We start from the raw sequence: 56,445 nt of genomic DNA on the forward strand, positions 1-56,445 counted from the left end.
CTGGCTCTAACCGATGCGTGCGAACAAGCTCTTGAACAAATTCCGGGGTTTAAGTGGCTGACTCATTACGTCGATTACCAACGCTTCCCGCAGTCACTAAAGGTCGTCTGCATATTCGAGTCACAAAGCGCCCTGCTGGCCGCCAACACCGCAGCACACGATGTGCTTATGCGCAAACTGGTAACTGAAGCATTGGCCGATATCGGTATAGCTATGCCCAATCCCGGAACAAACATAAGCCTGCAAGCGGAATAAAAATCCAGACAATAGAGCGAACAACCATAATAAGGCGGTGCAAAAATGAAAATCTGGGTTACCAGTGTATTTGTCGAGGACCAGGAAAAAGCGCTTGAGTTCTACACCCAAAAACTAGGCTTCATAAAAAAAAGTGATGTGCCTGTCGGCGAGCATCGGTGGCTGACCGTCGTGTCACCACAGGCGCCCGATGGCGTCGAACTGGTGCTTGAACCAAACGATCACTCAGCCGCCCCGGTGCTCCAGCATGCGCTAAAACAAGATGGCTACCCATTCACCTCATTTGAGGTTGACGACGTGGAAGGAGAATATCAGCGTCTTCAGAAACTCGGCGTTGAATTCACCCAAGCGCCAATTGCCTCGGGCAATGTGAAGTTTGCCGTTCTGGATGATACCTGCGGCAATCTGATACAGATAATGCAGCGAATAGACTGACGGGGAACACGGCGCATGCTGTTTAAAAAATACCCGATACGACCCCGATTTTCAGGTGCGTTTTTGCTGACCGATAAATTCGCCCAGCAGTAAAAATTCGTCCCTGCGCGGGCTGTGCTTTCGCCACGCCAAACCGATAGAACGCTGTACGGTTTCTTTATCAAACCCGCGGGTTTTCACTTGTGTGCCGGCCAGAATTTTTCCGTCCAATGCCATCTTCGGCAATAGTGTTACACCGATCTGGTTAGCCACCATTTGCACAATGGTATTCAGACTGGTGGCTTGATAAGGCGCGGTTACGTCGCGCTCACTGAGACGACAGGCTTCCAGCGCATGATCGCGCAGACAGTGACCGTCTTCCAACAACAGCACATCACGGCCTTGCAAATCGCGACTTAGCAAAGGTGTTTTCTCTGCCAGCGGGTGTTGCTCATAGTAGGCAAGTAGGAATTCGTCGTAAAACAGGTGTTCCACATCAAGCCCTTCGGTAGGGTATGGCAAGGCCAGCAAGACCACATCCAGCTCACCGGCTCGCAGGCGCTCGAGGAGATTGGCGGAAAGATCTTCGCGAATAAACAGCTGGCAATCCGGATACTTTTTTCGAAACCGAGGTAAAAATTGAGGTAACAGAAAGGGCGCAATGGTAGGTATCACACCAAGATGCAAACTCCCGGTAAAGGGTTTCCCCGCCGATTCCGCAAGCGATACAAGATCGTCCACATGCGTGAGGATGCGCTGCGCACGGGCCACAACAGAGTGACCAATGTCGGTAAGCAGCACATTTTTGTTGTCGCGCTCTACCAGCGTTACGCCGAGATTATCTTCCAACTCGGCAATGCCTGCACTCAGGGTGGGTTGGGATACGTGACAGGATTTAGCCGCCTGCCCGAAGTGGCGGAACTTCGCCACAGCGCACAGGTAATTAAGTTGCTTCAGGGTGGGCCGATGAGCCATATCCGCGTCCGTTTAATGCAAAGCCTAGTACTCTAGCCCCATTGCTGCGTTGCCGGCAACACCGCGTCCTGCTCAGGCCCTGTGCAGCGTTTTATGTAGCAGCATACCCACGAGCATGGCAGCAACAAACGCCAGCACATCAACAAAGCCCGTCGTAATATTTACCAGCGCCGGCGCCGGGCAGAGTCCGCTCAAGCCCCAGCCCAAACCAAACAGACTTGCACCCGCCAACAACTTGCCGTCAATAGCGGTACTGGTAGGTAGGCTGAAACTGGATACCAACAATGGACGAGGCCGCTGGGTAACAAGGTAGTAGCCGGGCACGGTTACGGCCAGCGCGCCCCCCATCACCAATGCCAGGCTTGGATCCCAGTGCCCGGCGATATCCAGAAAATTGAGCACCTTGTCCGGAATCAACATGCCGGATACTGCCAGTCCAACACCAAACAATAGCCCTGCGACCAGAGCCGCCAACAATTCTTTCATACTCAGCCTCCCAGCAGATGACGTTGTACAAACACGGTCGCAAAGGCCACACCCATAAAGACGCAGGTGGCGACGATGGATCTCGGCGACAGTCGGCCAATACCGCACACTCCATGACCAGAGGTGCAACCGGAGCCCAGCCGAGTGCCATAGCCAACAAGCAGACCAGCTACGATCAACACCGGTATGGAGGCGCGCAGGGCAATTTCACTCACGCCGACCCATTGGTACAGCGCAATACCGCCGCCAGCGAGGAGCCCGACAATAAAGCTCCAGCGCCAGCGCGATGCCGCACCGAAGTCGGTAAGCGCTGTACCAACAATCCCTGAAATGCCGGCGACCTTGCCGTTCAGCCAAAGCAGCAGCAACGCCGCCAAGCCTATCATCACACCGCCGAGCAGCGATGCTATTGGAGTAAAACTGGTTTCCATGGTTACCTCCTGAAGTCGGTTTTACCGCAAGCCAGGTTGGCAGGCACGGCAATGTCCATCATCTTTGGGTCTGGTAGGTTGAGATTGTTCATTATTTCAATGTATTCGTCGCGACTCTTACCGGCGAGCCGAGGATTATTGGCTTTTTCTTCGGCAATGGTGGTACGCGTCCAGCCTTTGTAATCATGACCAGGGTAAACAAAAGTCTCGTCCGGAAGTGAAAACAGTCGCTGGGTAATAGAGTCATAACTTCGTCCGGCGTCTCCACCCTGAAAATCAGTGCGCCCGCTGCCTCGAATCAACAGGCAATCGCCTGTAAACACGCAGCGCTCTCCCCCGGCCTCCAGATAAAAACTGAACGACTCATTGGTATGCCCGGGGGTAAACAGTGCACGTAATCGAAGGTCGCCAAATTGTAGCAATTCGTTGTCGGCAATCGTCTGGGACACACAATCGGCCTGAGTGTACTCACCCATCACCGTGATACAGCCCGTTTTATCACGCAAGGCTCCCAGTGCCGTAATATGATCCGCGTGAGTATGTGTATCTACTGCATATTTTAAGGTGAGATCCAGCTCTCGCAGTAATTGCAGATACTGATCCACCTTATCCACCACCGGATCAATCAGTAATGCCTCACCGATATTCTCGGCTGCTAACAAATAGGTATAGGTGCCAGACTCTGCGTCAAACAACTGTCGAAAAATCACAGCATACCTCCTTCATGCATTGTGCGCAGAATAATAAAAACTGCCGTAACCATAATGAGCCCCGCGAAGACCCGCTGCAAAACGGCGCCTGACAGGTGTTTCGCCACTGCAAAGCCAAGACTCAAGCCGCCGATGCCACCGGCAATGAAAGGCGTCGCGGTGGCCCAATCAAAATGAACACCCTGCACGAGTGAAGACACCACACCACCGGAGCTGATCGCACTGATGGTTAACAAAGACGTAGCTACCGCCGATTGAATACTGAGCTGGGTAATCATCATCAGCGCCGGCACAATCAGAAAACCGCCACCGACACCAAACAAACCCGACAAAAATCCTGTCGCCGCACCAGCGACCGCCAATCCAGCAGCACAGGGGCCATTAATGCGAAAGCAGCCATCCGCACTGAATCGGCAGAGGGCCGTCGCGTTCTCACGCATAAACGATGCGCGCACCACACTCGCCTCTTCAGGCGCTCGCAGCGAACGACGCCACATATAGCTCGCAATTAACAAGGCCAGCACCGCAAACAGCATCAACACCAGCGCCTGAGGCAACCGCATAGCCTGCTGTATTCCAAACGGCGTGATCAACATGCCCGATACGGCAAAAACCAACGCCGGTTTAAAAGAAATTCGCTTGGATGGCAGCGCAGCGAGCACTCCAACCGCAGAGGTAATGCCTACAATCAGCAAACTCATGGGCACAGCCTGCTGCATGGAATAGCCCAAGCCATATACCAGCAGAGGGATGGCGAACAATGATCCGCCTCCGCCTGTAAGCCCTAGGGCCAACCCAACAATGACACCAAATAGCAGCGCCAGCATAACTAAGCGTATTTCGCCAATAACTGTGTGTATTTTTCGATACGACTGATATCAACCAGCTGCCCATCGAGTTCGCGCTCAAGCGCACAGGTCACCGCTTTGTAAAACACTTTGTCCAAGGCTTTGCGCACCGCCGCGAGCTGCTGAACCACTTTTTCGCACTCTTCTTCCTCTTCAATCAGACGCTGCACGCCGCGCAACTGGCCTTCGGCCCGCTTTAGCCGGTTCTGCATTTCCTGTTTTTTCTCAAACCAGTCAGTCATAGCATTTACTCTGTTCGGTCACCCCACCAATATACCCCCAGGGGTATATCGACTCAAGCCCTGAAACCGTGTTACAAAAGGCAAAAATACACAGACTGAGAAGGCACAATGAAAAACCCATTTGGCGAACTGATAGGCCTCAACATTGCCCGCCAGGATGCCGGCTTTAGCGAGCTTAACCTCACTATCACCCCGGATCTGCTCAACCCCCATCAGGTCGCCCACGGCGCCGTGCTATATGCGCTGGCAGACACCGGCATGGGTGCCGCCCTCTACCCCTCCCTCGCCGAAGGCGAGCTGTGCGCCACCATTGAAATCAAGATGAATTACTTTGCTCCGGTCTTCAGCGGTGATGTCGTCTGCCAGACCCGGCTGGTGCATCGCGGCAAAAAGATCGCCCACCTAGAATCCGAATTGACGTTGGACGGCAAACTGGTGGCAAAGGCCAGCGGCAACTACGCCATTTTCAAACCCTCGGGCAATCGCTCGTGAAGCCGTTTATAGCGACGGCTTTATCCCCACCGATTGTCGCAACGGCCACAAAAGTGGCTCTGCTGGTCGGCACCCTACTCATTGCGATAAACCACCTGCCCGCCCTGCTGGACGGCAGCGCCACAGCGCGCAATTACCTGCAAATGGGGCTGACCTACTTGGTCCCCTATTGCGTTTCCACGTATTCCGCAACGGTGGCCATCCTGCGCCGCGCTGATTAAACTGCAGCGCTCACAGGAGAACCCCAATGACTGAACAGAGCAACCCGGGCCCGTTGGCGGGCATTCGTGTTTTGGAGCTGGGCCAATTGCTGGCCGGGCCCTTTACCGCATCCATCCTTGGCTACTTTGGGGCCGAGATCATCAAGGTAGAGCCACCGGAAGGCGATCAGATACGCCGCTGGCGCATCGTCAAAGACGACACCGCCCTGTGGTGGTACAGCCTCGGGCGCAATAAAAAATCCATTGTGATTGACCTGAAAAGCGAAGACGGCAGGGCGCTGGTAAAAGAGCTCGCAAATGAATGCGATGTACTGATAGAAAACTTCCGCCCAGGCGTTATGGAAGATTGGGGGCTGGGTCCCGATGACCTGAAAACCACCAATCCAGACCTGATCTACACCCGCATTTCCGGCTACGGCCAAACCGGCCCCTACGCGAAAAAGCCCGGTTTTGCTTCGGTGTGCGAGGGCATCAGCGGCTTTCGTTTTCTCAACGGCTTTCCTGACGAAGCCCCGGTGCGCCCCAATCTGAGCATTGGCGACAGCATTGCCTCGCTACACGCGGTTATTGGAATTCTGATGTCACTCACCGCCAAACTGCGTAACAGGGCTAGCGGTCAGGTAGTCGATGTGGCCCTCTACGAATCCATGTTTAACCTGCTAGAAGGCGTGATCCCCGAGTACAGTGGCGCCGGCGTCATTCGCCAGCCGTCGGGCACCACAGTCACCGGCATTGTGCCGACCAATACCTACCGCTGCGAAGACGGCAAGTTTGTGGTGATTGGCGGCAACGGCGACTCCATCTTCAAACGCCTGATGACCGCCATTGGGCGCCAGGATATGGCTGACGACCCCGCCATGGCCGACAACGCAGGTCGGGTAATCCACGAACGCACCATCGACAAGGCGCTGGCAGATTGGTGCTCCCGTCACGAATCAAAAATGGTGATAGCTACCCTGGAAGGCGCGCGCGTGCCCGTCGGCCCCATCTACAATGTAGAGGATATGTTCAACGACCCGCACTTTCAGGCCCGCGGCCTGTTTGAGGAAGTACCCATGGGCGATGACACTGTTCATATTCCAGCCATCACTCCGCGTCTCTCGGAAACCCCCGGCAGCACCCGCTGGCCCGGCCCCAAACTGGGTGAGCACAGCAATACCATCCTGAAAGACGTTCTGGGAAAAGACGAAAAAGACATAGCTGATTTGCGCCAGCGCGGCGCTGTCAGATAGGGGTAAAACTCCCTCACCCATTCGCATGATGCATAGAGCCTGCCTGCGCGGCAGGCTATTCCCTCGCCCGCCGCTGATCACAAATCAACCAAAACAGTTGCACCGGGCGCGCTGAACAGCCATAGTTTTAGCCTAATAACTAATAACAAACAAAAGAGGGCAGTATGAAGAATCCAGTAGCTTTACTGGCTGGTGTGCTGTGCGCCGGCATGATCGCCCCACTGACCAGCTTCGCTCAAAGTGGCCCCCCACCTGCCACCAACGAACAGACCAAAAAAGTCAGCAACAGCCTCGAAGAAGTATTGGTTACCGCCCGACGCAGACGCGAATCACTGCAGGAAACCCCCATCGCCGTCACCGCCTTGAGCGGCGCGGAACTGAAAGAGCGCGGCATCGTCAACATCGGGGAACTGACCAAAAGCGTGCCCAGCGTTGAGATTACCGAGAGCGTATCCAACTTGATCTACATTCGCGGCATTGGCCAACGTGCCGCCTTTGCCCGGGTTGACCCCACCGTAGGAGTCTATCTAGACAATATCTTTCTACCTCGCGCCGACGGCCACCTGATGGACACCGTCGATGTGGAGAACATTCAGGTGCTACGTGGCCCTCAGGGCACCCTGTTCGGCAAGAACACCACTGGCGGCGCCATGGTACTCACTTTGGAAAAGCCCAAGGCAGAAACCGAAGGCTACTTGTTTGGCTCGCTCGGCAACTATGGCCGACATCAGTTTCGCGGCGCCTACAATACACCCTTCACCGACAACGTGTTCGGCCGCGTTGCTTTCAACTATTTGAAAGACGACGGTTTTTTTGAAGACGACTCCCAAGATGAAACCAACACATCCAAAGGGCGCCTCTCTTTAATGGGGCAACTGCGCTGGGAGATCAGCGCCAGCGCCTTGCTGGACACCCTGCTCTATGTGGGCAAAATCGACGAACGTCTGCCGGGCTCATACTGCACCTCGATCAATGGTGACGATGCCGTTTTGGTACGCGGCCTCTACCTGGCTTGGCCCGGCGATACCGACCCCAGCAACCCCACGGCCTACGAAGAGAATTGCCGCAGCAACTCCCGCGAGCGATTGGGCGATCTGAAGAGCAATATGGGCCCCAACAACATGATGGACCGTAAGCTCGATACCTACCTGGCGGCGGCCACGCTGGACTGGGAATTGCGCGACGACCTGTCGATGAAAATTGTCGTCGGTGCACGCAATGAAACCAAAGGGCCATTGATCAGTTCGGATCAGGACGGCGGCCCCCAGAATTTCAATGAATCCTTCACCACCGATGATGGCGAGCGCGAGTCCTACAGTTTTGAGCTGCAGCTGAACGGCACCCTGTTTGACGGCGCGGTCACCTACACCGGTGGCGCCTTCGTGATGGAAGAAACCAACACCGAAATTTTTACCCTGATCAACTCGCTCAACGGCCTCGACGCCCAAACCGTACCCTTTGTTCTGGGCGGCGCTCGCCCGCCGCAGCCTTCACCCGGTGGCACAGTTCCACTGGTGGGCATTCTGGTTGACCCTCGCTTGGACTCGGATTTCGGTCTGCGCAATTTCACCCAGGCTTACTTTTTCCAGGGCTCTTGGGACATGACCGAGCAACTGGAATTGACGCTGGGTATTCGCTATACCGCCGAGCGCCGTCAATCCGACCTGGAAGTGCGCGGCACCGACCGCAATGCCGTAGGTCAGCGCCTGCTGCAGACCGGCCGCTTTACCCCGGACTTCGCCGGCGGTAGCGGTTTCTACGTGTTTAATGGTGTCTGGGCACAAGATCCGGTTGGCATCGCCATGAGCTATTTCCCAGACGTAGACGGCGACGGCATTCACGATTTTCCCTATGCCGCCGAGCCCTTCCGTACAGATGAGAAGGACAATACCTTTAAAAAGACCACGCCGATGGCCTCGCTCTCTTACCAGTTCCCGGAAGAATCTCTGCCTGAGCACTGGCACAGTTTCATGGTCTATGGCACCTGGAGCAGCGGCTTCAAATCCGGTTTTTTTGAACCCAAAGGCGTGGATGGTCTGCAACAGGTAGAACCGGAAGAAGTAGAGAACCGGGAAATCGGCTTCAAACTGGAAGCTTTCAACCGCTCGCTGCGTTTTAACATGGCGGCCTACGATATGGATTTCGACAACCAGCAGCTGATTCAAGTAGACGCCGACTCCAACAATAACCTGGTGGTGATATACCAAAATGCGGGGCAATCCGCGATCCGCGGGATTGAAATGGAAACCCAGTGGATGCCCAGCCCCGGTCTGATGATCAATTTTTCTGCCAGCCACAACGATTACGAATTTACCGAATTCAACGACAACGACCTGCTGCAAGCGGCGCTGGGGCAACAGGTTACCGTAGATCGAAGCGACGAGACTTTCCCTGTATCGCCAGAAACCACGGCATCGTTTGGCATTCAATACTCACTCGACACCGACGTGGGCATTTTTACGCCACGCCTGGATTACAGCTACAAAAGCGACGTGTACTACGGGCTGGATGACGGCGCCCACACTGTCTACAAAGAAAACAAAGACAACGCCGGCCAATCAGCCTACAGCGTGGTTGATCTGCGGCTGAGCTGGCAGAACCGTGAAGGCGACCTAACTGCGGCCGCCTTTGTTAAGAACGCACTTGATGAGCGCTACGATATTGGCATCGCGGCCGTTGCCGACTCCGTTGCCACCTTCTTCCAGACTTACGGCGATCCGCGTCGGTTTGGCGTTGAGGTGCGCAAACACTTCTAAAACACAGGGCGACGTTGCACCTCGCAACGTCGCCAGTGCATACTTTGACTGAACCCGGAAACAGTCAACCTATGCAAAGCGCAGATAACCTTCGACAGCTTTTTCCCGAATCGCCCCACTGGCATTTTTCAGAATCGAGAACCGGCTTTCCGCTGCTCCACCTGATCGATGGCAACACACAGGCAACCGTGTCAGTTTACGGCGCTCAATTACTGTCTTACTGCCCCGCCGCCCAGGAAGATGTTCTGTGGCTCAGCGACGACGCGCGTTTTCAACAGGGCAAATCGATACGCGGCGGCATCCCGCTGTGCTGGCCCTGGTTTGGGCCACACCCCAACGACAGCGACAAACCAGCCCACGGTTTTGTACGAAACCGATACTGGCAACTTACCGCTCTGACGCGGGTCGGCGACGCAAGCCTGGCGCGTTTTCGCCTCAGCGAATTCGATCAGACGCTCTACCAGCCCAAATTGTCACTTGAGCTCGAGATCAGCGTCGGCGACTCATTAAAGGTACAGCTCACGACAACCAACAACAGCCAGGAAAGCGCTACCGTCAGCAGCGCCCTGCACAGCTACTTCGCAATTTCCGATATTGGAGACATTCAGATCACAGGGCTGGAAGACAAGCCTTTCCGCGATGCCGTTAACAACAATAGCACCTGCCTGCAGCGCGGCCCCATTCGTTTCAGCGGCGAACTGGATCGCGTCTACCAAAATGTGGACGCCGAAATCTGCATTCACGATCCCGGACTGGAACGGGTTATCAGCATAAGCGGCACGGGCAGCCAAAGTGCGGTAGTCTGGAACCCGTGGGTCGAGAAATCCCTACGCCTTGGCGACATGGGAAAGGACGGCTACCGCAACATGGTCTGCGTCGAAACCGCTAACGCCGATCAGGACGCACGCACCCTGAAACCAGGCGCAACACATCATCTAGTGGCCTGCATACAGGTCAAACCTTAGCCCATCAACAACAGAAACAGAGGTAAGCCCATGCGCATTTTATTTGCGATTACCCTGCTAACACTGATCAGCGGCTGCGAAACAGCCTACCTCAACACCATGGAGAAATTTGGTGTTCACAAACGGGAAATTCTCGCCGACCGCATTGGCGATGTGCAGCGAGCACAGGAAGATGGGCAAGAGGAATTTCGCAATGCCCTTGAACAGTTCCGTTCAGTGATCAACGTCGACGGCGGAGAACTGGAAGATCAGTACGACAAACTGCAAGCAGCCTATAACGACAGCGAAGAAGCCGCCGAACATATCCGCGACCGAATCAACAAAGTGGAGTCAGTGGCTGAAGCACTGTTTGACGAATGGGAAGAGGAGCTCGACCAGTACACCAACCAGCGCTTTCGCGCTGACAGCGAACGCAAACTGCGCGACACGAAACGCGGTTACCAGCAGGTAATCCGCGCCATGCGCACCTCGGAAAAATCGCTCAATCCCGTACTGGACGCCTTGCGCGATAACACGCTGTACTTAAAGCACAACTTGAATGCATCCGCCATTGGCGCACTGAAGGGTGAATACCGTTCGGTTAACAGCAACGTTGAGGCGCTGATCAAATCGATGGAAAAATCGATCGCGGAATCAAATGCGTTTATAAAATCGCTGGAAAAATAATTTTTAACACTCTGCTCCTACCGCTGTCTTCAGGTAGGAGCCTGCCCACAGGCGAACTAATCACCACTCCCCAAGTCATTAAAACACTGTAGGCAACACGTCTCGGCAAACGATCACAGCCACTGTTTCTTCCTAAACAGCCAAATCTCCCAGACCACTACCGTCACACAAATGCCGCATACCAACCAGAATGCAAGAGCCTCATCAGCACCCGGCATACCGCCAACGTTTATCCCAAGCAAGCCCGTAAAAAAACCAAGCGGTAAAAATATTGCAGCCACAATCGAGAGTACATACATGCGGCGGTTTGATTCCTCGGAAATCTGATTAACCAACTCTTCCTGAGTGACCGCAGCGCGCTCTCGCACACTGTCGAGAACCTCGATATACAGCATCATCCTGTCGGACGTTTCACGCATGCGCAGACGTTGCATATCGTCAAACCATTTAGGAGCCTCCAATTGAATGCGACTCAGCGCTTCGCGCTGCGGCGCTATGTAACGGCGTAGCGCAATCAATTCGCGACGCAGGGCAGAGAGCTCTGCGCGCATGACCTGGCGACTTTCTGTCAACACTGATTCTTCCAGCAGCGATACATCTTCTTCCAGCTCCTCGATTGCATCGTGCATCCGGGTGGTCAGACGCGACGCCAGCAATGCAATGAAATCTGCAGCACTGAAGGGCGCGTTTCCGCCACGCACCTCACCAATAATATCGTCTACCGACAGCAGACGCCGACGGCGGGAGGAAATAACCCGCTGCCCATCAGACCAGAGCCGAATGGAGACCATATCTTCCGGGTCCGCGCCGGGGTTCATATTAACCCCGCGCAGCGACATCAACAGGGTGTTACCCGACACTGACGCACGCGGGCGGGTTTCATCCGCCAGCAGCGCCGATACAGCGATAGGGTCAAGGCCGCTCTTTTCGGTTATCCAGTGCTGAGACCCAGCCTTGCTGTAATCGAAATGCAGCCAAAGCGTTCCCTGATCTGCACTCCAGCCATCTATTTCGTCACCGCTGAGCTCTCTGGCACCACCTTCGCCATCAAATACAAAGGCGTATATCAATCCATCCAGCATGCCGTTCTCCGCGCAATCCGTCTTCTTGTCATTGAAGCTTGCCCTGCAAGCGAACACCTTGTCTACAGGCCTGTTCTACGAGTATAGAACCCGATCAGAGCCTGCAAAGGTAACAACGAGTACAATCATCCATACTTTGCCGCAGCTTTTATCGCCTGCAGCAGCACTTGCACGGCGAGCTGCCTACAATGCGCCTTTTCCACCATAACAATCAGGGTGACCCCATGAAAATCGGTATCTGCATTCCCTACATGAAACGCGGTATTACCCGCAAAACCCTGCTCGACTGGTGTCGCGCCATTGATGACGGCCCGTTCGACAGCCTGTCCTGTGGTGAACGCATCACGGGTTACACCTATGAAATGCGCAACTTCCTGGCAGCAGCAGCGGCTGTCACCGAACGCGTACGCATTGTGCCCTCACTCTACGTACTGCCTATGCACAATGCGGTATGGGCGGCGAAAGAGCTGGCTACGCTCGATGTGATTTCCGAGGGCCGGGTGACGGTCACTGTCGGTGTGGGCGGGCGCGAAGACGACTACAAGGCCGTTGGCGCGTCTTTCAAAAACCGTTTTCAGCGTATGGATGATCAGATCGCCGAGATGAAACGCATCTGGGCAGGCGAAGCCCCCTTTGAAGGTGCAGATATTGTTGGCCCAGACCCGGTGCAGGCCGGCGGCCCGCCTATTCTGGCCGGCTCCATGGGCCCGAAAAGTATCAAACGGGTCTCCAAATGGGCAGACGGACTCTACGGCTTTGCGATGGACGGTAACGCCGACCTGATCAAACATTTTTTTGATTCTGCTACCGATGCCTGGGCCGAATCTGGCCGCACAGAAAAGCCCTATCTGATGGGTGGATTCTGGTATTCTCTGGCTGACGGCGCAGATAAAGCCCTGCAGGACTACGTGTTCGACTACCTGAAAATATTTGGGGAAGACGAGGCTCGCTCCGTCGCCAAGACCATGAAAATGCACACGCCAGAAGCCATTGTCGACGGTATTAAAGCCATTGAGGCATTGGGCGCTGAGGAAATACAGCTGGTCCCCGCCACCGCCGACATCAAGGAAGTGGAACGCCTGGCCAAGCTGCTGTCGTAACGAAATACAGACGTACCTATAGATGCCGGAATTACCCGAAGTAGAAACCGTGCGCCGGGGGATAGAAGCCCCCCTGCGCCAGCAACAGATCATCAACACCATTATCCGCGATTCGCGTCTGCGCTGGCCCGTGGACGATGCCCTGCCAGCACTTGCCGCCAACGCTCGGGTAATCGCGGTAACGCGCCGCGCCAAATACCTGCTGATTGAAACCGACAAGGGTCGGCTGATGGTACATCTGGGCATGTCCGGCCGACTGTATTTTGTACCTACCGGCACGCCCGCTGGTGTTCACGACCATATCGACTGGGAATTGAGCAACGGCCAGGCGCTGCGCTATACCGACCCCCGCCGATTCGGGTCGGTACACTGGTTAGCGCTCAACGAAAGTGGTCATGCGCTGCTGGATCACCTCGGCCCGGAACCACTGTCCAACGATTTTGACGGCGAACTGCTGTATCAGCGTTCGCGCAAGCGCAGTAGCGCCGTAAAAACGTTCATTATGGACGGACGCATTGTGGTCGGCGTGGGGAATATCTACGCCAACGAAGCGCTATTTCGAGCCGGCATTCACCCCAAACTGGCCGCCGGCAAGGTATCGCGTCCGCGCTATCAGCGACTGGCAGACGAGATCAAACAGGTACTCAGCGAAGCCATCGCTCAGGGCGGCACTACGCTAAAAGATTTCCTTGGCGGTGACGGTAAGCCCGGCTACTTCAAACAGGAACTGTCGGTATACGGTCGCGGCGGCCTGGAATGCCTGCGCTGTACAGCCGTACTTAAGGAAGTCCGACTCGGCCAACGCGCCACGGTATTTTGCCCCAACTGTCAAAAACGTTAGCGCTCGAGTTCAAATCGGGCATTTTGGCTGCTGGCGGCGACGTGCTAACATTGCCAACCCATGGAATCGGTAGCAGACAGTCACACTATGGCGTCCATCATATACCCCGGCACTTTTGATCCGATCACTCTCGGCCACGTTGATCTTGTGCGTCGCGCTAGCAAACTTTTCGATCGTATCATTATTGCGGTTGCCCAAAGCGAGAAGAAAAAGCCGCTCTTTAATCTCGAGCAGCGCATAGAATTGTGCCGAAAGTGCTTTTCTGACATACCCGGCATGGAGTACGTCAGCTTTACGGGGCTGACCATTGACCTGGCCGAGAAGCTAGACTGCTACACCTTCCTACGCGGCGTGCGTGCGGTTGCTGACTACGAGTACGAACTGCAGTTGGCGCGCATGAACCGGGCAATGAACCCGAAAGTGGAAACTCTCTTCCTGACGCCCGGCGAAGGCCTGTCCCACGTTTCATCATCACTGCTGCGCGAGGTGGCCTCAATGGGCGGCGATGTGTCGCGCTTTGTGCCGCCCCATGTACTGGAAGCCCTGAACGGCAAGTTCGACTAATTTATGGCGCTGCTCATCACCGACGAATGCATCAACTGTGACGTATGCGAACCGGTGTGCCCTAACAATGCCATTTATCAGGGCGAAGAAATTTACGAGATCGACCCGGACTTTTGCACAGAGTGCGTTGGTCATTTTGACGAGCCCCAGTGTCAAACGGTCTGTCCGGTAGACTGTATTCCACTCGACCCAAATCACGCAGAGAGTCAGGACGAACTCAGAGCAAAATACATCGCCATACAGCAGCTGTAAGCCTCGAGACCACAAGCATCCCCGCGCAAGGATAGCGACGGCCAAACAGGAGAATGATGATGTACAAACCACCGATCGCCCTGATAACCGCCGTCGTTGGCTGGTGTGCCCTCGCTTTTCTGCCCGCAACGGCCTATGCCAGCGACCCCAATATCGTGCCGGAAGCCGCCTCCGGCACCACGGATATCAAACATGCCATTGGCGTAAAGCACATGGCAGTTACCGCTAACCCTTACGCCACCGACGCCGCCCAGAAAATACTCGATTGGGGCGGCAGCGCAGTAGACGCCGCCATCACTGCCCAGCTGGTACTCGGGCTGGTAGAGCCGCAATCATCTGGTATTGGCGGCGGTGCCTTTATCCTGCACTGGGACGCTGACAACAAGAAGCTCACTAGCTGGGACGGGCGTGAAACGGCACCGTCCGCGCTGAAACCCCAGCACTTTCTGCAGGACGGCAAAGCGATGGGCTTTTTCGATGCCGTTATTGGCGGCCACTCGGTGGGTACACCTGGTGTTATCGCCGTTCTGGAAAGCCTACACAAACGCCATGGAAAATTGCCCTGGGTTACCCTGTTCAAACCGGCTATTGGACTGGCCAACGAAGGCTTTTTGATTTCTCCTCGGCTGTACACGCTGCTGGAGAAAATGCCAAAGGTGGCGGTAAATCCCGACATAACTGAGTACTTTTTCCAGAACGACGGTAAAACCCCCAAGCCGGTTGGCACGCTGCTGAAAAATCCCGCTTACGCCAAAACGCTGGAGCGTATCGCCCGCAAGGGTAGCGAGGGCTTTTACCGCGGGCCAGTGGCAGATGCTATCGAAGATGCCGTGCAGAATGACCCGAACCGACCCGGTCTGCTCAGCGAGGAAGACCTGAAGAATTATCGCGCCAAAGAACGCGATCCTGTGTGCGGCAACTTCCGCCAGTACCGTATCTGCGGCATGGGGCCGCCGTCGTCAGGCGGCACCACCGTGGCCGCCATACTCGGCACCCTGCAGCATGTGGCTAGCTACAAGGATTCCCGCGCCGATCAGGCACACCGCTTTGCCGAGGCCTCCCGGCTTGCCTTCGCCGATCGCAACCACTACATCGGTGACCCCGACTTTGTCGCCGTACCAACAGCCGGTTTGATTGACGACGACTACCTGAAACGTCGCAGCCGCCTGATCAAGACACAACAACGCATGGCCCGTGTTTCCCACGGGGTACCACCGGGCTCGGGAACTATCAGCTTTGTCACCAGCAGCTCACCTGAACTGCCGTCGACAACCCATGTCTCCATCGTGGACGACTACGGCAATATCGTGAGCATGACCAGCAGCATTGAAACCGCCTTCGGTTCACGCATCATGGCTGGTGGCTTTCTGCTGAATAACCAGCTCACCGATTTTTCATTTGTGCCCTCCGATGCCAGCGGCCCGGTAGCAAACGCACCGGCAGGGGGCAAACGGCCCCGCTCATCCATGGCGCCCACGATCGTGTTTGACGGGGACAAGCCGCGACTGGTAATCGGCTCCCCCGGCGGTTCGCGCATCATCGACTACGTGGCCCGCAGCATCTGGGACGTATTGGAAAACAGCGAACCCGTGGCAAAGGCCATCGCAGCACCACATGTTGTTGCCATGGGAGATGATCTGGAATTGGAAGCAGGACACGCTACACCGGCGCTAATCAAGCAGCTCGAAGCACTCGGCCATCCCGTTAAAGTGCGGGATCAGACCTCCGGTTTGCACGCCATCTGGATCGATGACCGGTTTATCGAAGGTGGCGCCGACCCGCGCCGAGAGGGCAGCATAAAGGGGATGTAGCGCGCCCTGCAGGCAGGGCGGCCACCCCCTGGGTTGTTCAATCAGTGCTTGGCTTCAGAGGGAGCGGCTTGCGCCTGAGCCTGGGCCTGTTTTTGAGCCTCGCGGAACAGCGCTTCAAAGTTGACAGGCTGCAAGCCAATGGCCGGCACTCCGGCCTTCAGCGCCATAGAATCTACCGCTTCGCGCGCGTAGGGGAACAACAGGTTCGGACATGCGATTCCCAAGACCTGCTTGAGGGTGTCACCTTCAATCCCGTCGATAGCGAACAAACCTGCTTGCTGCACTTCAATCAACAACACGTTTTCATCGTCCAGCTCAGCGGTCAGAGTAACCGTCAGCACCACTTCGTGGCTTTTTTCCGCGATAAATGCGCTGCGGGTATTCAGGTCTACCTTGAATTTAGGCTTCCAGCTTTTGGTAAACACCATCGGGCTAGCGGGCGATTCCAGGGAAGCGTCTTTCAGGTAAATACGTTGTAGAGCAAAAGTCTGCTGTGCGTCAGCCATGTCAGATCCTGTTGTTATGCTATGAAAAGTTAAGATGCCAGCAGCTGATCCAGCTGCCCGCGCCGCTCCAGCGCCACCAGCTCATCACAACCACCAACATAGGTTTCGCCTATCCAGATTTGCGGCACCGTGGTGCTGCCACCACTCATTTCAACCAGCTTGGCCCGCATGGCGCGGTCGCCGTCTACTGCCACCTCGTCAAACTGCGCACCCTTGTGCTGCAGAAGCTGCTTGGCGTGAACACAATAGGGGCAAAACCGCGTGGTATAAATCTTCGCCCTGGCCATGGCTCACTCCTTGACCAGCGGCAGGTTGCTGTTCTGCCACTCCATCATGCCGCCACTCATTCGGCGTACACCGGTAAAGCCCTGGGCCGCAAGCTTTTTGCCAATAGCACCGGAGTGCTGTCCCATCTTACAAACCAGTACCAGCGGCTTTTCCTTGTGTTTTTCCAGCTCAGACACCCGCTTATCAAACGCGCTGTAGGGGATGTTGATGGCATTGAGTATGTGGCCAGCCTTGAATTCCTTGGCATCGCGCAAATCCACCACCACCGCGTTTTCCCGATTAATCAGGTTAACTGCACCCTGAGGGCTCAAGGTGGCGCCCGCTTTTTTGGAATCGTGAAACACCAGCATCAGAATACAGACCATCAGGGCACCAACCAGCATCCACTGTTGGCCAAGAAATACGATGAAAGACTCCATGCGCAAAAAAACCTTTGGGTAAATTTACAAAGCGGCGATTATACACGAGCTATCCCGGTGTGACGTGGTCTCATGGCAGCTAATCTCTGAAATCGCTACAATAGACGCCCACTGACAATCACTTAGCGAAGCCTTAAAACCCACATGACAGCAAAAAAACCCATGGTACTGGTAATTCTCGACGGCTGGGGCCACCGCGAAGAGCCAAAAGACAACGCCATTTACCACGCCAACACCCCAACCTGGGACAAACTCATGGCGGAGCAACCGCGCAGCCTGATCTCTGGCTCGGGACTGGATGTGGGGCTGCCAAAAGGCCAAATGGGTAATTCGGAAGTGGGGCATATGAGCCTCGGCGCTGGCCGCATCATTTACCAGAACATATCCAAAATAGACAAAGCCATTGCCGATGGAGAGTTCTTCCGCAATGAGGTGTACGTCTCTGCCGTCCAGCGCGCCGTCAGCCAGGGCAAAGCCGTACATATTTTTGGTCTGCTGTCGCCAGGTGGCGTGCACAGCCACGAAAACCATATTTTGGCCGCTGCCGAGCTCGCCGTCAGCCAGGGCGCAACACAGGTTTATGTACACGCTTTTCTCGATGGCCGCGACACCCCACCGCGCAGCGCCGAAGCGTCCCTCAAGCGTGTCGACGACAAATTTGCCGAGCTCGGCCACGGCCGTATTGCCAGCATTGTGGGCCGCTACTACGCCATGGATCGCGACAATCGCTGGGACCGCGTACAAGCCGCTTACGACATGCTCACCCTCGGCAAGGCCGATTACCAAACCGACTCCGCCGTTGCCGGGCTGCAGGCTGCCTACAGCCGCGATGAAGACGATGAATTCGTCAAACCGACCTTAATAGTGCCCAGAGGTGAAACCCCGGTTCATATTAAAGACGGCGATGCCATTCTGTTTATGAACTTCCGCGCCGATCGCGCCCGGGAGATCACCCGTGCCTTTACCGAGGACAGCTTCACCGGCTTTACCCGTGTGGCCACCCCCAAGCTGGCGGACTTTGTCGCCACCACCGAATATGCGGCCGACCTGAAGACCAGCGTCGCCTTTCCCAACGACGAACTGCACAACAGCTTTGGCGAGCTGCTAGCCAAGCAGGGCAAAACCCAATTGCGCATGGCGGAAACCGAAAAGTACGCGCACGTTACCTTCTTCTTCAGCGGTGGCCGCGAGGAACTGTACGACGGCGAGGAGCGCATCCTGGTGCCGTCGCCGGATGTTGCCACTTACGACCTGAAGCCAGAAATGAGCGCGCCGGAAGTTACCGACAAACTGGTTGAGGCCATCCACAGCGGCAAATACGACGCCATCATCGTTAACTACGCCAACGGCGACATGGTTGGCCATACCGGTGTTTTTGAGGCCGCCGTCAAGGCTGCTGAAGCTATCGACGAGAGTCTGCGTCGAGTGACCGAGGCGGTGCTGGAGGCTGGCGCGGACTGTCTGATTACCGCCGACCACGGCAACTGCGAACAGATGCTGGACTACAACGCCAACCAGCCTCACACCCAGCACACCACCGAACTGGTGCCCTTTATTTATGTTGGACCGCGTCAACTCAGCCTTAAACCGGGTCGCCTACCCGATGTTGCACCAACCATGCTGGCACTGATGGGGCTGGAGCAACCCGCAGAAATGACCGGTCAGTCGCTCGTCATCGAAGCCTAAATAGTGCCAACGCGCAACCTGGTTATCGCCCTGCTGATCAGCCTGCTCGGCTGGTCGGCGGCGGTGTCCGGCGATGACACCAAACGCAAGCAGCTCAAAGCACTGAAATCGCGCATCGAAAGTGTTCAGCGTGAGCTCAACAGCAATCGGGAAAAGCGCAATAGCGAACAGCGGGCGCTACGCGAAATTGAAACCCGTCTTGGCAAACTCCAGCGCGAACTGCACAACACCCAACAGGCACTGCTTCGCCAGAAAAGCCAGCTCAGCGATCTGTCTGCACGCAAGCGCGCTCTCGACGACAAACGCCGCACACAGCAAACCCTGATCGAACAGCAGATTCTCGCTGCCTACCAATTGGGGCAGGAAAAAAAGCTGAAAATGCTGCTCAACCAGCAATCGCCCGACACCCTCAGCCGGGCGCTGGTGTACTACGATTATTTCAATCGCGCCCGCACTGACCAGATACACGCCTACCGTGAAACTATTGCGGAACTCAACGCGCTTGAGCCCGCCATCGAAGCAAAGGCCGCCGAGCTCGATACCACCCGTGCCGACCTGAAACGGCAGCAGAGCTATCTCGCGGCCCGCCAGAAGGAACGCCAGACCACCCTTGCCGCGCTGGATAACCAAATCAGCTCACGTGACCAGAAACTCAAAGCCATGCAGGCAGAACAGGACGACCTGCTAAAGCTGCTGCAGGCCATTGAAGAGGAAGTGGTCAATATCGCTCTACCGGAAAGCTACCGCCCCTTCCATACTCGCAAGGGCAAAATGACCTGGCCCGCCAGCGGCAAAACCTTACACCGCTTTGGCACCTCCCGCGACGGCTCCAGCCTGAACTGGAACGGTGTCGTAATCGGCGCAACCAAAGGCAGCCCAGTGAAAGCCATCCATCACGGTCGGGTGGTGTTTTCCGATTGGCTGCGTGGTGCCGGCCTGCTTATCATTATCGATCACGGCGGCGGCTATATGAGCCTTTACGGTCACAACGAATCGCTCTTATTTGATACCGGCGACTGGGTCAAAGCCGGCGACACCATCGCGACGGTCGGCAACAGTGGCGGGCGCACGGAGGCCTCACTGTATTTCGAAATCCGAAAAAATGGACGACCGACCAACCCCTCCGGATGGTGTCGGGGATAGCGTGTCCGGACCTCCGGCCAAACACCTTGGGGTGTCCCCCCACATCTATGTACAATGCCGTTTCAAGCTACGGAGTATGTTAATGAAGCGACTAGTCCACACTGCCGCCTTGCTGAGCTGCCTGATCACCCCCGCAGCAATCGCTAAAGATACAGCGCCGCAAAGTGAGTTGCCGCTGGAAGACTTGCGCCTATTCGCAGACGTTTTCAATCAGGTGCGCAACAGCTACGTGGATGAAGTGGATGATCGCCAGTTACTGGAAGATGCCATTCGCGGACTGCTGAATGGCCTCGACCCGCACTCCTCCTTTCTCGATGCCAGTTCTTTTGATCACCTGCAGACCAATACCACCGGCGAGTTTGGTGGCTTGGGCTTGGAAGTGAGCATGGAGAACGGCTTTGTCAAAGTTATCGCCCCAATCGACGACAGCCCGGCCCAGAAAGCGGACCTTCGCGCCGGCGACCTGATCATTGAGCTCGACGACAAACAAGTGAAAGGCATGAGCCTGCAGGAAGCCGTCGATCTGATGCGCGGAGCGAAAGGCACCACCATCGAACTCACCGTGGTTCGCGAGGGCATTAATGCACCTTTCGAAGTTACCCTGACCCGCGACATCATCACCGTGAAAAGTGTGCGGTCCAAAACCCTGGAGCCCGGCTTTGGTTATATCCGGCTGGCCCAGTTTCAGACCAAAACGGCCACCGACTTCAAGCGCGAGCTGGACCAACTGAAACGCAGCAACACGCCACTGAAAGGGTTGATTCTGGATTTGCGCAACAACCCCGGCGGCCTGCTGCAATCATCCATCGAACTGGTGGATATCTTTGTAAACGAGGGCACGATTGTTTACACCGAAGGTCGCATTCCCAGCTCCAAAACCATCTTCGAGGCCTCTGCCACCGAACCTGCGGACGAAACACCTTTGGTTGTTTTGATTAACGGCGGCTCCGCATCCGCCTCTGAAATTGTTGCAGGCGCGCTGCAGGATCATAAGCGCGCACTGATTGTCGGCACCCAGAGTTTCGGCAAGGGCTCGGTGCAAACGGTACTGCCTCTCACGCGCGACCGCGCCATCAAAATAACCACTGCGCGTTACTTCACGCCCAACGGCCGCTCCATCCAGGCTCAGGGCATTGCGCCGGATATCACCATCGAGCGGGCACGAGTACAAACACTGGAGCGCAATGGTGAGGTGACAGAAGCAGACCTACACGGCCATCTGACCCGCGACGACGGTAAAGAAAGCACCAGCCGCAGTCGCAAGAACGGCGACTCCGACACTACACTGGCAGAAGATGACAATCAGTTGTTCGAGGCACTGAATCTGCTGAAAGGGATTTACTTAATGGGAGAGCGGGTACGCCCCAAAGCGGCCGCACAAGCCCCTAGCAACTAAAGCAGAGGAGCGTCATGCTCCTCCGGCAAACTCAGCCCCGATACCCGTTCGGGTTCCCGCTTTGCCAGCGCCAGGTATCTTCCATCATTTTTTCCAGCGGCGTATCGGCTGACCAGCCAAGTTCACGTTTGGCCTTGCTTGCATCGGCCCACACCTCTGCCAGATCGCCTTCGCGCCGCGGTGCATAAACATGCGGCACAGCCTGCCCCGTAACGCGCTGAAAGGTCTCAACCATTTCCTTCACGGAATAACCTCGGCCGGTACCCAGATTGAACACGTGATAGCCTGGAGTAGCCAGCGCCTTGAGCGCCTTGGCGTGGCCGTCAGCCAGATCGCCCACGTGTAGGTAGTCGCGAATACAGGTGCCATCGGGAGTGTCGTAGTCATCGCCGAAAATGGACAGCTGCGGCAGTTGTCCAACCGCCACTTTACTGATGAAGGGCATCAGATTGTTGGGAATCCCCTGGGGGTCTTCACCAATCAAGCCCGACGCGTGGGCGCCAATTGGATTGAAGTAGCGCAACGCTCCCACCGACCAGTCGCCGTCGGCGATGCATTGGTCTTCAAGAATCCGTTCAATCATGGCCTTGGAGGCACCGTAGGGATTGGTGGCCCGCCCCAGTGGCATATCCTCACGGTAGGGCGCCGCAGCATCACCATAAACCGTTGCCGATGAGCTGAAAATAAGCTTCTTCACGCCACAGGCGTTCATCGCCTCACATAACACCAGCGTACCGTTAACGTTGTTATCGTAATACTTCAGGGGTTGCTCGACACTTTCACCCACCGCTTTGAGACCAGCGAAGTGGATCACCGCTTCAGCCTGCGAATGCTTGAGTGCAGCCTCCATCACGGCGCGATCGCGGATATCGCCCTCGATAAAGTCCGGCACGCGACCACTGATGCTGGCAATCCGTTCCAGCACCACGCGAAAACTGTTGCTCAGGTTGTCAACGATGGTGACCTCGCATCCCGCCTGCAGCAGTTCAACCACCGTATGGCTGCCGATATAGCCGGTACCGCCCGTCACCAGAATGCGTTTCATTCCCATCCCCAACTCGTCAAAAGAAAGCTATTGTTCAGCAATCACGCCACGCAGGCAACCACAGCGGCAGGCAACCACAGCAGATTCCGGTATAATGCCCGCCCTTTGATGGTACTGGCGGCAGGGCTTATGGCAACACGACTTCTTGGCATACTTCTTTCTCTGTTCCTGCTGGCAGCCTGCGGCCAGAAAGGCCCGTTGCGCCTGCCCGACGAACCGGCCGACCATGTTGCAACAACCCAACAGGAGAAGGCCCGATGAGCGCCGTATTTCACTACCAGAACGGCCAACTGTTTGCGGAAAACGTGGCGGTGAGCGCCATTGCCGCACAATACGGCAGCCCGACCTACATCTACTCCCGCCAGTATATAGAAACCGCCTACAACGCCTACACCCGTGCGCTTGAGGGCATGCCGCATCAGGTTTGCTATGCGGTAAAAGCCAACTCAAACATTGCCGTGCTTAATGTTCTGGCACGCTTGGGTGCCGGTTTTGACATTGTCTCAAGCGGCGAACTGGCCCGGGTACTAGCCGCAGGCGGCGACGCCAAAAAAGTTGTCTTTTCCGGCGTCGGTAAAACAGCCGACGAAATGGCCGAAGCCCTCAAAGCCGGCATCGGCTGCTTTAATGTGGAATCAGCCTCGGAGCTGGAACGCCTCAATTCGGTTGCAGCCGAACTGAAGCTGTCCGCACCGGTTTCTATCCGCGTAAACCCCGACGTTGATGCCCAGACTCACCCCTATATTTCTACCGGCCTGCGCGACAACAAGTTTGGCATCGACATCAAGGAAGCGCCGCAAGTCTATGCCCGCGCCCGCGATCTGAGCCACATCAATGTGATTGGCGTAGACTGCCATATCGGATCCCAGCTGACCGATGTCAGCCCGTTTCTCGATGCTCTGGACCGCGTACTGCTGCTAATCGACGAGCTTGCCACCCTGGGCATCACCATTCGCCATCTGGATTTGGGTGGCGGCCTCGGCGTTAAATACCGCGACGAACAGCCTCCCACACCGGCCCAATATATCGGTGCCGTGCGCGAGCGCCTGGGCGAGCGCGACCTCACACTATTGTTTGAGCCGGGTCGCTCACTGGTAGCCAATGCCGGCCAACTGCTGATGAAAGTGGAATACCTGAAGCACAATGAGCACAAAAATTTTGCCATTGTCGATGCGGCGATGAACGATATGCTGCGCCCGGCACTGTACAGCGCCTGGATGGATCTGCTGCCGGTATCGCCACGCAACGGTGAGCGCAAAGCCTACGATATTGTCGGCCCAGTCTGTGAAACCGGCGATTTTCTGGCCAAAGGCCGTGAACTCTGTCTTGCCGAGGGCGACCTGCTTACCCTAGCTTCAGCCGGTGCCTATGGATTTACCATGAGTTCCAATTACAATAGCCGAGGACGCGCCGCAGAGGTCATGGTCGACAACGACCAGGTTTACCTGATCCGGGCGCGGGAATCACTCGCCGACCTGATGCTGGGCGAACAGTTGCTCCCCTGACAACCCGCGTTGTTGAAGCAATCTTCCAGCATCCTATACTCAGCGCGCCAACGGCGAGGCGCACAGGTGCCGGATTATGCTGCTCAAATTTACCAAAATGCACGGGCTTGGGAACGACTTTGTCGTCGTTGACCTGATCACCCAGCGTTTTACCCTCAAGCCCCATCACGTACGAAAAATCGCCGACCGCCATTTTGGGGTGGGCTGCGATCAACTGCTGGTGGTAGAACCACCGCAGCGCCCAGATGTAGATTTTCGCTACCGCATCTTCAATGCCGAAGGCAGTGAGGTCGAACAGTGCGGCAATGGCGCGCGCTGTTTTGCCCGCTTTGTACGCGACAAAAAACTTACCGGCAACAACCCCATCAGAGTTGAAACCTGCAGTGGCGTGATCAGTCTGGAAATCGACGAGCACAAGCGCGTAAAGGTAGACATGGGGTCACCCTATCTCGAGCCGACTGAGATCCCCTTTGTAGCTGATCAGCGCGCCACCACTTACGAGCTGGAAGCTGACGGGCAAGTATTAGAGGTCAGCGCCGTTTCGATGGGCAACCCGCATGTGGTACTGCAGGTGGACAATGTCGACACCGCGCCCGTCGAAAGCCTGGGCCCCACCCTTGAAGCGCACCCGCGCTTTCCAAAACGAGTCAATGTGGGCTTTATGCAGATCATTGATCGGCAGCGTTTCAGGCTGCGGGTGTTTGAACGCGGTGTAGGCGAAACCCTGGCCTGTGGCAGCGGCGCCTGTGCAGCGATGGTTGCCGGAGTTCAGCGCGGCCTGCTCGATGCCGATGCCACCGCCGAGCTGAAAGGCGGCGAGCTGAGCCTGAACTGGCAGGGGGAGGGTCATCCCGTTATCATGACCGGGCCAGCCACCACAGTCTTTGAAGGCCAGGTACGCATATAGCGGCGCGGCAACGATAACGCCCAGACAACAATGACGCGACCAGCAACAGGAACCCGCAACGTGGAATCATCGACAGAAAAAAAGACCGACACCCTGACCGACGACGACGTTGCGCGCTATCTGCGTAATCATCCAGGCTTTTTCCTCAAGCACGAAGACCTGCTAGCCGAAATCAAGCTGTCTCAGGATACCGGTAAAGCTGTCTCTCTCACCGAACGGCAGGTAAGCATTTTGCGTGAACGCAATATGGAAATGCGCTCACGCCTCAGCGGCCTGCTGGAAAACGCCCAACGCAACGACGTGCTATTTGAAAAAACCAAGGCTCTGGTGCTCGCCCTGGTCGAAGCTAAGCGCGCTGACGAGTTGTCGGACATTTTCTGCACCCACCTGACGCGAAACTTCGACATCGACGCGGCCGGCCTGGTCGTGTTTGGCAACCCGGTAGTGAGTAATTCACGCTTGCGCGTGACCAGCGAAGCCGAGGCCAGCAAATACGTGGGCAGCATTCTGAAAAACAACAAGGCCATTTGCGGCATACTCCGCGATACGGAAATCGCCTTCCTGTTTGGCGACAAAGAAGTCGCTCGAGTAGGCTCCGCGGCCGTTGTGCCATTGCACCGTGATCGCCCGCTGGGCCTGATTGCCATTGGCAGTAAAGATCCTCAGCACTTCCAGAGCAGCATGGATACCCTGTTTCTGGGTTACATTGCCGAAGTGATAAACCGTTGCCTGCCCCGGTTGCTAAAATCCTGACATGCCTTTGCGTGACGCGGTCGAACACTGTCTCAGCTACCTGCAGTCAGCGCGTCGACTCAGCCAACACACACTGAAAGGCTATCGCCGAGATCTCGAGCTCTTCCTCCGTTTTTGCGAGACACGGCGAATCGATACCGCCAGCCAGGTCGACGTGGCCGCCATCCGCCATTTTGTCAGTGACCGCCGCGCCGGCGGCGCCAGTGGCCGCACCATTCAGCGACAACTGTCTGCCCTGCGTACACTGTTCAATTACCTGGTACGCGAGGGCCTATGCGACAACAACCCGGCACTGGGTATTCAGGCGCCGAAGTCGCCCAAGCGACTACCCAAAGCACTCAGCCCGGAACAGATGGAGCAGATGCTATCTGGCCCCACTGACAACTGGATTGAAGCGCGAGACCAGGCCATCGCCGAACTGTTTTATTCCTCAGGGTTACGCCTGGCGGAGCTAGCTTCACTGAACACGCTCGACATCCAGTTCAACAGCGCGCTAGTCACCGTCACCGGCAAAGGCAGCAAAACCCGCACAGTACCTGTAGGCTCCGTCGCGCTTACCGCACTGAAAAACTGGCTGAAAGTGCGTGACCTGCATTGCGCCGACCCAAGCGAAACTGCGCTGTTTATAGGCCAGCGCGGAGCGCGACTCGGGGTTCGCAGCATACAACAGCGACTGAAACTGCTCGCCAAAAAGCAGGGTATCTATCAGTCTGTACACCCCCACATGCTGCGCCATTCTTTTGCCAGCCACCTGCTGGAATCCAGCAGCGATCTGCGCGCCGTACAAGAGCTGCTCGGACACGCCAATCTGTCCACTACCCAGGTTTACACCCACTTGGATTTCCAGCACTTGTCCAAGGTGTATGACAAAGCACACCCGCGCGCGGCACGCCGTAAAAAAGAGTCTTCATGAACATTAAACTGATCACCCTCGACCTCGACGACACCCTGTGGCCGGTGACCGATGTGATCGCCCGCGCGGAGGTGGTCTATTACAATTTCCTCTGTCGCGAGGAAGCCCAGCTGTTCAGCACCCTGAGCAGCGACGATCTGCGAGACTATCGTCTGCAACACCTGAAAAAGCATCCTGAGCTGCAGCACGATATCAGTCTCTGGCGACGCGACAGCCTGTACTGCCAATTGCTGGAAGCCGGGTTTAGCAAGCAGCGCGCACGCACCCTATCAGACCAAGCCTTTGAAGTTTTTCTGGAAGCGCGTCAGGCCGTATCACTCTTTCCCGACGCTGAAGCCGGACTGGCATGGCTGGCCGAACACTTCTCTGTGGTGGCGCTGACCAATGGCAATGCCGATGTAACACGCATGCCTATCGGACGGTATTTTAGCGGGGCTGTTCGGGCAGAGGAGGTAAAAATCAGCAAGCCTGCACCAGAGATATTTCGTGCGGCACTGGATATTGGTGGGGCTGGGCCGGCGCAGACACTCCATATCGGCGACGACCCTTATCATGATATTGAACCGGCACGCCTGCTTGGTATGCACACCTTGCAAGCAAGAATTACCGGAAAGCACCAAGCTGTTGGCCCAGGCTTTTCGCACTGGCATAGCGTTCCGGACTTGATCCGCGAACTGACCAGCTAGGCGATACTGAGAAAATAGCGGCTAAATGAAATCGTTGTCGCCCACTTTCTCTGCGTGACTCTCCGCATGTGCCGTAGTTTCCAGGTGCTGAATCTGTCCACCTCGGGCCAGATACGCCTCAACATCGTCCGCCAGCTGCCTGCGAATACGTTCACGCGCCGTCAGTGTATGAGTATCCTCGGTATCGTCCCAAGGCTCCTCGACACTTTCGGTAAAGTCGTCGTCAAACGCACTGTCTCGTCGGCTCGTCCCCATGATGTAAACCTCGCTTTTGTATCCACATCACCACAACAGATTTCCGGCCAAAATTGCACGTTTGGCGTTCAAAACACAATAGGTAGAATTCGCGGGCGCTAGTATATTTTGTTCTATTCGAGCTTTCGCTTATTACAGCTTATTGCAGGGGAATATTCTCAAAGGAGGAGGGGTGGCCTGCACCGGGCAGTGCAGGCCCGGAGGCCTAAATGGCTTCTTCGCCAGTTTCTCCAGTGCGGATACGTATAACCTGCTCCAGTGCGCTGACAAAAATCTTGCCGTCACCAATTTTTCCGGTGTTCGCCGACTTCGACACAGCCTCAATAACGCGCTCGACCTGATCGTCTGCTACCGCGATTTCCAACTTTACCTTCGGCAGAAAATCCACCACATACTCTGCGCCACGATACAATTCAGTGTGGCCTTTCTGACGGCCAAAGCCTTTCACTTCGGTCGCCGTGATACCCTGCACTCCTACGTCTGACAATGCGGCGCGCACGTCGTCAAGTTTAAAGGGCTTGATCACCGCTGTTACCAGTTTCATTCTGATCTCCTTGGGGCTGGCAAAACGTTATTTGACGCCAAGTTAGCCCAGCACCGGGGCATATGCAACTACGGCCGGAGCCAGACGGCTCGCGCAACACCCATTCCAGTTACTCAGGGTTCGCGCAGTACCCGCAATGATTGCAGGCCGCGATTCAGTGTAGCCAGGTGCTCACGCACCGATGGTCCCTTGGCTCGGGAAACACCCACCGCCAGAATATCAATCACCGCCATATGGGCAATACGCGAGGGCAGCGGGGTATAGTTTTCGTTGTCTTCTTCAACATCAATGTAAATAGGCAGGTCGCAGGCCTCCACCACCGGCGTACCGCTGGGCGCCAAGCCCACCACTGTGGCACCGGCCTCCTTCACCAGCTGGATGGCATCAAGCAGGGCCCGCGTTCGCCCGGACTGGGAAATCGCGACCACCACATCACCGCGTCGCAGCGACATCGCCGACATGGCCTGTATATGAGGGTCGGAGTAGGCACTGGAAGAAATCTGCAGACGAAAAAATTTGTGCTGCGCGTCGCTAGCAACCGCGCCCGAGGCACCAAAGCCGTAAAATTCCACCCGATTCGCGCTGCGCAGGGCTTCTACCGCTTTTTCAATCGCACCCACATCAATATTGTCGCGAACCCGCTTCAAGGTTTCCATGGTCGCATCAAATACCTTAAAGGTATATTCATGGGCCGAGTCCTGCTCAGTAAAGCGGTACTGCTGGTAGCGCGGGCTGTGCGCCACATGTTGTGCCAACGCAAGCTTGAAGGCCTGAAAACCATCACACCCAATGGCGCGACAGAAACGCACCACTGTCGGCTCACTCACCTGAGACTCCTGCGCCAGATCCACAATGCGCATGTGAATCACATCTTCCGCCTTGGCCAACACAAAATCGGCCACTTTGCGCTCAGATTTGCGCAGCTCGTGGCGACCGTTTTCGATAGCGCGAATAATGTTGCGGGGTTTCATGGTGGGTACGACTCCTTTTGGGGGATTGTAGCCGATTCAGCGGCCGAGGTCTGAAGCCTGTGGGCTAAGAACAAACCAGCAAGCAACATCCCACTCGCCGCCCGATTCACGCTAGAATGCCACCCCATGGACGTATCACACATTCTCAATCATCTTAACGACGCGCAGCGCCAGGCCGTTGCTGCCGCCCCCGGAAACAGCTTGGTACTGGCCGGTGCCGGCAGTGGCAAAACGCGCGTGCTGGTGCACCGTATTGCCTGGCTGATTCAGGCGGAAGGCTGCTCACCTCATAGTATTCTGGCGGTCACCTTTACCAACAAAGCCGCGCGCGAAATGCGCAGCCGCATAGAAGATCTGCTCGGGTTTAACCACGCCGGCATGTGGGTAGGCACTTTTCACGGGCTGGCACACCGACTGCTCAAAGCACACGCGAAAGAGGCAGGGCTGCCCGACAACTTCCAGATTCTCGACAGCGACGACCAGTTGCGCCTGCTCAAGCGCATCCACCGCGAACTGGAGCTGGACGAAAGCCGTTGGCCGCCGCGCCAGTCCCAGTACTTCATTAACGCCCAGAAAGACGAAGGCAAACGCTCCCAGCATATAGAGGATTACGGCTCCGACCTGTTCATTACCACGATGCTGCGGGTCTACCGGCGCTACGAAGAAATCTGTCAGCAACAAGGGGTCGTAGATTTCGCCGAACTGTTACTGCGCGCCCACGAAATCTGGCTGAACCACCCGGCTCTGCTGGGGCATTACCAGAATCGCTTCCGTCATATTCTGGTAGACGAGTTTCAGGACACCAATACCATCCAATATGCCTGGCTCAGGGTTCTGGCGGGCAAACAGGTGCCAATCACGGCTGTCGGCGATGACGATCAGTCAATCTACGGCTGGCGCGGCGCACGCATTGAAAACATTCAGCAGTTCGCGCGTGATTTTGACAGCGTTGACACCATCCGGCTGGAACAGAACTACCGCTCTACCCAAACCATCCTGAAGGCCGCCAACGCGGTGATCGCCCACAACCGTGACCGACTGGGCAAAGAGCTGTGGAGTCAGGGCGACGAAGGCGATCCCATTCAAGTGTACGCCGGCTTCAACGAGCAGGACGAAGCGCGCTTTATCACTGAGCGTATCGACAGTCTTACAAATGGCGGCGACTTCGCCCGCAGTGATATAGCTATCCTCTATCGCAGCAACGCCCAATCGCGGGTGCTGGAGGAAAACCTGATTCGCGCGGGCCTGCCCTACCGCATTTACGGCGGGCAACGCTTTTACGATCGCCTGGAAATCCGCAATGCACTGGCCTACCTGCGCCTGTGTGTACACCGCGATGACGACGCCGCGCTCGAGCGTGTTATCAACACCCCCACACGAGGCATTGGCGCGCGCACACTGGACCAGCTGCGCACACTCGCCCGCGATCAGGGGTGTTCGCTGTGGGCGGCCGCGCAATTCTGCCTGCGAGAAAAAGTACTGCCCGCTCGCGCCAGCGGCGCACTGCAGGCTTTCATTGAGCTGATTGGCAGCATGGAAAGCGCCATTGCAGAACTTCCCCTCGATGAGCAGGTAGATCACGCCATTGAAGCCTCTGGGCTAATAGAATTTCACAAAAAAGAAAAAGGTGAAAAAGGTCAGGCACGGGTAGAAAACCTGCAGGAACTGGTCAGCGCTGCACGCACCTTTGAAAGTGAAGACGAGGAAGTAACACTACTGCGCGCCTTCCTCGACCAAGCTGCATTGGACGCTGGCGAACAACAGGCCGACGAATACGAAGACAGCGTGCAGATGATGACACTGCACTCGGCGAAGGGCCTGGAATTTCCGGTAGTGTTCATTGCCGGCATGGAACAGAACCTGTTCCCGCACCGCATGTCGATGGAAGAACAGAGTCTCGAAGAGGAGCGTCGCCTGTGTTACGTGGGCATCACCCGCGCCGAGCAACAGCTCTTCTTGACCTACGCAGAAACCCGTCGCCTGCACGGCCAGGAGAATTACAACGCGCCATCGTGCTTTCTGTCCGAAATACCGAAAGAGCTGATGAACGAAGTGCGCTGCAATACCCAGATCTCCCGACCGGTGAGCTTCGCCAACACCAGCATGCACAGCACCGACGAGGACACTGGACTCACCCTGGGTCAGCGCGTACTACACAGTATTTTCGGTGAGGGCACCATCCTCAATTTTGAGGGCCAGGGCGCCAGCACTCGAGTGCAGGTCAACTTTGAAAGCGAGGGCAGCAAGTGGCTGGTTCTGCAGTACGCCAAGCTAGAGGCGCTGTGAGCCAGCGTTGTTGGCACTCGACCAAACGCACCACGATTTTAATGTCAGGTACTACTGCCCTGACGCACAAAACCGCAAGTGAGAAGTCATGAGTTCACGCCATAAAAATAAAGAATCCCTCATCATTCTGACTCTGGTCGCAGCTCTCGTCAGCCTGTTCTGGCTGTATGTGGGCGAGCAGGCCGAAGACTTCAGCAGCGATACCCTGACCGCCGCCGGCGATCAAAAAGTTTACCACTGGAAGCTGGTTACCAGCTGGCCGAAAAATTATCCAGGACTGGGTACCGCGCCGGAACATTTCGCCAAAGCTGTAAAGGAAATGAGCGGCGGCCGCCTGTTAATCAAAGTTTACGGTGGTGGCGAACTGGTACCGCCCCTGGGTGTGTTTGACGCAGTCTCACTCGGCAGCGTTGAGATGGGTCACAGTGCCGCCTACTACTGGAAAGGCAAGATGCCCGCAGCCCCCTTCTTCACGTCTGTACCGTTTGGCATGACCGCCCAGGAAATGAACGGCTGGCTCCACTACGGCGGCGGACTTGAGCTGTGGCGCGAAGTCTACGCCCCCTTTAACGTGATTCCGCTGGCTGGCGGCAACACGGGCGTGCAAATGGCGGGCTGGTTTAACAAGGAGATCAACTCAGTAGCGGATCTGAAAGGGTTGAAGATGCGTATTCCCGGCGTGGGGGGCGAGGTCTTTACCCGGGCGGGCGGCACCGCCGTAACTCTGCCTGGCGGTGAGCTCTATACGTCATTGCAGACCGGCGTTATCGACGCCACCGAATGGGTCGCGCCCTACAATGATATGGCGTTGGGGCTCCACGAGGTTGCCCGCTACTATTACTACCCGGGATGGCACGAACCGGGCCCCACACTCGAGATCACAGTAAACCGAGAAGCCTTCGAGTCGCTACCCAAAGACCTGCAGCGCATCGTGGAAATTGCAGCCCGCTACGCCAACCAGGACATGCTCGACGAGTATACGGCGCGCAACAATGCCGCCCTGAACCGGCTGCTAGACCAGCACAGCATTCAGGTGAAAAAGCTCCCGGACGACGTACTATTGCATTTGCGAAAAGCGGCCTACGAGTACTACGCCGACATCACCGAAAGCGACCCGATGGCCAAAAAAGTGTACCAAAGCTGGAAAAAATTCCTCGATGGCGCCAGCAATTACCATCGAATTTCCGAGCAGGCGTATATTAATACCCGCAATTTGGAACAGGAATAAACCACCCATGATCCGACACTTTGTACTACTGAAATGGAACCAGGAAATCGACGACGCGCAACTGGAGATTTTTGACAAGGCTTACGCTGCACTGCCAGAAAAAATTCCGACAATCCAGAATATCTGCCACGGCCCGGACAAGAATTTCTACCCCGGGAATTTTAACTACGTGCTGATGCTGGATTTCAACAATAAGGACGATCTGGATAACTACGTGGCAAGCCCGGCCCATGCCGAACTGCTGGAGAAAGTGGTCGGACCGTTTCTGGAAGGTTGGGCGATCGCCCAGATCGAGATTTGAACACTTCGCCCGCAGGGCAAGCACCTGGAAACAGGTGCCAGCCTTGCGGGCCAATCCACTAGCCAGCCATTCCCACCAGTTCGCGACTAACGTCCCACAGTCTCTTTGCCGCCGCATCGTCCTCTGCCCAGGGCTTTGGCTGAAGTTCTGCGCACTTTGCAAAGTATTTCCCGGTCACACCTTCCACTGCCGGCGACGTTGCCAGATAGATTGAGGTGGAAGCACCCTTCGCCGGCGACTGAAAAAACGGCGACACAAGTCCCGTTATCACCTTTCCAAGCAGACCATTCTGTTTGCCAAGACCTGACGCGACTGCGCCGGGGTGCACACAGTTGGCAGTGACACCGGTGCCTTCAAGCTGCCGCGACAACTCGCGGTTCCAGAGGATATTCGCCAGTTTCGAATGACCGTATACCTCAAAGGTTTTATACGGCCGATTCTCAAAATTGAGATCGTCAAAATAAATCTGTTTACAGAAGGCATGCGCGCCTGAGGCAACACTCACAATCCGCGCTGGCGCACTGTCAACAATCCGGTCGCGTAGCAACTCCGTTAGCAGAAAGTATCCCAGGTGATTAACGGCGAACGTTTCTTCCAGACCATCGGCACTTATCTTGCGCTCGGTATAGATCACACCGGCGTTATTGATCAGCAGGTGCAGCGGCTTTCCCGTGTCGAGAAATTCTGCGGCCGCACGGCGAATATCGGCCTGCACGCTCAGGTCTGCAACAATCATCGACAACTGCTCGTTGCCGGTATTGCGGCGGATAGCATCCAGCAACGCGCGCCCTTTCTCAGCACTTCGGCAGATGATGAACAGTTCTGCGCCTTTTGCTGCCATCGCCTCAGCCGTGGCGGCACCGATACCACTGGTAGCGCCGGTTACCAGCGCAACTTTGCCTTTCAATTCCATGGGGTTTTCCAGATTATTGTTAGGTGTGAAAACCAATTGGACTACAGCGTGCTCACGCCCATCATTACCTGTGTGTTAGCTAACAGTGGGCGAGTTATACGGGCGTTATTCGTCGTCGTCCGGCACGATTCGAGTACGACCATTTTCATCGATGGCCACAAACACAAACTCACCCTCGGTGACTTTCACTGGCGATTTGTGCGGATTTATCCAGACTTCCACATTAATGCGAATGGAGCTGCGACCCACCTCGACAATATCGGTGTAACAGCTAACCACAGAGCCCACTTTCACCGGTGTCAGAAAGGCCATTCCGGTCACCGCCACGGTAGCAGTCCGGCCTTGAGCTCGGCGCGAGGCAGTAATAGAACCGGCCAAATCCATTTGTGACAACAGCCAACCACCAAAGATGTCACCGCTGGGGTTAGTATCTGCCGGCATGGCCAGGGTTTGCAGAGCCAATTCGCCAGCCGGCTGAGGGGTATCGTCTATATTTCGCATCCGCTGAATCCTTCGTACAAGGGGCCGCTTACTGTGCGGGCAGCTGGCCAAATCAGCCAACGGTATGTGGTTCCCGCAGCTCTGTCAATCAGAGGCATCCCCTACCCAACCAATAAGCTGTGATTGTTTTTGCTATCTGCACGCTGACTAGCGCAGCGAGCGCACCCACTGCGGCAGTGTTGTGGCCAGATCCGGCCACACGGCCAGAATCACCAGCATCACTAGTTGCAAGCAGATAAAGGGCACAACGCCCCGATAAATATCGCGGGTGTGTACCGTCTCGGGCGCCACACCGCGCAGGTAAAACAGAGCGAAGCCAAACGGCGGTGTTAGGAACGAGGTCTGCAGATTGATGGCAATCATGATGCCCAGCCAGACCGGATCAACCCCCATCGCCAACAGAATAGGTGCGACGATTGGCACCACCACAAAGGTGATTTCGATAAAGTCGAGTATAAACCCCAACAGAAAGATGGCCACCATCACCACCAGCACCGCGACCCCGACGCCGCCACCGAGCTGCTCAAACAGTGACTGAATCAGATCATCGCCGCCATAGCCGCGAAACACCAGCGAGAATACAGCCGCACCGATCAGGATCATAAAAACCATGCAGGTGACTTCGAGGGTCGATTGCCCCACTTCACCCAAGCGCTTGAACGACAGCTCACCCTTTAGGCGCGCCAATAGCGCCGCGCCGAGCGCGCCAACAGCGGCCGCTTCCGTAGGCGTCGCCGCGCCAATCAGAATCGAGCCCAACACGGCGACAATCAACACAACCGGCGGCAACAGATTGGCGACCAACTGACTGATTGGCACTTTGCCAATATCCGTCGCAGGCGGTACCCGCTGCGGGTTGCGCCAAGCGATGAATACCGCGTAGACCAGATACATCGCCACTAATAGCAGCCCCGGGATCAACGCGCCCATAAACAGGTCGCCCACCGACACGGTTTCCGGGTTGACCACGTTCATGTTCAATTGCGCCTGCTGATAAGCGGTAGAGAGTGTGTCACCGAGCAGCACCAGCGCAATTGACGGCGGAATGATCTGACCGAGCGTTCCTGTCGCGCAGATAGTGCCGGTAGCAATCGCCGGGTCGTAACCACGCCTAAGCATACTGGGCAGCGACAACAGACCCATGGTTACCACCGTTGCACCGACAATCCCGGTACTGGCCGCCAACAGCGCGCCAACCAGAATTACCGCGATACTCAGGCCGCCAGGCAAACGACCGAACAATTTGGCCATGGTGTCGAGTAGATCTTCAGCAATACGGCTGCGCTCGAGTAAAACCCCCATCAATACGAACAGGGGTACCGCCATCAGCGTGACATTATTGATGGTGCCAAACAGACGCGAGGGCAGAGCCGTGAGATAACTGGGATCAAACCAACCGGCAATGATGCCCACACCCGCAAACAACATCGCCGTACCCGCCAGCGAGAAGGCCACCGGATAGCCCAAAATCAGCACCAGGCATACGGCGGCGAACATCAACAGGGGAATCCACTCAACCATGGGTGGGAGCCTCGGCCTCTAACAGCACCTCCAGCGACCGGCAAAACTCCGCCACCCCCTGAATTGCCAGATTGACGGCCATCAATGGAATCAGGGTTTTCAGCACAAATACCGCAGGTATGCCGCCGGGTTCAGCAGAGCTTTCCTTTATCTGCCACGCATGGCTGACAAAATCCCAACTGATCAGCACCACATAGCCGCACAGCGGCAGCAGAAATACCAGCGTGCCCAGGGCATTGACCCAAGCCTGACGGCGCGGGCTGAACTTGCGGTAGAGAATGTCGACCCGCACATGCCCATCACGCTTGAGGGTGTATCCTGCGCCCAGCATGAAGATAGTCGCGTGCAGGTAGATGGATAGCTCTTGCATAAAGGTTGAGCCCTGCTCCAGCCCGTAGCGCAGAAACACCACGGCACACGTATTGAGCATTAGCAACGGCAAGAGCCACGCCAAGAGCTTGCCGACGGTGTCGCTATAGGCGTCGAGAGTTGACGACAGGGCTGTTATTATTCGCATTCGCTGCCTCGGGCAATATCCAAGCCCGCCATTATAACGTAGTGATTATTTTCCACACGACTACTTGAGCTTACGGACAGTTTTGATGCTAACGGTTATTTCGCCCGCTAAAACACTGGATTTTGAATCTCCACTGCCAACCCAAGAGCACACCCAGCCCGACTTTCTCGAACAGTCGCAGCAACTGGTGGACGAGCTGCGCAGCCTGTCGCCGGACGACATCTCCAGCTTGATGAAGATCAGCCCTGCCCTCGGCGAACTGAATCACCAGCGTTTTATGAACTGGAGCACGCCGTTTACGCCGGATAACGCCCGACCCGCCGTACTCGCATTCAAAGGGGATGTTTACCAAGGGCTCGACCCCCAGCAATTTGGCAAGCGCGATTTCGCCTTTGCCCAGAAGCACCTGCGTATCCTTTCCGGTCTCTATGGCTTGCTGAGGCCTCTGGATCTGATTCAGCCCTACCGTCTCGAAATGGGAACCCGCTTTGCCAACAGCAAAGGAAAAGACCTCTATGCATTCTGGGATCAGCAGATTACCGAGGCGGTAAACGAAGCCTTAGGAGAGGCAAGGACCGAAACGCTGATTAACCTGGCCTCCAATGAGTACTTTAAGTCCGTCAAGAAAAAAACACTGAACGCCAACATTGTCACGCCGATATTCAAAGATCAGAAAAACGGCCAGTACAAAATCATCAGCTTTTACGCCAAAAAGGCGCGTGGCCTGATGAGTGCCTACATCATCAAGAACCGGGTTAAATCCGTTGAGGAACTCAAAGCGTTCGACTGGGAGGGTTATAGCTACCAGGCTAAGCAGTCTTCCGCCAGCGAGCTGGTATTTACTCGGAAAGAGCAGGCCTGAGCCCCGCGCGAAAACTCAGATCATTCAGCGGCCATCGCCCGAATGATCTGGAATTCCTCTGCCTCAACCGGCATCACCGACAAACGGTTGCCGCGCTTTAGCAGTCGCATGCCATCCAATAGTGGATTGGCCTTCATGGCGGCCAGACTCACGGGCTGTTTGTACTTTTTCTGAAATTGGATATCCACCATAAACCAGCGCGGATTATCCGGGTCTGATTTGGGATCATAGTAATCAGACTCGGGATCAAGGGCGGTGGAATCCGGGTAGGCTTCCCGCACGATTTTGGCCACCCCTACTACCCCCGGCTTGGCACAACTGGAGTGGTAGAACAGCACCGTGTCGCCTTTTTTCATTTCACGCATAAAATTGCGCGCTTGGTAGTTTCGCACACCGTCCCAGTGTTCTCGCTTTCCCGGGCGAGCAGCGAGGTCATCAATACTGAAGGCATCGGGCTCCGATTTCATCAACCAGTACTTCATTGCTGTATTAACTCCGGCAGCGGATAAGGCTCCCCCTGCTGGGGATGCGACTGTGCGTAGGCCTGAATGGCGGCGATACGTTTATCACTGAGTGGGTGCGTACTGAGCAGCTCCGGAGGCGCGATGCCGCCCTCGGACATAACGGCAAACAGCCGCCCGGCTCCCTGCACGTTGCCATAGTGTGCCTGCAGCATATCCAATGCCATCGCATCTGCTGCCCGTTCCTGATCGCGGGTAAAACTCATCACCGTAGCCAGGCCCAGCTGCTGAATCAGCCAGTCCGCCGCACCGGAATTTGACAGGCCGGCAACACTGGCCAGCGCGAGCGATACCGTGAGCCCCCGCCCCATGGCTACAATCGGGTCGCGATTAATGATATGAGCAATTTCATGCGCCACCACCATGGCCAGCGCATTCTCACTGTCCATTTGCTCTAACAACCCGTCCAGTATGTAGACATTGCCTCCCAGCGTAGCAAAGGCATTGACGGTCTTCGACGGCAGGTAGTGAATCTTCAGGTTCAGGCCTTCAGGCAAACGCTGTGACTCCAGCAACTGATCAGCCAGTTGCTGCAGATAGTTTTCAATAAGCTGCGCGCGCTCGCTCTCGGGCGCGGCAGGAAACTGCTCGGCATAACGTGACACGAGCTTCTCTTCCAGAGAGAAAGGCACCAGTGGCGCGAGCTTCTGCGCCGCCAGTGACAATATAAGAAGCAACACCAGCAATGCACCGCTGGCTGCCAGCAGCAACAGGAAAAATTCCTTTAGCGGATTTTCCTGGCTGTAATTGATACCTTCCGGAACCGGCCGGTTTTCGTAGTTGCTCATTCAGGTTATATCGATCAGTGCCGTGCCGTAGGCATAGACTTCTACGGCGCCTATCTGCCCTTTGCTACCCTTGGAAATAGACGCCGTTTCAAGCTTGACGTTAACCACCATCGCCGCACCAAGCTCCAGGGCCTGCTGTTTCATTCGCAGCAGGGCCTCGCGGCGAGCACGCTCCACCAGCGATTCGAACGAACGCACTCGACCGCCAAACAGGCTGCGCAATCCGGCGGCAATCATTTTGAAGTAATCGACCGATATCACCACATTGCCGCCCACCAACGCCACCCGCCGCGGCGTGTTCGTCGGCGGCGGCAGACGCTCACTGAAGGCAAGCACCGTCGCCAACTCGCGCTCGCGCTTCTGTATCGATTTAAAATGCCGGGATTCCGCCAGCCGACCAAATACAAAACCCAGCGTTAGCAGTACCAGAAAAACAACGAGATCAGTCACCCCAATTACTCCAGCACCACGGCAGTACCATAAGCAAAGAGCTCGGCGGCACCCGCAGCCACCGACGAAGTTGAAAAACGCACGTTGATCACCGCATTGGCGCCCATCGCCTCGGCCTGCTGCATCATGCGCTGCATCGCTTCTTCACGCGCGTCGTTGAGCAGCTCGGTGTAGCCTTTCAATTCACCGCCAAAAATGTTTTTCAGCCCCGCCATCAGATCTCGACCTACGTGTTTGGTGCGCACGGTATTACCCTGCACCAAACCCAGGTGGCTGGCGATTCGTTTGCCGGGAATAATCTCAATATTGCTGACTAACACGTGACACGTCCTTGAGCTATGTTTAAGGTTTCGGTCTTTATAGTCAGATTCGCCAAGTGGTGGCAAGCCTTTCATGAACAAACCTTTCTCGCAGGCCTGCGAAAACAACAAAACCCCCATCCTGAACGTGCTGCGCGAGGCACTTGCCGGCTGTCAGTACGTACTCGAGGTGGGTAGTGGTACCGGGCAGCATGCCGCGCACTTCGCCGGGCAGTTACCCCATCTACGCTGGCAGCCGTCAGATCAATCGGACTACCTACCGGGCATCCGTGCCTGGTGCGAGGATGCCGGCCTGCCCAATCTGCTGCCGCCCATCGAGCTGGAGGTTTGTGCGCCCTGGCCGGTCAGCAGCGCTGATGCTGTTTTTTCCGCTAACACGGTTCACATTATGCATTGGCATCAGGTCGAAGCGTTTTTTCACGGTCTGGGCCGTGTACTGCGCCACGGCGGCACGTTCTGCCTGTACGGCCCCTTCAACTATGAAGGCAAATACACCAGTGACAGCAATGCTGAGTTTGATCAATGGCTGCGACAGCGTGACCCCGGCAGCGGTATTCGAGATTTTGAACGGATCTGCGAGCTAGCGCTGGCGCAGGATATTTCGCTGCGACATGACCACGCCATGCCGGCCAATAATCGCTTACTGGAATTTGTGAAAGCCGACTGACGTTAGGCAGCACCACAAACCGCAATCACCGATGGCACGCCGGGATCTCCGATTAGCGACCCTTTTAACGTCAAGTGGAAATCGAGTGCTTCAACCATCGCTATGCAACGGTATAAGCGTGCGCCAATAACACCATAGCCTATCCACCTCGCTTTACGATGAACCAAAAAAAAGCCGTCCTAAGAGGGCTTTTATGCCTATGTGCTCGCAGACACACGCAATGAACCAAATGGGCTTATCGCTCTGCCAGCACCTTCATCTCAACGCGACGGTTACGCTCGCGACCTTCCTCGGTGCTGTTGTCCTTGATGGGCTGACGCTCACCATAGCCGCGGGCAACCATCCGGTCAGCGGCAACACCGCGACCCACCAGATAAGCCTTGACCGCGTTGGCCCGATCTTGGGACAACATCAGGTTGTAGCTATCGGTACCTACGTTATCGGTATGACCCTGCAGCTCAACCACGAAGCTCGGCGAATCCAGCAAGGACCTGGCCACCAGATCCAGAATACGCTGCGCATTAACCTGCAGTTTGGCGCTATTAAACCCGAAGTTAACGCCTTCCAGAATCACTGACTGCTGAACCGCACAACCATTGGTCATAACGGATTCACCTGCGCGAGTATTGGGACACGAATCCAGATGATCACCGATCCCGTCGCCATCGCTGTCAGAACAGCCATACTCGTCAACCGGCGTTCCCAGCGGGGTGCCTGGACAGCGATCCTGGGGATCAATGACACCATCGCCATCCAGGTCGGCGCAGCCATTTTCGTTTACCGGTGTACCCGGCGGGGTTCCCGGGCACTGATCGCGACTATCGGCAACACCGTCGCCGTCAGAATCAATAAAGCGGATCACCGTGCGCTCACGCACTTCACCGGGGAAATTAAAGCGCACACCTAACACCAGGTTGGTACCGCTGTATTCAATGGTCGAGTTATCGAACTCGGGTTGGCGGCTGTCGAAATAACGACCGCCAAGATCAATCATAAATTCGTCAGAAACTTTAAAGTTCAAACCCAAACCAGCCTGTCCGAACAACACAGTATCGTCGCCATCATCAGATTTAATCTCGCTTGCGCCTACGCCCAAACCAACATACGGCTGAACAACACCCTTACGATTAAAATCAAACCAAAGGTTGCTCAATAGCGAGGTAGATTCGATCTCGCCAGTGCTCACCTTTACGCCACCGATCTCACTGATTTCGTTTTTCATACGTTTGGCGCTGATATCGACACGCACCAGACCTTCAAAATCATAGCCCAATGACAAGGCAAAACCGTTGTCATCGTCGAATTTGGTTTCGATATCTTCAAACGTGCCGAGTGTCGACGTACAGGTACCGCCGCTTGGATCAACGTTGATAATAGGCAGACACAGGCTGCCGTTTGCCAATTGTCCCTGCGTGAACAGGCGACCTTCCGAGTCATCGAGATTGACCCGATCGTATTCAACACCAACGTACCAGTTATTTTCCGCCAGCGCGGGTAGCACCGACCCAACCAGAAGAGCCGCCACCGCAAGGCCACGCATCCCTGGAAGCGATTTAAAAGCTGTCATGACAACCCCCATCTTCACATACTGTGAACAGTTTTTGGATTGCGGGCTAACATCGCATTATCTCCTTGAATTTTCAAGCCTATGTCCTTGACATTGGGGGGCTTATTGCCACCATACACAATGAAAACGTGCACTGGATCAACAATTACCCCATCCGCGCGGCACAATCGGGCCAACCAGAGGTGAATCGATGACAACTAAACAGCTAAAGATTCTGCGTGCACTCACCTCGACTGCTCTTATCAGCCTACTGCTCGGCGCTGTATTGACGGTGATGAGCGGCCTGTTCAGCACCTTTTACAGCATCATGGTAGGCATCGGCACTGTACTGATAACACTGTATTGTTATCGGCGTTCCGACCAGAAGATCTCTGCCAGTCGCGATTATTATCTGTGGCGTTACGTACCGACGCTGGTGTTTGTGTTCGGGCCGCTCATTCTGATGGCGCTATCGGCAACAGAAGGCGACTGGTCGGTCACCGGCTGGCTGTTATTTTTACGATTCGGGGTTAGTTTTCTTATTCCCATCGCCTGCCTGATGATGCTGGAACGCCTGCTCAAGCAAGCTCTGCAAGCTGCGCGCTCAGACGCGAGGGACGGGGACGTCTGACGGATCAACATTTTCCTGGGCCAGCTTTTCTTCGGCCCAGGCCTCATCGTCTTTGTCAGACTCCAGCCCGTCCTGCTCACCTACGTAACGGCTGTCCAGCACCAGTTTCCCGTAGAGCGCAAAATGATCCGAACCAAAGGGTGCGAGCCGTCGCAGAGAACGTACGGTAAAATGCTCGCTGTGGAACAGGTGGTCCAGCGGCCAACGCACCAACGGCAGGCCCGCGTGGTAGGTGTTGTACATACCGCGCCCTACACGAGGATCGAGCAGTCCGCTGATTTTGCGAAACAGCCGCGTAGTCTCGGACCAGGCCACATCGTTCAGATCGCCAGTAACCACCACCGGCTTGCGATACCCGTCCAGGCTTTTGGCCACCATGATCAGCTCCGCGTCTCGCTCCGATGAGGCTTCATTCTCGGTCGGGCTCGGCGGCGCTGGATGCAGGAAGTGCACACGCACATACTGCTTTGACCGCAACTCCACCATGGCGTGCATCGAGGGAACATCGTTTTCCACCAGATAGTCCACCTGCGCGTCGTGCAGCGGCAGGCGGGAATACACATGCATACCGTATAGATTATCGAGCGGACATTTCAGTGTATGGGGATAGCGTGGCTCCAGAGCGTCGAGCTGATCCTGCCACCAGGCATCAGACTCCAGAGTAACCACGATATCTGGCGACATCTCGTCAACTAACGCCAGAAAACGCGCGGCCTGTCGGTTAGTGGTGAGCACGTTGGCGGTCAGCATGGCCAGGCTGTTGCGCTCATCACATGTATCGCTGGACAGCACTTCCCGACGCGCTAGCGGGGTATAGGGAAAGATCCACCAGAGCTGATAGCCCAGGCAGGCGGCAGTGGCAAAAATAAGCCCCAGCCCCAGGGTTGACGTGATGTCCAGCAACGCAATCTGTAACAGCAGCAGTACGCCGGCCAGCCACGCCAACTGCAAGCGCGGAAAATCCCAGCCCCGCACCCACCACACTTCCCGCCGCCACAGCGGCAGCAGGGTTGCGAGTATCAAAAAGCCAGAGGCAAGATTCAGTAACCAGAACAGTCGCAAGCGAAGACCCGGATTATTCGATATAAGTACAACAGTAATCGGTTGGCGCTTCGATAATCAAATCAAACTTGGCATTGGCGGGCACATCGAAACTCTGGCCACCGACAATGTTTTTCCAGTCTTCACCCGGCAGACGCACTTTAAGCTGACCGGCCAGAATCTCCATCACCTCGGCGGCTTCGGTGCCAAAGGTATATTCACCGGGCAGCATCAGCCCGAGGGTTTTGCGACTGCCATCGGCAAATAGCACCGTGCGGCTGCTGACCTTGCCCTCAAAGTAAAGATTGGCGGCTTTAATAATAGTGACGTTCTCAAACTGCGACATAAGTAATCCAGATTTCAGAGTAGAAGAGCGGCGTCATTCTACCCGAAAACTGCAACATAGCGTCTGCCGTCAGGAAAGGGGCTCCGCCTGCAGGGAATTTTCACCATTTCGCACACGATAGCGCGCCGCCAGCACTTCACCATCGTTCTCCGAATCCGTTACGTCGCGCAGGTGATACCAGCTGGCGCGGCAGTGCGTCGGCGTCACCTCCAGCACCACGTAGCCACGCTCACTCAAGTTGCTGTAATGGATATGGGGGTTATAGAGCTTGAGAGTTTCTTCCAGTGCGGTGATACCCGTCTCGGAAGGCACCGCTGCCTCCAGCCCCGGCGAGGTAATCGAGGGGGTTACAAACTCCACGCCATAGGTTGGCCCCTGTAGCTCTACCAGCGGCTCAATCCCGGGGTTAGTATTGAGCACGGCGGCATTGACCAGTACCGGCTGCTGCAACTCCATAGCCCAAGAAGTATGAATATCTCCGGTGAGCACCACCACGTTATCAATCTGCTGGTTCTCAATAGCATCCCACAGGGTCTGTCGACTGGCGGCATAGCCGTCCCAGCCATCGGTATTTAACACGTTTACCCATTCCGGCGAGACTGGCCCGGAGGGTGGGGAAGAAGGTTGCTCAGCCAGCAGGGGCGGCCCCTGAAACGGAGCCATCATGACTTGCTGCCCCAGCATCTTCCAGGTACGGGTACCTTTAGCTTTGCCCAGTCGTTCCAGCAGCCAAGCCTCCTGCAGCGGGCTTAGCAGTCGTCGATTCGCATCGTGATAATCCTCGTGGACAATATCGGGCTGTTGGTGGCGGCCACCTATCCGGGTATCAAGCATCATCAGCTCCAGCAGACGGCCAAACACAAAGCTGCGGTGAATCTGCGGATCAAAGGGGTCTGCAATATCGGCGATTGGCATCCATTCGTTGTAGACCCGAACGCCGGTGGCTTTGCGGATTTCCCATTCGCCTTCCGTTGCAGGGCTATGATTTACCGCGCCGCCGCCGGCACCTCGACCATCCGGGTCAAAACTGTTGTCGGTGGTTTCGTGATCATCCCAGGTAGTGATAAATGCGAACCGCGCGTGCAGCATTTGCAGATCGGGATCTTCGCGATAACGGCGATAGCGGGCCCGGTAGTCCTGCAGAGTGACAATTTCGACCTGATTATCACTGGCGTAGGTGCGGCCCTGAGCCACCACCGCGTCGTTGCCGTACTGGGCTTCGGTGTACTCGTATATGTAGTCGCCGAGGTGGATAACAAAGTCTATTTCATCGCGCCGTGCAATATTGCGGTAGCCAATAAAGTAGCCATGGGGATAACTGGCGCAGGACACCACGGCAAAGGTTAGCCCCTCCACCTGTGCACTTGCTTCGGGCAGGGTTCGCGCCCGCCCGACTAGCGAGTACGCGCCGGACGCCGTTTGAAAGCGGTAGTAGTAGGTCTGATCAGGCTCCAGGCCAGTGGCAACAACCTTTACCGTATAGTCAGCCTCGCTGCGCACAACCGTTTTCCCCGCCGCGACAAGCTGCGCAAAATCCGGCGTTCGCGCCACCTCCCAGTCAACCTGCTGGGCTGAGGCCAGCCGAGTCCAGAGAATCAGTGAGTTGGCGCCGGGATCACCAGCAGCGACACCCTGCTGGAAGGGCTGCTCGGACAAATCATCCTGACCAGCAAAACCATTGGGCAATGCACCCTGCCCTGACCAGCTCAGCGCAAACGCGCCGTCGCTCAGGGTCAGCTGAAAACCAAAGCTATTCAACCACTGTCCGTCAACGGTCAGCGCCGCTTTTTCCGCTGGTACACGCAGCCACTGCATCAGGTAATCGCGCTCCCCCACCCGGTGGCGCCAGAACATACTGTCGACCATCAGCCCATGCACGGCAATATCAAATTGAGCGTCCAGCGGCGCGGTATCGCCCGGGAAATTCGAGTCCTCGACAGTAAAGCTCAGATTTCGGCCTGTATCAGACACCTGTAAGCGACCAGTGGCGCGATAGGTCAGAACGTCGGGCACATTCTCAGTAGCCGGCGCGGCGCCTGAACTGCCGGAGTCGTTGCAGGCAGCCAGCGTCGCAACACCCGCTCCTGCAAGCCCCATTCGAGAAAGAAAGGCGCGACGATTAATGGGCACAACACTACCTCAAACATAAGCCATATGTTGGAGGCGAAGACATTAGCAGAACAGTGTGACGGTTTTATGGCTGCCCAACTAGGTCAGTCGGCCGTATGTTTCGTCCAGGTAGTCGATGATTTCATCCGATTCAAACATCGACACCCCCGAGTTCGGGTCTTCCAGATAAGGCGCCATCACCTGCCCCGTTTTCGCCTTGAGGGCCTGACGGTTCTCGCTGAGATGCTCGAAGTCCGGCCATAGCCGATTGCGAATAGGCGTAAGCGCAAAGTCTTGCCACTGGGCTTTACCAATATTGCGAATAATATAAGGCACTTCCAATTCACACAGGCGCTCACGCACCAATCGCGCATAAGGACTCGATTCAAAGCCCCACAGCACCAAAGGCTTCTGCGCGGGAGAGGAAGGTCGCGCAAACATGCCCTTGGTAGTGCGCAGCCCCGAGGCCAGCATGGACGACGTGGTATCAACCAGTTTCAGTCGCCACATTGAAGGAATCTTGCACTCCCCGTAGGTGGTGTAGAGATAGGCAATGATATCTGCCGATTCGTAGAGCTGGAGGTCTGTGTTGGGGTCTACCAGAAAGGGAAACTGCGCCTTCCCACCCAGCCGTATTGCTTCGGGCCGAAAGCGCTCGCCGCGTTTCGGGCACGGATAGATCAAGACATCAATCTCAAGCTCGGTCAGCACCTCGCGCACTAGCCGACAGTATGGACAGTTCTCCATTTCATAGAGCTGAAGGGTTTTAACCGGCTGCCGCGCCGCTGGTCGACTCATGGTTCCACGCCACAATGCCGCAGAGGAGGCGGCAAGCGAGCCGATCAGGTTCAGGGTTGAGGCCATGGAGCTCTCCTTCACAAAAAATCCATCATACGGACAAACATCGAGGTATTGAACTCCAGAAAACCGTCCCTATTTATTGAACAATTCAATAGTCAACCGGAACAAGGCTCTACTAGCTACTCAGTCTCGGTGTGTGGTTGAACGAAAATGACAACAACGGTGCTTTGCCAGACGACTAACAACATGCCCCGGCCCGCCCGTCCTCCGCCGCTTTGAACGGCCCTGCAATCCGTTCAACCAAGCGAAGGAGGATTTATGCTGGATGTCAGCCAGCTCAGCCGTCACTACGGCGATTTTGTTGCGGTCGACAAGGTGAGCTTCCGCATTGAGCCCGGCGAGATTGTCGGCCTGCTAGGCCACAACGGTGCCGGTAAAACCACAATTATGAAAATGCTAAGCGGCTACCTGGAACCCAGCACGGGAAGTGTGCGCATGGGCCAGTTCAGCTTGGCCGAAAACCCCAAAGCCATTCAGGCACAGCTGGGCTACCTGCCGGAAAATCTCCCGGTTTACCCGGAGATGTCGGTGGCCGACTACCTCGACTACGCCGCTGAACTTAAAGGCCTGCGAGGCAATCACAAGTTTGAAGAAATCCGCCGGGTTGTCCGGGCAACAGAACTGACAGAGAAGCTGCTCGCCGCCATCAATACGCTGTCGCGAGGCTATCGCCAGCGAGTGGGCGTGGCACAGGCGCTGCTCGGACGCCCCAAGCTAGTGATACTCGACGAACCCACCAACGGCCTTGATCCCACCCAAACCGAACATATGCGTGCGCTGATACGCGAACTTGCGCAACAAGCCACGGTGATTCTTTCCACTCATATCATGCAAGAGGTAGAAGCACTGTGCGAGCGCGTGCTGATTCTCAGCCAGGGCCAACTCAAGGTCGACGAACAACTGGACAGCCTGCGCCACAGCAATCATCTACTGGTGAGCACGTCTGCCACGATGAACGATCTCAACATCGCCAGCAACGACATCGCCGGCATAGAACATATTGAGACTCTCAACCCGACGGGTATACAGCAGCGTTTTCGCTTGCGCTTGCATAGCGAGGCAGACCTGACCCCAGTCAGCGCGGAGCTGTCGCGCAAGCTGATAAACGCCGGCGCAGACCTCTACCAGCTTCAGGCCGAACACCGTGATCTGGAAACGCTGTTTCGGGAAGTAAGCCAAGCCGCGTCCGGCAGTGAATCAGTTAAACAAAACCAGGTTCAGCAGAAGGAGGCACAGAGCAATGCAGCCTGATCGACATCTGCCCACGATAAAGCGCATAGCACAAAAGGAAATCACGCTGTTTTTCGCCTCACCTGTGGCGTGGCTTTTTCTTGCCACCTTTGCGGCCGTGAGCCTTTTTGTGTTTTTTTGGGGAGAAGCTTTCTTTGCCCGGAATATCGCCGATGTGCGCCCTCTCTTTGAGTGGATGCCTATCTTGTTAATTTTTCTAGCCAGCGCGCTTACTATGCGGCTATGGAGTGAGGAAAAACGCAGCGGCACAATCGAACATGTGCTCACACAATCCGTACCTTTGTGGCATTTTGTCGTTGGTAAATTTGCTGGCTGCCTCGCGCTACTGCTGATTGCTCTGCTAATCACTCTGCCGCTCCCATTTAGCGTGGCGTTAATGGGCGACCTCGATTGGGGGCCGGTACTCGGAGGCTACCTTGCCACCTTTTTGCTCGGCGCCACCTATCTCAGCATCGGTCTGTTTGTGTCTGCCCGAAGTGACAACCCCATTGTCAGCCTGATCAGCGCCACAGCCCTTTGCGCTGCACTCTATATGCTGGGCAATCCAGCGCTTACCGATTTTGCAGGCCAACAGCTCGGCGAGTGGTTGCGACGTCTCGGTACCGGGTCTCGCTTTGATTCCATTACCCGCGGTGTGATCGATTTTCGCGACCTTTACTACTACCTGAGCTTGATCGTCGTATTTCTGGTACTGAACACCTTCGTGCTGGAACGTCAGCGTTGGACCAATACAGGCCGCTCCAGTCATCACCGCTATTGGCGAAATATGACAGCACTCATTGCATTGAACGCTCTAGCAGCAAACTTCTGGATAGGACAGCTGCCGCTGCGGGTAGATGCCACCGAAGGCAATCAGTATTCGCTGTCGCAGGCCACCGAGAACTATCTCGATCGACTCGAAGAGCCTCTGCTTTTGCGCGGCTATTTCAGCGCCAAGACACACCCCCTACTAGCACCACTGGCACCACAACTAAAAGACTTGCTGCGTGAATACGCGGTAGTTGGAGGTGACCGGTTGCGAGTGGAATTTATTGACCCTGCTCGCAACCCTGAACAAGAGGAAGAAGCCAACCAGCGCTACGGCATTCAGCCCACCCCGTTTCAGGTAGCAGACCGCTACGAAGCCGCTATTGTGAGTTCCTATTTCAATGTGCTGGTGCAATATGGGGACGAACATGAGGTATTGGGCTTTCAGGATCTCATCGAAGTTCGTTCAGGCTCAGAAACTGACCTCGACGTACGGCTGCGAAATCCGGAGCACGATATTACCCGGGCTATTCGCAAAGTGCAGAATAGCTATCAGGCCAGTGGCAACCTCTTTGACACGGTTCAAGACCAACTGACCTTCACCGCCTACATTTCCAGCAACGAACTGCTGCCCGACAGCCTCCGGGAATTTCGCAAACAGGTGCGCAGCGTTGTCGATAGCATGGCCAATAAAGCCAATGGTCGCTTCAGCATCAATATTGTCGATCCGACTGCCGACGATCTCGAAAACCAGCTGGCTGAAGATTTCGGGTTCCAGCCCATGACCACCAGCCTGTTTAGCGACGAACGTTTTTACTTTTACATGGTGCTGTCAGACGAAGATCAGCATGTGCAGATTCCATTGGGTGATCTGAGCGAAAATGAATTTCGTCGTAACCTGGAAGCGGGCATCAAACGCTTTGCGCGCGGTTTTACTAAAACTGTTGCCTTCGTCGCTCCTGAAGCCGCACCTCAATACAGCCGTTACGGCAGCCGGTTTAGCCAGCTTGAGCAATTTCTATCTCAGGAAATGAAGGTCAAGCGCGAAGATCTCAGCGATGGGGCAGTAGCCGGTGACGCCGACCTACTATTTCTGGCTGCACCGGAAAACCTCGACGCTAAAGCCCTGTTTGCCGTTGATCAGTTCCTCATGCAGGGCGGTACCGTGGTGCTGGCTAGCTCGCCATTTAGATCGGATCTAAGCGGCCGACAACTGTCAGTGCGTCGGGTAAATTCCGGCTTGGATGACTGGCTGAAGCATCACGGCGTGCACATTGATAACGCACTGGTGCTCGACAAACAAAACGCAGCGCTGCCAGTTCCTGTCACGCGCACTGTCGGCGGCTTTCAGCTACAGGAATTGCGTATGCTCGATTATCCGTATTTTATCGATCTGCGCGGTTCTGGGCTCAATCAGGAGCACCCCGTCACAGCTGATCTGCTGCAGCTGACGGTCCCCTGGGCCTCACCGATCAAGGTCTCGCTGGACGAAACCAGTGGACTAGCCGCGACAAATCTACTGCAAAGTTCCCCCGGGTCTTGGCTGTCCGACTCGACTGATGTCATGCCCAACGTCGACTCAAGTGGCACCAGCACCTTCACCCCAACTGACGAAACCGGCAGTGAAGTACTCGGGATCAGCCTGACAGGGAGGTTCACATCATACTTTGCAGACAAGGATTCGCCTGTGCTAACGCCCGAAACAGCAGACGACGAGGCAAGCAATGAGGCCACAACACAAAACCCTGATGATGCAATCACTGCGAGCGCAGCCATCAAGCATTCACCGGAATCCGCACGACTGATCATTTTCAGCTCCAACGATTTCTTGAGCGATCAGGCTATCGGATTGGCTTCCAGCGCTGCGCGAAGCGAGTACCTAAACAGCCTGCAGCTGGCGGCCAACACTGTCGAGTGGGCGCTGGATGACAGCGGTTTGCTGAGTATCCGCGGACGCGGTCATTTTAACCGCACCCTTCCCCCTATGGGCACAACCACACAAATGCTCTGGGAATACCTGAACTACGCGTTTGCCGGCTTTGCTCTGATAACCATTGCCCTGGTGCAGCGTCACCGCAGACGCAATCGTGAACACCGCTATCGCCAATTGATTATCAACGTATGAGGCACGCCATGAAAAAAGCTTTATTCTGGCTGGGTATTCTACTCGGCCTCCAGATCGTGATCGCCCTTACGCTATACGCGTCGAACCAGTCGCAAGACCAGACAGAGAGCCGCCCGCTGCTCAGCGCGGGCACCCTTCCTGAACGCTTGGTGATTGACGACGGCAAACATCGCGCCGATGTAGCTAAGGTAAACGGAGAATGGCGCCTGCCAGACCTGGACAACCTGCCAGCCAACACCAGCAAGATAGAAGGCTTGCTCAGCAAACTGAAGCAGACCCAAACCCGCTGGCCGCAGACAACGACCGCCTCCAGCCACAAACGCTTCGAGGTTGCGCCTGAACAGTTTCAGCGTCATGTCAGTCTTTGGCAGGACGGCAACAAGTCGATCGAGTTTTACCTCGGCACTTCACCCGGCTATCGACAAACCCACCTTCGGCGAGCCGATGAAACAGCTGTGTACAGCGTCCCATTGCAAAATTACGACTTTCCCAGCCAAAACGAAGACTGGCTCGACAAGCGCTTGATCGCCGTGTCGGCAATAACCGAGCTGAATGGACCCGACTACCATCTGCGTAAAACCGACAGCGATTGGCACCTGGCAGATGCCGGCGAGGACGAACTGGACCCTGACCGAGTCCAAGCACTGATACGCTCACTGGAAAACCTGCGGGTGCAGGGTATAGCCGATAAACCCGAAGGCGACGCCGAGCTCGTGCTGTCAGTACGAGCAGGCAATAGCGACTACGAATTTCGTTTCTGGAAAAATGGCGACGACCACGTAATACAACGCAGTGATCGAGCGCAAACCTTTACCGTCAGCAAGTATGATTATGAACTGCTAATTGAGGCGACGCGGGAGAGCCTGCTACGTAAACCAGAGGCTGAAAACGGCGCCGGGTAGGGGCACGTATGGCAGCTCACCTCGGGCGAGATGCTTGCAACTACGTGTTTGGGTAGTACCAAATAGGCGAAGTCCAGGCCCGCTCCTGAATGATCTGCGGTATATCGGGATCGCCACAGGCAGCGGGCCGCTCGCCCTCAACGCGCAAACACTGCCAGGCACTCCAACGACAACTCGGGTTTTCCAACACCCTCAAGTAATACACAGCAGCGCGTTCCGGATCAAAATCCGGGTCAACCCAGCGTGTACAAAAGCTGCTCCGACCCGGTCCGGCGACCGCACAGGTGGCCGTATCGACACTTGCCTCACCCGCTGCGTAACCCGCCACGTCGTATACCGTTTCCTGCATCTGCCCATCGTCGCGCATCGTGCCTTTCACCACCTGCAAACGCTGCAGTTGGTTCCCGCGGGGATCTTTAAGCGCAGATAAAACAAAAGCCGGTGCATCGGAAGACTCAGGCTTGGGCGGCAACACCTCGCCCATTGGCACGCCGTGGGTATACCCCTGCCGCGCCAAATCCTCACCACACATGTCGTCGGGCAGATCCCAGCCACCGAAAAAGCGCGGCACAATTCTTGGGCCGCTGCTGCCAAAGGTCTCCCGGCGCTTGAGCGCGGCAAAAACGGATTGTCGTGAATTTTCTTCGGCCCAGACACCGGCGATGCCGCCGGGGTTGTAGCGCAGGGGCGAACCGGTCGCAATGCCACCGGGCACATCGTATTCCTTGATCAGGCGTTTTGCGGCATCGGAATCCATGCCGTGGGCGCCATCGTATTGCTCTTCATCTACGTCACCACCGGTCGCATTGTGACTGTCCGAAGACGCAATGAGCCCGTACTCGAAAGGGTTCACCCCTAGTTTTTTATGTTCGGCCAACCCCTGTGTAAGACCATAGCGGGTATAACTGAAACGGGACAGACAACCCTTGAGCATCATACCGCCCTCACCGACACCATCGCGGCAATCTTCTGCCGCTTCATCCGGCGCGCGGAGCTTTTCAAAGTCGCACTGCTCATCAGCACTGCCAACCACGCCATAAAGACCACGTCGACATTCGGAATCACCTTTCACCTGCATCACTTCGGCCAAACGCTCAATGCGCTGACGCAACACCGCTGCGTCACGCTTTTCGGCTGGTGTTTCTGCCCCCGGGTATTCAGGGAAAAACATACGCCCGCTACTCCAGTTACTGTTGTGTGGAATAGCCAGCGCATCACATCCGGTAGCGCTATCCAGACAGGTCTGCGCCAGCCATTGCCAAAGCAACGACGGCTGCGGCGCTTCTTTGGCACTCAGCGGCAGGGGCGGCACAGTAGCGTTAGCGAAAATAACGTTGCGGTGCAGGTTGCTGGACTTTTCGGCCAGCGAATATTCGTAACCTACGAGACTGGTAAAGCGGCACTCGCTGCTGCGGTCGTAAGCCAGTTCTGCGGCCAGCTGTATATCTCGCCAGACACTTTCGCTGCGCTCTATACATGCGCTGCCATCCGCCGCACACACCGAGGCAGGCCTTTCTTTACCGTATATGACGAAGGCAAGCATACGGATAAGGGGCTGCATTACCGGCGACACCGGCGGCTTTAGATCACCCCGGTAAACCTTACATACCAGTGTGGAATAGGCTTGCTGCGCCGGATCCAGACAGAGACTTCCTTCACCCATATATTCGGCGTGGTCGGTCACCGCCATAAAATCAAGGGGCTGTTCATTACGCAACACGCGAGTTCCCATGCCATCGCCATTCAATGGCGGCAAAAGCACCGCCCCGCCTCTGGCATAACGATAGGCTTCAGTCGGCGTTACCCGGGTATCAAAAGCGTAGGCGTCGGTCGAGTACGCCGTGTGCACGTGCAAATCGCCAAACAACGGCTGCTTGTGAGCAACCCGATTGCTGCAGGGCTCGCGAGTTTCCGTCGCAAACGGCGGCTGTACCGCCGGTGTGCTGTAGTAACGCTCACGCATAAGCTGGCGACGCTGCTGTGGGTCGACAACGTCGGGGGCGGTCAACCACTGAAAGCCCACCACCGCGGTACCACCAATCACCAACATCCAAAAAATGCGTTTCATCGCCTGATGCCCTGTTATTGTTTTTGTACACAGTGCAGGCTTGGCGATGTGATAACCATTACAAGTTGGTCAGACGCTGCATTACTACGGTTCACGCAGTAAAAAGCGCAGCACCTCAGTCCTGCGCCTGAGCGTGGCCTGTCTAACCGTTTGTCGCCGCCAATACCGCTGCCATCTCGACCATCTCTTTCAGGTCTGTGTGATTTTCCCGAGACAGATCCAGCGCGCCTAACAGCGACTGGAGGCCGGCCCAATCCATACCCTTCACGTAGGATGAACCCCGCAGTTTCTCAGCGAAGCCGGCCGCCACCACTGCCGCGTTTGCTTGCCGGACTTCAGCTAATTCACGGCTGTACACCACATGGTCGCGACGCACACTGTTGCCGCCTTCAGGGGACTTATAGCGCAGCTTCACCAGAGCCAGCTCGCTGGTATTGCCGTGAGCTAGGCGGGTCGCACCATACCGGCGATCGTCGATAAATCGGAAGCCGCTGTTGGCGAGGGTTATTTCGTATAGAGCAGTTACACTGTGGCCTGCACCGATGTCGCCCGCGTCCTTGGCATCGTTATTAAAATCCGCATGTTGCAGCTGCCGGTTGTTATAGCCAATCAGACGATATTCAGCGACCACAGCGGGGTTAAACTCCACCTGTAACTTTACGTCTTTTGCCACTGTATATGCGGTGCCTTTCAGGCCATTGACCAGCACCCGCTGCGCCTCTTTAAAACCGTCAAGATAGTAATAGTTTCCATCACCTTTATTGGCCAGCGGCTCAAGTTGGGCGTCCATATAGTTACCGCGACCAACACCGAGCACCGTGAGATAGATACCCGCATCACGCTTTGTCTCGATCAGGTCGACCAATGCATCGCCTTGCAATCCCACATTCACATCACCGTCGGTAGCCAATATCACGCGATTGTTGCCGCCTTTTATCAATGCCTGTTCGGCCAGCCGGTAGGCGCGCTGAATACCGTCACTGGCATGGGTTGATCCCCCTGCCGTCAGCGCCGCAAGAGCCTGCTGAATAACCTGCTTTTCGCTCGCCTTGGTAGGTTCCAGCACCGTGCGTGAGCCCGAGGCATAGGTCACTAGCGCAACTGTATCCGTAGGTTTAAGTTTGCCCAGCATCACCGCAAAGGCTCGCTTGAGCAGGCCGATCCGATCTTCGCCCTGCATAGAGCCGGACACATCAATCAGAAACACATAGTTGCTATCGGGCAGTTCGGTCGCCTGCGGCTCCCAGGCATTGAGGCGAACTTGCAGCAGACGCGTTGCGGTATTCCAGGGCGCGCTGAAAATGCGGGTTTCCACACCCACCGGCCGTGCCTTGTTCAGACCAGCCAAGGGTTGGTAGGCCAGTGCATTTATAATTTCCTCGGTGCGAATCGCGTCTACCGGTGGCAGGCGCCCCTCGTTGAGATACCGTCGCGCCACCGTAAAAGAAGCCGCATCCACGTCGATGGAGAAGGTAGACAGCGGATCGTCGACAACCCGCTTCACCGGATTATCTGCTGTACCCTCGTAGCGCTCACGATCACCCTGCGGTGGCAGGTGGTAATCCGGCAAACGATGATGGTAGTGACCTTGCGGGTGAATAGACGGCGCCAGACGTTGCGCGGCCACCGGGTGGCTGGAATCGGCCATCATCGACTTTGGCTGCAGCTTTCCCGCCCCCTTACCGGCAACCTCACGTTTTTCCGGTGCCGAGCTGGCATCCTCATCGATGGTGACGGCAGTTTGAGCCTCGGGCTCGGAGGGAAGAACCGTCGCGGCATCGTCCTGATTGACGGTGCAAGCTGCCAGAGCCAGTGCCAGTGCGGTTAACGCGAATGTCTTTTTCATCTCGGTATCTCCTGAACGGGGTGATACCAGGTGTGACGGACACAGCGACAGTTCTGAACAGAAAGCTAGGGGAAAAAAACCGGGGTCGCATCGAGGTTTTTAGTAAGGCCTCTCTATCTGCGCTATCCGTTGGCAATACCCGCACAAACCGGCAACCAAAACCAAACAGCACGGACTGCTCAAAAAATACTCGATACGACCCCGTCTTTTTATTTCACGGGTTCACACAGGAACACGGGGATATTGCGGTCTGTGCGGGCCTGGTACTCGTCGAAATCCGGGTACAGGGAGCACAGATGGGGCCAGGCGGCGGCTTTTTCTTCGTCACTGATCTGTCGCGCACGCATGTTGCGGGTGTTGCCGCCAAACATCACGGTGATATCGGGATTCGCGGCAATGTTGTGGTACCACACCGGGTGCCGGTCCATGCCTCCCTGCGAGGCCACCAAATAGACATTATCGCCTTCGGGCAGATGGATCAGGGCAATCTCCCGCCAAGCGCCAGTTTTGGCGCCTTTCATACCCACCACACAGATCGGATAACCGCCCGGGAAATTCTTCCAGAGTCGGCCCTTCGATTTCTTAAATACCCAGACATTGGCGGCGGTAACCCATTTCATGACTTTCTTTATGGCGCCAAAATGTTCCTGCGGAATGGGCTTTACGTCGGCCCGTTTGGTTTTGACGTAATCGTATTCAACCACGGTGAATTCCTCTGGTGAGTTGTCTGAGCGCAT

Annotated in this window: 61 protein-coding genes; 31 read left to right on the forward strand and 30 right to left on the reverse strand. The window is 56.0% G+C overall.

Annotation, left to right across the window (positions count from 1 at the left end):
* The coding region (locus AC222A_RS04900; RefSeq protein ID WP_486774689.1) for a hypothetical protein at positions 1–255 on the forward strand (255 nt) is incomplete at its 5' end.
* A 45-nt stretch (positions 256–300) separates the two neighbouring features.
* Positions 301–690: a VOC family protein gene (locus AC222A_RS04905; RefSeq protein ID WP_372748933.1), complete on the forward strand. Its 390-nt coding sequence runs from the start codon at positions 301–303 to the stop codon at positions 688–690.
* 51 nt (positions 691–741) lie between these two features.
* Here AC222A_RS04905 and AC222A_RS04910 read toward each other — a convergent pair whose 3' ends face one another.
* The 6 genes from AC222A_RS04910 to AC222A_RS04935 form a co-directional block, all read right to left on the reverse strand.
* Positions 742–1,644 carry a hydrogen peroxide-inducible genes activator gene (locus AC222A_RS04910; protein ID WP_372750001.1) on the reverse strand — a complete coding sequence of 301 codons (903 nt, stop codon included), beginning with the start codon at positions 1,642–1,644 and terminating at the stop codon, positions 742–744.
* 72 nt (positions 1,645–1,716) lie between these two features.
* Complete coding sequence (locus AC222A_RS04915) at positions 1,717–2,130, reverse strand: DUF6691 family protein (RefSeq protein ID WP_372750000.1); 414 nt, start codon at positions 2,128–2,130, stop codon at positions 1,717–1,719.
* 2 nt (positions 2,131–2,132) lie between these two features.
* Positions 2,133–2,561, reverse strand: a complete 429-nt coding sequence (locus tag AC222A_RS04920) for a YeeE/YedE family protein (protein ID WP_372749999.1) — start codon at positions 2,559–2,561, stop codon at positions 2,133–2,135.
* Between the two features lie 2 nt (positions 2,562–2,563).
* The gene (locus tag AC222A_RS04925; RefSeq protein ID WP_372759354.1) at positions 2,564–3,271 is read right to left on the reverse strand and encodes an MBL fold metallo-hydrolase; all 708 of its coding nucleotides are present in this window, start codon (positions 3,269–3,271) and stop codon (positions 2,564–2,566) included.
* Positions 3,268–4,098 carry a sulfite exporter TauE/SafE family protein gene (locus tag AC222A_RS04930; protein ID WP_372749997.1) on the reverse strand — a complete coding sequence of 277 codons (831 nt, stop codon included), beginning with the start codon at positions 4,096–4,098 and terminating at the stop codon, positions 3,268–3,270. The genes AC222A_RS04925 and AC222A_RS04930 overlap by 4 nt, the downstream gene beginning before the upstream one ends.
* 2 nt (positions 4,099–4,100) lie before the next feature.
* Positions 4,101–4,361 carry a metal-sensing transcriptional repressor gene (locus AC222A_RS04935; protein ID WP_372749996.1) on the reverse strand — a complete coding sequence of 87 codons (261 nt, stop codon included), beginning with the start codon at positions 4,359–4,361 and terminating at the stop codon, positions 4,101–4,103.
* A gap of 108 nt (positions 4,362–4,469) precedes the next feature.
* Between AC222A_RS04935 and AC222A_RS04940 the strand changes: the two genes are divergently transcribed.
* The 6 genes from AC222A_RS04940 (at position 4,470) to AC222A_RS04965 (ending at position 10,693) form a co-directional block, all read left to right on the forward strand.
* On the forward strand, positions 4,470–4,853 hold the full coding sequence (locus tag AC222A_RS04940; RefSeq protein WP_372759356.1) for a PaaI family thioesterase: 384 nt from the start codon (positions 4,470–4,472) through the stop codon (positions 4,851–4,853).
* Positions 4,850–5,074: a nitrate/nitrite transporter NrtS gene (nrtS, locus tag AC222A_RS04945; RefSeq protein ID WP_372764610.1), complete on the forward strand. Its 225-nt coding sequence runs from the start codon at positions 4,850–4,852 to the stop codon at positions 5,072–5,074. The genes AC222A_RS04940 and nrtS overlap by 4 nt, the downstream gene beginning before the upstream one ends.
* Before the next feature lie 26 nt (positions 5,075–5,100).
* Positions 5,101–6,306: a CaiB/BaiF CoA transferase family protein gene (locus AC222A_RS04950; protein WP_372747755.1), complete on the forward strand. Its 1,206-nt coding sequence runs from the start codon at positions 5,101–5,103 to the stop codon at positions 6,304–6,306.
* 164 nt (positions 6,307–6,470) lie between these two features.
* Positions 6,471–9,062: a TonB-dependent receptor gene (locus tag AC222A_RS04955; RefSeq protein ID WP_486774690.1), complete on the forward strand. Its 2,592-nt coding sequence runs from the start codon at positions 6,471–6,473 to the stop codon at positions 9,060–9,062.
* Positions 9,063–9,133: 71 nt separating this feature from the next.
* Positions 9,134–10,027, forward strand: a complete 894-nt coding sequence (locus AC222A_RS04960; RefSeq protein WP_372747753.1) for a D-hexose-6-phosphate mutarotase — start codon at positions 9,134–9,136, stop codon at positions 10,025–10,027.
* 30 nt (positions 10,028–10,057) lie between these two features.
* Positions 10,058–10,693 carry a DUF2959 domain-containing protein gene (locus AC222A_RS04965; protein WP_372747752.1) on the forward strand — a complete coding sequence of 212 codons (636 nt, stop codon included), beginning with the start codon at positions 10,058–10,060 and terminating at the stop codon, positions 10,691–10,693.
* A gap of 113 nt (positions 10,694–10,806) precedes the next feature.
* On the opposite strand, the gene AC222A_RS04970 is transcribed toward AC222A_RS04965, so the two are convergent.
* Positions 10,807–11,775 carry a zinc transporter ZntB gene (locus AC222A_RS04970; RefSeq protein WP_372747751.1) on the reverse strand — a complete coding sequence of 323 codons (969 nt, stop codon included), beginning with the start codon at positions 11,773–11,775 and terminating at the stop codon, positions 10,807–10,809.
* A 224-nt stretch (positions 11,776–11,999) separates the two neighbouring features.
* Here AC222A_RS04970 and AC222A_RS04975 point away from each other — a divergent pair, with 224 nt between their 5' ends.
* The 5 genes from AC222A_RS04975 to ggt all read left to right on the forward strand — a co-directional run bounded on the left by AC222A_RS04975 (position 12,000) and on the right by ggt (position 16,343).
* Complete coding sequence (locus AC222A_RS04975; protein ID WP_372747750.1) at positions 12,000–12,875, forward strand: LLM class flavin-dependent oxidoreductase; 876 nt, start codon at positions 12,000–12,002, stop codon at positions 12,873–12,875.
* A gap of 22 nt (positions 12,876–12,897) precedes the next feature.
* On the forward strand, positions 12,898–13,716 hold the full coding sequence (mutM, locus tag AC222A_RS04980; protein WP_372758451.1) for a bifunctional DNA-formamidopyrimidine glycosylase/DNA-(apurinic or apyrimidinic site) lyase: 819 nt from the start codon (positions 12,898–12,900) through the stop codon (positions 13,714–13,716).
* A gap of 87 nt (positions 13,717–13,803) precedes the next feature.
* On the forward strand, positions 13,804–14,280 hold the full coding sequence (gene coaD / locus AC222A_RS04985; RefSeq protein WP_372747748.1) for a pantetheine-phosphate adenylyltransferase: 477 nt from the start codon (positions 13,804–13,806) through the stop codon (positions 14,278–14,280).
* Positions 14,281–14,283: 3 nt separating this feature from the next.
* A complete protein-coding gene (locus AC222A_RS04990) occupies positions 14,284–14,532 on the forward strand; it encodes a YfhL family 4Fe-4S dicluster ferredoxin (protein ID WP_372747747.1) in 249 nt (82 codons plus the stop codon).
* Positions 14,533–14,585: 53 nt separating this feature from the next.
* Complete coding sequence (gene ggt, locus AC222A_RS04995) at positions 14,586–16,343, forward strand: gamma-glutamyltransferase (protein WP_486774691.1); 1,758 nt, start codon at positions 14,586–14,588, stop codon at positions 16,341–16,343.
* A gap of 41 nt (positions 16,344–16,384) precedes the next feature.
* Here ggt and secB read toward each other — a convergent pair whose 3' ends face one another.
* The 3 genes from secB to AC222A_RS05010 are packed head-to-tail and all read right to left on the reverse strand — an operon-like array spanning position 16,385 to position 17,556.
* Complete coding sequence (secB, locus tag AC222A_RS05000; protein WP_372747745.1) at positions 16,385–16,849, reverse strand: protein-export chaperone SecB; 465 nt, start codon at positions 16,847–16,849, stop codon at positions 16,385–16,387.
* A gap of 29 nt (positions 16,850–16,878) precedes the next feature.
* Positions 16,879–17,136, reverse strand: coding sequence for a glutaredoxin 3 (gene grxC / locus AC222A_RS05005; RefSeq protein ID WP_372747744.1), 258 nt, complete (start codon positions 17,134–17,136; stop codon positions 16,879–16,881).
* A 3-nt stretch (positions 17,137–17,139) separates the two neighbouring features.
* Complete coding sequence (locus AC222A_RS05010) at positions 17,140–17,556, reverse strand: rhodanese-like domain-containing protein (protein ID WP_372747743.1); 417 nt, start codon at positions 17,554–17,556, stop codon at positions 17,140–17,142.
* A 144-nt stretch (positions 17,557–17,700) separates the two neighbouring features.
* Here AC222A_RS05010 and gpmI point away from each other — a divergent pair, with 144 nt between their 5' ends.
* From gpmI to AC222A_RS05025, 3 genes are all read left to right on the forward strand, one after another.
* Entirely contained in the window at positions 17,701–19,242 is a 1,542-nt protein-coding gene (gpmI, locus tag AC222A_RS05015; protein WP_486774692.1) for a 2,3-bisphosphoglycerate-independent phosphoglycerate mutase, read from the forward strand.
* A gap of 3 nt (positions 19,243–19,245) precedes the next feature.
* Positions 19,246–20,385: a murein hydrolase activator EnvC family protein gene (locus tag AC222A_RS05020; protein ID WP_372759050.1), complete on the forward strand. Its 1,140-nt coding sequence runs from the start codon at positions 19,246–19,248 to the stop codon at positions 20,383–20,385.
* Between the two features lie 82 nt (positions 20,386–20,467).
* Complete coding sequence (locus AC222A_RS05025; protein ID WP_372749173.1) at positions 20,468–21,781, forward strand: S41 family peptidase; 1,314 nt, start codon at positions 20,468–20,470, stop codon at positions 21,779–21,781.
* Positions 21,782–21,812: 31 nt separating this feature from the next.
* Here the strand turns inward: AC222A_RS05025 and galE are convergent, their stop codons facing one another.
* Positions 21,813–22,826 (reverse strand): UDP-glucose 4-epimerase GalE, encoded by a 1,014-nt coding sequence (galE, locus tag AC222A_RS05030; protein ID WP_372749174.1) that lies wholly within the window; start codon positions 22,824–22,826, stop codon positions 21,813–21,815.
* A gap of 129 nt (positions 22,827–22,955) precedes the next feature.
* Between galE and lptM the strand changes: the two genes are divergently transcribed.
* From lptM to AC222A_RS05060, 6 genes are all read left to right on the forward strand, one after another.
* Entirely contained in the window at positions 22,956–23,087 is a 132-nt protein-coding gene (lptM, locus tag AC222A_RS05035; protein ID WP_486774693.1) for an LPS translocon maturation chaperone LptM, read from the forward strand.
* Positions 23,084–24,331 (forward strand): diaminopimelate decarboxylase, encoded by a 1,248-nt coding sequence (lysA, locus tag AC222A_RS05040; protein ID WP_372758891.1) that lies wholly within the window; start codon positions 23,084–23,086, stop codon positions 24,329–24,331. Before lptM ends, lysA begins: the two co-directional genes overlap by 4 nt.
* Positions 24,332–24,407: 76 nt before the next feature.
* A complete protein-coding gene (gene dapF, locus AC222A_RS05045) occupies positions 24,408–25,238 on the forward strand; it encodes a diaminopimelate epimerase (protein WP_372758892.1) in 831 nt (276 codons plus the stop codon).
* A 60-nt stretch (positions 25,239–25,298) separates the two neighbouring features.
* Positions 25,299–25,991 carry a DUF484 family protein gene (locus AC222A_RS05050; protein WP_372758893.1) on the forward strand — a complete coding sequence of 231 codons (693 nt, stop codon included), beginning with the start codon at positions 25,299–25,301 and terminating at the stop codon, positions 25,989–25,991.
* Position 25,992: 1 nt separating this feature from the next.
* Positions 25,993–26,904 (forward strand): tyrosine recombinase XerC, encoded by a 912-nt coding sequence (gene xerC, locus AC222A_RS05055; RefSeq protein ID WP_372750190.1) that lies wholly within the window; start codon positions 25,993–25,995, stop codon positions 26,902–26,904.
* Positions 26,901–27,590 (forward strand): HAD family hydrolase, encoded by a 690-nt coding sequence (locus tag AC222A_RS05060; protein ID WP_372750189.1) that lies wholly within the window; start codon positions 26,901–26,903, stop codon positions 27,588–27,590. Before xerC ends, AC222A_RS05060 begins: the two co-directional genes overlap by 4 nt.
* A 21-nt stretch (positions 27,591–27,611) precedes the next feature.
* Here AC222A_RS05060 and AC222A_RS05065 read toward each other — a convergent pair whose 3' ends face one another.
* The 3 genes from AC222A_RS05065 to AC222A_RS05075 all read right to left on the reverse strand — a co-directional run bounded on the left by AC222A_RS05065 (position 27,612) and on the right by AC222A_RS05075 (position 29,360).
* Positions 27,612–27,845 carry a hypothetical protein gene (locus tag AC222A_RS05065; RefSeq protein WP_372750188.1) on the reverse strand — a complete coding sequence of 78 codons (234 nt, stop codon included), beginning with the start codon at positions 27,843–27,845 and terminating at the stop codon, positions 27,612–27,614.
* Between the two features lie 205 nt (positions 27,846–28,050).
* Positions 28,051–28,389: a P-II family nitrogen regulator gene (gene glnK / locus AC222A_RS05070; RefSeq protein ID WP_372750187.1), complete on the reverse strand. Its 339-nt coding sequence runs from the start codon at positions 28,387–28,389 to the stop codon at positions 28,051–28,053.
* Between the two features lie 113 nt (positions 28,390–28,502).
* Complete coding sequence (locus AC222A_RS05075) at positions 28,503–29,360, reverse strand: SIS domain-containing protein (protein ID WP_372759412.1); 858 nt, start codon at positions 29,358–29,360, stop codon at positions 28,503–28,505.
* A 126-nt stretch (positions 29,361–29,486) separates the two neighbouring features.
* Here AC222A_RS05075 and uvrD point away from each other — a divergent pair, with 126 nt between their 5' ends.
* The 3 genes from uvrD to AC222A_RS05090 all read left to right on the forward strand — a co-directional run bounded on the left by uvrD (position 29,487) and on the right by AC222A_RS05090 (position 33,175).
* Entirely contained in the window at positions 29,487–31,646 is a 2,160-nt protein-coding gene (gene uvrD, locus AC222A_RS05080) for a DNA helicase II (protein WP_372749270.1), read from the forward strand.
* 88 nt (positions 31,647–31,734) lie between these two features.
* Positions 31,735–32,874, forward strand: coding sequence for a TRAP transporter substrate-binding protein (locus tag AC222A_RS05085; RefSeq protein ID WP_372749269.1), 1,140 nt, complete (start codon positions 31,735–31,737; stop codon positions 32,872–32,874).
* Between the two features lie 7 nt (positions 32,875–32,881).
* Positions 32,882–33,175 (forward strand): Dabb family protein, encoded by a 294-nt coding sequence (locus tag AC222A_RS05090; protein WP_372749268.1) that lies wholly within the window; start codon positions 32,882–32,884, stop codon positions 33,173–33,175.
* A gap of 58 nt (positions 33,176–33,233) precedes the next feature.
* On the opposite strand, the gene AC222A_RS05095 is transcribed toward AC222A_RS05090, so the two are convergent.
* The 4 genes from AC222A_RS05095 to AC222A_RS05110 all read right to left on the reverse strand — a co-directional run bounded on the left by AC222A_RS05095 (position 33,234) and on the right by AC222A_RS05110 (position 36,627).
* Positions 33,234–34,088: an SDR family oxidoreductase gene (locus AC222A_RS05095; RefSeq protein ID WP_372758626.1), complete on the reverse strand. Its 855-nt coding sequence runs from the start codon at positions 34,086–34,088 to the stop codon at positions 33,234–33,236.
* Between the two features lie 105 nt (positions 34,089–34,193).
* On the reverse strand, positions 34,194–34,589 hold the full coding sequence (locus AC222A_RS05100; RefSeq protein ID WP_372749266.1) for an acyl-CoA thioesterase: 396 nt from the start codon (positions 34,587–34,589) through the stop codon (positions 34,194–34,196).
* 147 nt (positions 34,590–34,736) lie between these two features.
* Positions 34,737–36,110, reverse strand: coding sequence for a TRAP transporter large permease (locus AC222A_RS05105; protein WP_372758625.1), 1,374 nt, complete (start codon positions 36,108–36,110; stop codon positions 34,737–34,739).
* Entirely contained in the window at positions 36,103–36,627 is a 525-nt protein-coding gene (locus AC222A_RS05110) for a TRAP transporter small permease subunit (RefSeq protein ID WP_372764688.1), read from the reverse strand. Before AC222A_RS05110 ends, AC222A_RS05105 begins: the two co-directional genes overlap by 8 nt.
* A gap of 85 nt (positions 36,628–36,712) precedes the next feature.
* On the opposite strand from AC222A_RS05110, the gene yaaA reads away from it, so the two are divergent.
* Positions 36,713–37,489, forward strand: coding sequence for a peroxide stress protein YaaA (gene yaaA / locus AC222A_RS05115; protein WP_372748969.1), 777 nt, complete (start codon positions 36,713–36,715; stop codon positions 37,487–37,489).
* A gap of 20 nt (positions 37,490–37,509) precedes the next feature.
* On the opposite strand, the gene AC222A_RS05120 is transcribed toward yaaA, so the two are convergent.
* Genes AC222A_RS05120 through AC222A_RS05135 form a run of 4 tightly spaced genes read right to left on the reverse strand, consistent with a single transcriptional unit; the run spans position 37,510 to position 39,568 of the window.
* Entirely contained in the window at positions 37,510–37,971 is a 462-nt protein-coding gene (locus AC222A_RS05120; RefSeq protein WP_372748970.1) for an EVE domain-containing protein, read from the reverse strand.
* On the reverse strand, positions 37,968–38,798 hold the full coding sequence (locus AC222A_RS05125; protein ID WP_372758624.1) for a M48 family metallopeptidase: 831 nt from the start codon (positions 38,796–38,798) through the stop codon (positions 37,968–37,970). The genes AC222A_RS05120 and AC222A_RS05125 overlap by 4 nt, the downstream gene beginning before the upstream one ends.
* The gene (locus tag AC222A_RS05130) at positions 38,799–39,248 is read right to left on the reverse strand and encodes a YbjQ family protein (protein ID WP_372748972.1); all 450 of its coding nucleotides are present in this window, start codon (positions 39,246–39,248) and stop codon (positions 38,799–38,801) included. It lies immediately after the preceding gene.
* Positions 39,249–39,253: 5 nt separating this feature from the next.
* Entirely contained in the window at positions 39,254–39,568 is a 315-nt protein-coding gene (locus tag AC222A_RS05135; protein WP_372748973.1) for a YbjQ family protein, read from the reverse strand.
* A gap of 73 nt (positions 39,569–39,641) precedes the next feature.
* Between AC222A_RS05135 and AC222A_RS05140 the strand changes: the two genes are divergently transcribed.
* Positions 39,642–40,235: a DUF938 domain-containing protein gene (locus AC222A_RS05140; RefSeq protein ID WP_372748974.1), complete on the forward strand. Its 594-nt coding sequence runs from the start codon at positions 39,642–39,644 to the stop codon at positions 40,233–40,235.
* A 235-nt stretch (positions 40,236–40,470) separates the two neighbouring features.
* Here the strand turns inward: AC222A_RS05140 and AC222A_RS05145 are convergent, their stop codons facing one another.
* Positions 40,471–41,802 carry an OmpA family protein gene (locus AC222A_RS05145; protein ID WP_486774694.1) on the reverse strand — a complete coding sequence of 444 codons (1,332 nt, stop codon included), beginning with the start codon at positions 41,800–41,802 and terminating at the stop codon, positions 40,471–40,473.
* 190 nt (positions 41,803–41,992) lie between these two features.
* Between AC222A_RS05145 and AC222A_RS05150 the strand changes: the two genes are divergently transcribed.
* Entirely contained in the window at positions 41,993–42,412 is a 420-nt protein-coding gene (locus tag AC222A_RS05150; RefSeq protein ID WP_486774695.1) for a hypothetical protein, read from the forward strand.
* On the opposite strand, the gene AC222A_RS05155 is transcribed toward AC222A_RS05150, so the two are convergent.
* The 4 genes from AC222A_RS05155 to AC222A_RS05170 form a co-directional block, all read right to left on the reverse strand.
* On the reverse strand, positions 42,386–43,474 hold the full coding sequence (locus AC222A_RS05155; RefSeq protein WP_486774696.1) for an endonuclease/exonuclease/phosphatase family protein: 1,089 nt from the start codon (positions 43,472–43,474) through the stop codon (positions 42,386–42,388). The genes AC222A_RS05150 and AC222A_RS05155 overlap by 27 nt on opposite strands.
* Before the next feature lie 13 nt (positions 43,475–43,487).
* Positions 43,488–43,799, reverse strand: a complete 312-nt coding sequence (ppnP, locus tag AC222A_RS05160; protein ID WP_372758410.1) for a pyrimidine/purine nucleoside phosphorylase — start codon at positions 43,797–43,799, stop codon at positions 43,488–43,490.
* 69 nt (positions 43,800–43,868) lie between these two features.
* Positions 43,869–45,929 (reverse strand): alkaline phosphatase D family protein, encoded by a 2,061-nt coding sequence (locus tag AC222A_RS05165; RefSeq protein WP_486774697.1) that lies wholly within the window; start codon positions 45,927–45,929, stop codon positions 43,869–43,871.
* Positions 45,930–46,007: 78 nt separating this feature from the next.
* Positions 46,008–46,772, reverse strand: coding sequence for a glutathione S-transferase N-terminal domain-containing protein (locus AC222A_RS05170; RefSeq protein ID WP_372748469.1), 765 nt, complete (start codon positions 46,770–46,772; stop codon positions 46,008–46,010).
* Positions 46,773–47,027: 255 nt separating this feature from the next.
* Here AC222A_RS05170 and AC222A_RS05175 point away from each other — a divergent pair, with 255 nt between their 5' ends.
* From AC222A_RS05175 to AC222A_RS05185, 3 genes are read left to right on the forward strand one after another with little or no spacing between them, the layout of a single operon-like run.
* The gene (locus AC222A_RS05175) at positions 47,028–48,020 is read left to right on the forward strand and encodes an ABC transporter ATP-binding protein (protein WP_372748470.1); all 993 of its coding nucleotides are present in this window, start codon (positions 47,028–47,030) and stop codon (positions 48,018–48,020) included.
* The gene (locus tag AC222A_RS05180; RefSeq protein ID WP_486774698.1) at positions 48,010–50,892 is read left to right on the forward strand and encodes a Gldg family protein; all 2,883 of its coding nucleotides are present in this window, start codon (positions 48,010–48,012) and stop codon (positions 50,890–50,892) included. Before AC222A_RS05175 ends, AC222A_RS05180 begins: the two co-directional genes overlap by 11 nt.
* Positions 50,893–50,900: 8 nt before the next feature.
* Positions 50,901–51,794, forward strand: a complete 894-nt coding sequence (locus AC222A_RS05185) for a DUF4340 domain-containing protein (RefSeq protein WP_372748472.1) — start codon at positions 50,901–50,903, stop codon at positions 51,792–51,794.
* A gap of 40 nt (positions 51,795–51,834) precedes the next feature.
* On the opposite strand, the gene AC222A_RS05190 is transcribed toward AC222A_RS05185, so the two are convergent.
* From AC222A_RS05190 to AC222A_RS05200, 3 genes are all read right to left on the reverse strand, one after another.
* Entirely contained in the window at positions 51,835–53,862 is a 2,028-nt protein-coding gene (locus tag AC222A_RS05190) for a DUF3604 domain-containing protein (protein WP_486774699.1), read from the reverse strand.
* Between the two features lie 142 nt (positions 53,863–54,004).
* Positions 54,005–55,708 (reverse strand): vWA domain-containing protein, encoded by a 1,704-nt coding sequence (locus AC222A_RS05195; protein WP_372810002.1) that lies wholly within the window; start codon positions 55,706–55,708, stop codon positions 54,005–54,007.
* A 209-nt stretch (positions 55,709–55,917) separates the two neighbouring features.
* Entirely contained in the window at positions 55,918–56,412 is a 495-nt protein-coding gene (locus tag AC222A_RS05200; RefSeq protein ID WP_372747579.1) for a nitroreductase family deazaflavin-dependent oxidoreductase, read from the reverse strand.
* Positions 56,413–56,445: the final 33 nt, after the last annotated feature.

The organism is Litorivivens sp. (assembly GCF_057445395.1).

Coding starts and splice junctions, on each gene's coding strand:
- AC222A_RS05060 (WP_372750189.1), top strand. CDS start 26,901: ATGAACATTAAACTGATCACCCTCGACCTCGACGACACCCTGTGGCCG.
- uvrD (WP_372749270.1), top strand. CDS start 29,487: ATGGACGTATCACACATTCTCAATCATCTTAACGACGCGCAGCGCCAG.
- grxC (WP_372747744.1), bottom strand. CDS start 17,136: ATGGCCAGGGCGAAGATTTATACCACGCGGTTTTGCCCCTATTGTGTT.
- AC222A_RS04905 (WP_372748933.1), top strand. CDS start 301: ATGAAAATCTGGGTTACCAGTGTATTTGTCGAGGACCAGGAAAAAGCG.
- ppnP (WP_372758410.1), bottom strand. CDS start 43,799: ATGTCGCAGTTTGAGAACGTCACTATTATTAAAGCCGCCAATCTTTAC.
- AC222A_RS04950 (WP_372747755.1), top strand. CDS start 5,101: ATGACTGAACAGAGCAACCCGGGCCCGTTGGCGGGCATTCGTGTTTTG.
- AC222A_RS05065 (WP_372750188.1), bottom strand. CDS start 27,845: ATGGGGACGAGCCGACGAGACAGTGCGTTTGACGACGACTTTACCGAA.
- coaD (WP_372747748.1), top strand. CDS start 13,804: ATGGCGTCCATCATATACCCCGGCACTTTTGATCCGATCACTCTCGGC.
- AC222A_RS05110 (WP_372764688.1), bottom strand. CDS start 36,627: ATGCGAATAATAACAGCCCTGTCGTCAACTCTCGACGCCTATAGCGAC.
- AC222A_RS04965 (WP_372747752.1), top strand. CDS start 10,058: ATGCGCATTTTATTTGCGATTACCCTGCTAACACTGATCAGCGGCTGC.
- AC222A_RS05145 (WP_486774694.1), bottom strand. CDS start 41,802: ATGACAGCTTTTAAATCGCTTCCAGGGATGCGTGGCCTTGCGGTGGCG.
- AC222A_RS05195 (WP_372810002.1), bottom strand. CDS start 55,708: ATGAAAAAGACATTCGCGTTAACCGCACTGGCACTGGCTCTGGCAGCT.
- AC222A_RS04955 (WP_486774690.1), top strand. CDS start 6,471: ATGAAGAATCCAGTAGCTTTACTGGCTGGTGTGCTGTGCGCCGGCATG.
- AC222A_RS05095 (WP_372758626.1), bottom strand. CDS start 34,088: ATGGAATTGAAAGGCAAAGTTGCGCTGGTAACCGGCGCTACCAGTGGT.
- AC222A_RS04940 (WP_372759356.1), top strand. CDS start 4,470: ATGAAAAACCCATTTGGCGAACTGATAGGCCTCAACATTGCCCGCCAG.
- AC222A_RS05090 (WP_372749268.1), top strand. CDS start 32,882: ATGATCCGACACTTTGTACTACTGAAATGGAACCAGGAAATCGACGAC.
- AC222A_RS05185 (WP_372748472.1), top strand. CDS start 50,901: ATGAAAAAAGCTTTATTCTGGCTGGGTATTCTACTCGGCCTCCAGATC.
- galE (WP_372749174.1), bottom strand. CDS start 22,826: ATGAAACGCATTCTGGTGACGGGCGGTACCGGCTATATCGGCAGCCAT.
- secB (WP_372747745.1), bottom strand. CDS start 16,849: ATGGCTGACGCACAGCAGACTTTTGCTCTACAACGTATTTACCTGAAA.
- AC222A_RS05190 (WP_486774699.1), bottom strand. CDS start 53,862: ATGAAACGCATTTTTTGGATGTTGGTGATTGGTGGTACCGCGGTGGTG.
- AC222A_RS05120 (WP_372748970.1), bottom strand. CDS start 37,971: ATGAAGTACTGGTTGATGAAATCGGAGCCCGATGCCTTCAGTATTGAT.
- lptM (WP_486774693.1), top strand. CDS start 22,956: ATGGCAACACGACTTCTTGGCATACTTCTTTCTCTGTTCCTGCTGGCA.
- AC222A_RS05025 (WP_372749173.1), top strand. CDS start 20,468: ATGAAGCGACTAGTCCACACTGCCGCCTTGCTGAGCTGCCTGATCACC.
- AC222A_RS05010 (WP_372747743.1), bottom strand. CDS start 17,556: ATGGAGTCTTTCATCGTATTTCTTGGCCAACAGTGGATGCTGGTTGGT.
- AC222A_RS05140 (WP_372748974.1), top strand. CDS start 39,642: ATGAACAAACCTTTCTCGCAGGCCTGCGAAAACAACAAAACCCCCATC.
- AC222A_RS05105 (WP_372758625.1), bottom strand. CDS start 36,110: ATGGTTGAGTGGATTCCCCTGTTGATGTTCGCCGCCGTATGCCTGGTG.
- mutM (WP_372758451.1), top strand. CDS start 12,898: ATGCCGGAATTACCCGAAGTAGAAACCGTGCGCCGGGGGATAGAAGCC.
- AC222A_RS04930 (WP_372749997.1), bottom strand. CDS start 4,098: ATGCTGGCGCTGCTATTTGGTGTCATTGTTGGGTTGGCCCTAGGGCTT.
- glnK (WP_372750187.1), bottom strand. CDS start 28,389: ATGAAACTGGTAACAGCGGTGATCAAGCCCTTTAAACTTGACGACGTG.
- AC222A_RS05075 (WP_372759412.1), bottom strand. CDS start 29,360: ATGAAACCCCGCAACATTATTCGCGCTATCGAAAACGGTCGCCACGAG.
- AC222A_RS05150 (WP_486774695.1), top strand. CDS start 41,993: ATGACAACTAAACAGCTAAAGATTCTGCGTGCACTCACCTCGACTGCT.
- AC222A_RS04920 (WP_372749999.1), bottom strand. CDS start 2,561: ATGGAAACCAGTTTTACTCCAATAGCATCGCTGCTCGGCGGTGTGATG.
- AC222A_RS05170 (WP_372748469.1), bottom strand. CDS start 46,772: ATGGCCTCAACCCTGAACCTGATCGGCTCGCTTGCCGCCTCCTCTGCG.
- AC222A_RS05085 (WP_372749269.1), top strand. CDS start 31,735: ATGAGTTCACGCCATAAAAATAAAGAATCCCTCATCATTCTGACTCTG.
- AC222A_RS04935 (WP_372749996.1), bottom strand. CDS start 4,361: ATGACTGACTGGTTTGAGAAAAAACAGGAAATGCAGAACCGGCTAAAG.
- ggt (WP_486774691.1), top strand. CDS start 14,586: ATGATGATGTACAAACCACCGATCGCCCTGATAACCGCCGTCGTTGGC.
- dapF (WP_372758892.1), top strand. CDS start 24,408: ATGCTGCTCAAATTTACCAAAATGCACGGGCTTGGGAACGACTTTGTC.
- AC222A_RS04915 (WP_372750000.1), bottom strand. CDS start 2,130: ATGAAAGAATTGTTGGCGGCTCTGGTCGCAGGGCTATTGTTTGGTGTT.
- AC222A_RS04910 (WP_372750001.1), bottom strand. CDS start 1,644: ATGGCTCATCGGCCCACCCTGAAGCAACTTAATTACCTGTGCGCTGTG.
- xerC (WP_372750190.1), top strand. CDS start 25,993: ATGCCTTTGCGTGACGCGGTCGAACACTGTCTCAGCTACCTGCAGTCA.
- lysA (WP_372758891.1), top strand. CDS start 23,084: ATGAGCGCCGTATTTCACTACCAGAACGGCCAACTGTTTGCGGAAAAC.
- AC222A_RS04975 (WP_372747750.1), top strand. CDS start 12,000: ATGAAAATCGGTATCTGCATTCCCTACATGAAACGCGGTATTACCCGC.
- AC222A_RS05175 (WP_372748470.1), top strand. CDS start 47,028: ATGCTGGATGTCAGCCAGCTCAGCCGTCACTACGGCGATTTTGTTGCG.
- AC222A_RS04990 (WP_372747747.1), top strand. CDS start 14,284: ATGGCGCTGCTCATCACCGACGAATGCATCAACTGTGACGTATGCGAA.
- AC222A_RS05100 (WP_372749266.1), bottom strand. CDS start 34,589: ATGCGAAATATAGACGATACCCCTCAGCCGGCTGGCGAATTGGCTCTG.
- yaaA (WP_372748969.1), top strand. CDS start 36,713: ATGCTAACGGTTATTTCGCCCGCTAAAACACTGGATTTTGAATCTCCA.
- AC222A_RS04960 (WP_372747753.1), top strand. CDS start 9,134: ATGCAAAGCGCAGATAACCTTCGACAGCTTTTTCCCGAATCGCCCCAC.
- AC222A_RS05125 (WP_372758624.1), bottom strand. CDS start 38,798: ATGAGCAACTACGAAAACCGGCCGGTTCCGGAAGGTATCAATTACAGC.
- gpmI (WP_486774692.1), top strand. CDS start 17,701: ATGACAGCAAAAAAACCCATGGTACTGGTAATTCTCGACGGCTGGGGC.
- AC222A_RS05180 (WP_486774698.1), top strand. CDS start 48,010: ATGCAGCCTGATCGACATCTGCCCACGATAAAGCGCATAGCACAAAAG.
- AC222A_RS04970 (WP_372747751.1), bottom strand. CDS start 11,775: ATGCTGGATGGATTGATATACGCCTTTGTATTTGATGGCGAAGGTGGT.